Here is a 57,047-nt window from a genome sequence, read left to right as displayed (position 1 = left end):
TCGAGTTGGGCCCCTCGCCGTCCGGCGTGCCGGACCGGCTGCTGACCTGCCACAAGCGGCGCGGCCCGGGAAAACCGTCGCTGTGGCGCGAGGTGGACGTGGCCGAGCAGCAGATCATCGGCATCCAGTACGCGGGCCGGGTGCCCGAGCCGCATCCGCTCGTGGTCCGCAATGTCGACCACTGGCTCTGGGAGGCGTCCGGCGCCGTCGAGGGCGACCTGATCGACGGGCTCGTCGCGGGGGAGGCCGACCGCTACTTCCCGCGGGCACCACTTCCCGACCACGAGGACCGCATCCTGCTCGCCCACTCGGGCTACCGGGACGGCGAGGGGGTGCCGCGCCACCAGGAGACCTCCCTGTACCGCGCGCCCTCCGGCGCCCTCGTCTTCGCGTCAGGCACCTTCGCCTGGTCGCCGGCGCTCGACCGGCCCGGCCATGTGGACGCCCGCATCCAGCGTGCCACGGCCAACCTGCTCGACCGCATCTGCAAACGCGACTGACGGCCGCCGCGCCTGCGCACGCGACTGACGGCCGCCCGCGCACCGGCCCGCGCCCCCTCCGGCTCCCCCTCCCCGCGCGTGCGGGAGAATCGGAGGGGTGATCGCGCTGATCACCGGGGCCGCGGCCGTGCGACGCGCGTGCGCGGCGGCCTCCGCACCGCGGACCCGAGGCCCGTCCTGGACCCGAGGTCCCTCCCACACGAGGCCCCGCAGGGGATCCCAGAGAAGGGTGGACGGAACATGGCCGGATTCGTGGAGAAACCCGAGCCGATCGAGGTTCCTGGCCTGACGCACCTGCACACGGGCAAGGTCCGCGACCTCTACCGCAACGAGGCCGGCGAGCTGGTCATGGTCGCCACCGACCGCATCTCCGTCTACGACTGGGTGCTGCCCACGCCCATTCCCGACAAGGGCCGCATCCTCACCCAGCTCTCGCTGTGGTGGTTCGACCGCCTCACGGACATCGTGCCGAACCACGTGGTCTCCACCGACCTTCCCGCGGGCGCCCCCGCCGACTGGGCGGGCCGCACGATGGTCTGCACACCGCTGGAGATGGTCCCGGTCGAGTGCGTCGCGCGCGGCTTTTTGACCGGCTCCGGCCTCGCCGAGTACCGCGCGTCCCGCACGGTCTGCGGGCTCGCCCTGCCCGAGGGCCTGGTCGACGGCTCGGAGCTGCCCGCGCCCCTCTTCACCCCGGCCACCAAGGCCGACGTCGGCGACCACGACGAGAACGTGTCGTACGAGGAGGTCGCCCGCCGGGTCGGCGCCGAGACCGCCGCGCTGCTGCGCCGTACGACCCTCGACATCTACGCCCGCGCCCGGGACGTCGCCAGGGACCGGGGCATCATCCTCGCCGACACGAAGTTCGAGTTCGGCTTCGACGGCGACCGGCTGGTCCTCGCGGACGAGGTGCTGACCTCGGACTCCTCCCGCTTCTGGCCCGCGGAGGAGTGGGATCCCGGACACCCGCAGCCGTCGTACGACAAGCAGTTCGTACGGGACTGGCTGACGTCCCCGGCCTCCGGCTGGGACCGGAGCGGCGAGCAGCCGCCGCCCGGGCTGCCGCAGCAGGTCGTCGAGGCGACCCGCGCCAAGTACATCGAGGCGTACGAGCGTCTCACCGGCACCACCTGGGCCTGAGAAAGGCCGCGGCGCATGACGAAGGCCCCCTGCCCGAGACGGGCGGGGGGCCTTCCGGCGAGCGGACGACGAGGTTCGAACTCGCGACCTCAACCTTGGCAAGGTTGCGCTCTACCAGCTGAGCTACGTCCGCCTGCGCCCCTGGGCGCGCCCCCTACTATACCCAACCTCCGCCGGAGCAGGACCGGTCCGTCAGACCGGTCCGTCACACCAGTCCGTCGCACCGGCCCGTCACGAAGCCCAGAGCCTGACGCAGGAGCTGGACACCGGGGCCGGACACACGCCAGAGGCCCCGGTCGAATCGACCGGGGCCTCTGATCACTGAGCGGACGACGAGATTCGAACTCGCGACCCTCACCTTGGCAAGGTGATGCTCTACCAACTGAGCCACGTCCGCACACATCGGGCTTCCGATGTGCTCATCACTCTACCTGATCCATTGGAGTGGTCGGAGAGCGATGCGGAGCGGGTGACAGGAATTGCACACTGCGCCTCCCCCTTGGAAAGGGGGCGTTCTACTACTGAACTACACCCGCACGCTCCGGGAGGTTCTTGCCTTTCGGCCTCGCCCCTCGGCGTGTTCCAGACTCTAGCCGATCACCCGGGGTGCATGGCAAATCGAGTGCGTGGGACGGGTGATCGGGCGTCCGGGGCCCGGCCGGGGGCTCAACTCGCCGCGCGGAACGCCTCGTAGACCCGCTTGGGGATGCGGCCCCTGGCCGGCACGTCCATCTTGTGTGACTGCGCCCAGGCGCGCACCGCCGCCGGGTCGGGCGCGAGCGACGTGTGCTGGTAGGACACACGGCCCTTGCCGCGCCTCGCGGCGTTCGTCTGCTTCCGGCCCGCCGCCACGAACGGGGCGAGCGCCTTGCGTAGTTTCTTCGCATTGGCGGGATTGAGGTCGATCTCGTACGTCTTGCCGTCCAGACCGAACGCGACCGTTTCCGCTGCTTCTCCGCCGTCGATGTCGTCGGAGAGAGTGACCACTACGCGCTGCGCCACGGATCTCGGTCCTTTCTTGTGGCATCGCGGCGGTCCCGCCTCGGTTTGCACCGGGCTGACGTGCGGCGACACCGGTTTTCCGGCTGTTCTCGGACAATGCTGTTTTCCGCTGTATTCCTTTGTACAGCGGAAGACGCGCCATTGTGAAGCCCGATCAATTATCTCAGCGTGTCCCGAGTCAATGTCGCCCGCGCCCGGGGGCCTTTTCTCCCGGTCCTTCCTTGCCCGCCCCGGCAGCCGCTTCATCCGGCCGTTCCCCGGTGTGTTCCGGGGCCGCGTTCCTCCGCCCCCGGCCCTCCGTCGCCCCTCCGGCGGTTCGCCGGTGTGTTCCGCCGCCGGTCCGAGCGGCCCGCCGAGGCCTGCAACCGGCGGGCGGCGGACGGACGCCGGTTTACCTGTGCGCGCATTCGGCGGTCCGTGAGCGGTTTGCCGGGGTGTGCGTCCGCCCCCGCCCCGGGTGGGGCGGTTCGCCGAAGGGGGCATCCCGCGCCCCCGGCTTCCTCTGCGGCCTCCTTCCGCTTCCTCGGCGGTCTCCTTCCGCCGGCGGCGCCGGTGCCTGTCGGCGAGTCGGCTTCCTTCGGCGCTTTACGGTTTCCGGTGGTTTCCAACCGGTTTTCCACCGGGGTTCTCCCCGCGAACCCGTGCGGGTTTCTCCGTCCCTTGCGGGTCCTTCCCGGATTCTCCCCGGTTCTTCCCGGGATCTCCATGGCGGATCCGTCCGGCCCGGCGCCCCGCCCCGCCGCGTCGCCGCACACGCGTCGCCGCACACCCGGGCGCCCCGACCCGCTGGTGCTTCCGGCCCGGGGTGCCGCCGGGTGCCCGGCGCCTTCGGCGTCCGCCGCACCCGGAACGCCGCGCACCCGTGCACGAGCTGCGACCTGGCGTATCTACTCGCGTAGATTCTTGGGGCGGGTACCCTGAGGGAAGCTCGGGGGGTCGAGGGGGATTCCCTGCCGGGGGAGCCGTCGGGCCGGTCGGGGACACCGCCGGGCCCGGGGCCGCCGGGGATTCCCCTGGAGAGCCCGGGGCCTTCCCCGGAGAACACAGCGAACACAGCCCGCACCACACCACCGGGAGTGCCCGTGGCACGCGTCGTAGTCGACGTCATGCTCAAGCCGGAGATCCTCGACCCGCAGGGACAGGCCGTTCAGCGCGCGCTGCCCCGCCTCGGGTTCGAGGGCATCGCCGACGTCCGTCAGGGAAAGCGTTTCGAGCTGGAGGTCGAGGGCCCGGTGGACGACGCCGCCCTCGCCCGTATCCACGAGCTGGCGGAGACGTTCCTCGCCAACACCGTGATCGAGGACTTCGCCGTGAAGGTCGAGGAGCCCGCAGCGGCCGCGGAGCCGGTGAAGTGACCGCCCGCATCGGAGTCGTCACCTTTCCCGGGACGCTCGACGACCGCGACGCGCTGCGCGCCGCGCGTGTCGCGGGGGCCGAGCCCGTCGCCCTGTGGCACCGGGACAAGGACCTCAAGCAGGTCGACGCGGTCGTGCTCGCCGGCGGCTTCAGCTACGGCGACTACCTGCGCGCGGGCGCCATCGCCCGCTTCTCGCCGGTGATGGAGCGGGTCATCGAGGAGGCCAAGGGGGGCATGCCGGTCCTCGGGATCTGCAACGGCTTCCAGATCCTCACCGAGACGCACCTGCTGCCCGGCGCCATGCTGCGCAACAACCACCTGCACTTCGTCTGCAAGGACCAGGCGCTCCGCGTGGAGAGCGCGGGCACCGCCTGGACCGCCGACTTCGCGGCGGGCCAGGAGATCCGCGTCCCCCTCAAGAACATCGACGGCCGGTACACCGCCGACGAGCACACCCTCGACGAGCTGGAGGCGGAGGGCCGCGTCGCCTTCCGCTACCTCGGCGGCAACCCCAACGGCTCGCTCAGGGACATCGCGGGCATCAGCAACGCGGCGGGCAACGTCGTGGGCCTGATGCCGCACCCCGAGCACGCGGTCGAGCCCCTGATCGGCACGGGCGGTACCGACGGCCTCGGATTCTTCACCTCGATCCTCAAGAAGCTGGTAAGCGCCTCATGAGCCCCGCCCACCTCGACACAGTCGACAACGCCGCGAAGACGCCCGACGTCGAGCAGCCCTGGAGGGAGCTCGGCCTCAAGGAGGACGAGTACGCCCGGGTACGGGAGATCCTCGGCCGCCGCCCGACCGGCGCCGAGCTCGCCATGTACTCGGTCATGTGGTCGGAGCACTGCTCGTACAAGAGCAGCAAGGTGCACCTGCGGCAGTTCGGCGAGAAGGCCCCGCGGAGCGACGCGATGCTCGTCGGCATCGGCGAGAACGCCGGCGTCGTGGACGTCGGCGAGGGGTACGCCGTCACCTTCAAGGTCGAGTCGCACAACCACCCGTCGTACGTCGAGCCCTACCAGGGCGCGGCCACCGGCGTCGGCGGCATCGTCCGCGACATCATCGCGATGGGCGCACGCCCGGTCGCCGTCGTGGACCCGCTGCGGATGGGCGCGGCCGACCACCCGGACACCAAGCGCGTGCTGCCCGGCGTCGTCGCGGGCATCGGCGGCTACGGCAACAGCCTCGGCCTGCCCAACATCGGCGGCGAACTCGTCTTCGACGCCTGCTACCAGGGCAACCCGCTGGTCAACGCCGGCGCGATCGGCGTGATGCGGCACGAGGACATCCATCTCGCGAAGGCGTCGGGCGCCGGCAACAAGATCGTCCTGTACGGGGCACGTACGGGCGGCGACGGCATCGGCGGCGCCTCGATCCTGGCGTCCGAGACGTTCGACGCGACGAAGCCCTCGAAGCGGCCCGCCGTGCAGGTCGGTGACCCCTTCCAGGAGAAGCTGCTGATCGAGTGCACGCTTGAGGCGTTCGCCGAGAAGCTGGTCGTCGGCATCCAGGACCTCGGCGCCGCCGGTCTCTCCTGCGCGACGAGCGAGCTCGCCTCGAACGGCTCCGGCGGCATGCGCGTCGAACTGGACGTCGTACCGCTGCGCGACTCCACGCTCTCGCCCGAGGAGATCCTCATGAGCGAGTCGCAGGAGCGCATGTGCGCCGTCGTGGAGGAGGCCAACGTCGAGCGCTTCCTCGCGATCTGCGAGAAGTGGGACGTCATCGCGACGGTCGTCGGCGAGGTCACCGAGGGCGACCGGCTTGAGATCTTCTGGCACGGCGAGAAGATCGTCGACGTCGACCCGCGTACGGTCGCGCACGAGGGCCCCGTCTACGAGCGCCCGTACGCGCGCCCCGACTGGCAGGACGCCCTCCAGGCGGACGACGCGGCCCGGCTGCCGCGCCCGGCGGACGGCCGGGAGTTGCGGGCGCAGGTGCTGCGGCTCGTCGGCTCGCCGAACCAGGCGTCGAAGGCGTGGGTCACCGACCAGTACGACCGCTTCGTGCAGGGCAACACGGTCCTCGCGCAGCCGGAGGACTCCGGCATGGTGCGGATCAACGAGGAGACGGGGCTCGGCGTCGCGCTTGCCAGCGACGGCAACGGCCGCTTCGCCAAGCTCGACCCGTACACCGGCGCGCAGCTGGCGCTCGCGGAGGCGTACCGGAACGTCGCGGCCTCGGGCGCCCGGCCGCTCGCCGTCTCCGACTGCCTCAACTTCGGCTCGCCCGAGGACCCGGCGGTGATGTGGCAGTTCGCCGAGGCCGTGCGCGGCATCGCGGACGGCTGCCTGCGGCTGGGCACGCCGGTGACCGGCGGCAACGTGTCGCTCTACAACCAGACGGGCGACGCGGCGATCCACCCGACGCCGGTCGTCTCGGTGCTCGGGGTGATCGACGACGTCGCGCGCCGTACGCCGATGGCGTTCGCCGAGGAGGGGCAGCTGCTGTACCTGCTGGGCGACACCCGCGCCGAGTTCGGCGGGTCGGCCTGGGCGCAGGCGGTCCACGACCACCTGGGCGGACTGCCGCCCGCCGTGGACCTGGACCGCGAGAAGCTGCTCGGCGAGATCCTCGTCGCCGCGTCCCGCGACGGCATGGTCGACGCGGCGCACGACCTGAGCGACGGCGGCCTGATCCAGGCGGTCACCGAGTCCTGCCTGCGCGGCGGGCACGGCGCCCGGCTGGTCGTGCCGGACGGTCTTGACGCGTTCACGCTCCTGTTCAGCGAGTCCGCGGGCCGCGCGGTCGTCTCGGTGCCGCGCAGCGAGGAGTTGCGCTTCACCGACATGTGCGGCGCGCGGGGGCTGCCCGCGACCCGGATCGGCGTGGTCGACGGCGACACCGTCGAGGTGCAGGGCGAGTTCGCGCTGCCGCTGTCCGAGCTGCGCGCCGTGTACGAAGGGGCCATCCCTGCGCTGCTCGCCTGAGCCGGGAGCGCCCGTGATGGGATGGGGCGCCGCACGCGTCCCGCCGTGCGGGCGAGGCCGCCCTGGAGGGGAACACCCGTGTACGAGTACAAGGTCGTGACGTTCAGGGAGTCGCTGATCGGCGACGCCCTGGACAGCGACAAGCTGGAGAAGACGCTCAACAAGCACGCGGAGGACGGCTGGCGGCTCAAGGCCATCACCGCCGCCGACGTGAAGGGCCGAGTGGGTCCCGGCGCGGTCGAGGGCCTGCTCCTCACCTTCGAGCGCCCGGTCGGCGCCTGAGCCGCCGCCTCCACCGCTGCCGGCGCCGATTCCGATCGGCGCCGGCAGCGGTGCGTCGCCGCGCGTCCGGGCGCGGAAGGCGGGCCGCGGCCCTCGGCCGCGGGCGCGTGCTCGGCTACCCTCGTCGGCGTGCCGCCAGCCAAGAAGCGCCTCCGCAGCTACGACCACGAGCGCACGTGTGCCGCGCTCCTCGCCCAGTTCGAGCAGGTAAGGGAAGCCGTACGGGAGTTGGCTGCCGACCGCTTCATGCTGCCGACCGGGCTCGGGGGGTGGACGGTCAGAGAGCTCGCGGTGCACCTGACGACCGCCGTGGAGTCGGTGAACCGGGGCATCGAGGCGCCGGAGCCCGCGGGTCCCGCCGTGTCCCTGCTCGACTGGCCGGCCGGCACCGCGTCGCGGGCACGCACCATCGCCGACCGGATGACCGCGCTCGCCGCGGCCCGCGAGCCCGACGAGCTGTTCACGGCCGTCGCCGACCGGGCGGCCGCGCTGCTGCCGGGGGCGCCGGGGGAGCGGCTGATCGAGACCAACGCGGGCCCCATGCGCCTGACGGACTACCTGGTCACGCGCACGGTGGAGCTGGTCGTCCACACCGACGACCTCAACAGGGCCGCCGACCTGTCCGTGCCGATCGACCGGCAGGCGCTGGCGACGGCGACACGGCTGCTCGCCGACGTGCTCGCGGTACGGGCGCCCGGCGCGTCCGTCGAGGTGCGGGTGCCGCCGTTCGCCGTGGTCCAGTGCGTGGAGGGGCCGCGCCACACCCGTGGCACCCCGCCGAACGTCGTGGAGACCGAGCCCCTCGTCTGGCTGCGGCTCGCGACCGGCCGCGCCGCCTGGCACGAGGCGGTCGCCGAGCACCAGGTCAGCGCGAGCGGCGAGCGCGCCGACCTGTCGGAACTCCTGCCCCTGATGGGCTGAACGCCCCCGCCCGTCCGGCCGGGCGCCCGCTCCGCGGGGTTCCGCTTGTGTGCGGAGTGTGACCGTGTGGCGCGGTTGCGGAACCGTCCGTGGCGGTGGATCGTCCGAGGGACATGCAGAAGCAGCAGATCGCCTCAGCAGGCGTCGCCGCACTGCTGGCCCTCACGGCCGCTTGCGGGACGCAGTCCGCGACGGAAGACCCAGGGCCGGCCGCCTCGTCCAGCGGCCCGGTCCGTACCAACCTGCCCCTCGCCGGCGTGCGGTGGAAGGTCGACAGCCTCACCGTGGACGGCGCGAAACCCGCGGTGCCCGCCGCCGCGACGGTCGAGATCGGCCACGACGGCGCGCTCACCGTGGGCACCGGGTGCAACGGCTACCACGGCAGGGCCCGCGTCGACGGCGCGAAGGTCAGCGTGTCCGGCAGCCTGAACAGGACGTTCATGGGCTGCTCGATGTATCTGGAGCAGTACGAGGAAGCCATCGGAAAGGCGCTTGAGAAGCCCCTGACCGCACGGGTCAGCGGCCGGTCCGCCGACGACCGGCAGCTGGTGCTGACCTCGGCCTCCGGCACCGGCACCGGCTCCGGCACCCGGGTCGTGCTCACGACCAGGCCGGCGGCGCCGCTCGTCGGCACGGACTGGAAGGTCGACGCGCTGACCGGGCCGCACTCCTCGACCGGCCTGCCGAAGGACGTGGCGGGCCGCGCCCACCTCGTCATCGGCAAGAACGGCACGGTCACCGGCAGCCTCGGCTGCAACGCCTTCCACGCGACGGCCCACGTCGACGGCTCCAAGGTCACCTTCGGCGCCGTCACGTCGACCAGGATGGCCTGCTCGCCCGCGACCACCACGGTGGAGAAGGCCGTGCTCGCGGTGTTGCGGGGCACGGTGCGCGCCCAGGTGAGCCACCGCTCCCTGTACCTCGCGGGGCAGGGCGGCAACGGCCTCGCCGCGGCCCGCGGCGAGGCCGCGCACTGACCGCGGGGCCACCCGCTGGGGTCAAGGTCACATGTGGCCTGGCTCACTCCGCGGCGGCTCCGGGCCGTGGCCGCCGCTCCGCGCCCCGCCGAGCCGTCCCCCGGCGCCCACGGGCCCCGTGCGGCACGGGCGGGAGTGGGCCGCGCCGCCCCGCGTGGCCGCCGGGCGGCGGACGTACGCGCCGCACCCTGCGGCGCACCCCGGTCACGCTGCGTCGCACGGGGCCCGTGGACGCCCGGGGTGAGCCGGATTTTCCCCGTCCCCAATTCGGACCAGTGGTCGATCTCGCCTACACTCGGTTGTGTGCCTCGTGGTGATGGACGACTCAGCCACGACCTGCTCCCCGGTGAGAAGGGCCCCCAGGACGCTTGCGGCGTCTTCGGAGTCTGGGCTCCGGGTGAAGAGGTCGCCAAGCTCACCTACTTCGGACTGTATGCCTTGCAGCACCGCGGACAGGAGTCCGCGGGCATCGCAGTGAGCAACGGGTCCCAGATCCTCGTCTTCAAGGACATGGGCCTGGTCTCGCAGGTCTTCGACGAAACCTCCCTCGGCTCCCTCCAGGGCCACATCGCCGTCGGTCACGCGCGCTACTCGACCACCGGTGCCTCCGTCTGGGAGAACGCGCAGCCGACGTTCCGTGCCACGGCGCACGGGTCCGTGGCCCTCGGCCACAACGGCAACCTCGTGAACACGGCGGAGCTCGCGGAACTGGTCGCGCGCCTGCCGAAGGAGAACGGCCGGGCCACCCAGGTCGCGGCCACCAACGACACCGACCTGGTCACCGCGCTCCTCGCGGGCCAGGTGAACGACGACGGCAAGCCCCTCACGGTCGAGGAGGCGGCGCCCAAGGTGCTGCCCCAGGTGAAGGGCGCCTTCTCGCTCGTCTTCATGAGCGAGCACACCCTCTACGCCGCCCGCGACCCGCAGGGCATCCGCCCGCTGGTGCTCGGCCGTCTTGAGCGCGGCTGGGTGGTGGCCTCAGAGACCGCCGCCCTCGACATCTGCGGCGCGGCGTTCGTCCGGGAGATCGAGCCCGGCGAGTTCATCGCCGTCGACGAGAACGGGCTGCGAACGGTCCGATTCGCAGATGCGAAGCCCAAGGGCTGTGTCTTCGAGTACGTGTACCTGGCCCGTCCCGACACGGACATCGCCGGGCGGAACGTGTACCTGTCCCGCGTCGAAATGGGCAGGAAGCTCGCCGCGGAGGCGCCGGCCGACGCCGATCTGGTGATAGCGACACCGGAGTCGGGCACCCCCGCCGCCATCGGCTACGCGGAGGCCAGCGGCATCCCGTACGGCTCGGGCCTGGTCAAGAACGCGTACGTGGGGCGCACGTTCATCCAGCCGTCCCAGACGATCAGGCAACTCGGCATCCGGCTGAAGCTGAACCCGCTCAAGGAGGTCATCAGGGGCAAGCGCCTGGTGGTCGTGGACGACTCGATCGTCCGCGGCAACACCCAGCGCGCCCTGGTGAAGATGCTCCGCGAGGCCGGGGCCGCCGAGGTGCACATCCGCATCTCGTCGCCGCCGGTCAAGTGGCCCTGCTTCTTCGGCATCGACTTCGCGACCCGCGCCGAGCTGATCGCCAACGGCATGACCATCGAGGAGATCGGCACCTCGCTCGGCGCCGACTCCCTCGCGTACATCTCGATCGACGGGATGATCGAGGCCACCACGATCGACAAGCCGGACCTGTGCCGGGCCTGCTTCGACGGCCAGTACCCGATGGATCTTCCCGACCCCGAACTGCTGGGCAAGCAGCTGCTGGAGACGGAGCTCGCGGCGGGCCCGGCCGACACGGCCGCGGCCGACGCCCTGCGCCGCCCGTAGCGACGGCGCGGGCGAAGGCGCCCGCGCCGCTTCCCGCCGCGACGACCCGGCGCGCACCCGTGCCCGTACGCCGCGACCGGCGTCCCACCCCTGTACCGCGTGCCGCTGCGTACGTTCCACGACACGAAAGTTCCCCGCCATGCCTGAGTCCCCCGCCCCCCGCACCGGTGCCAGCTACGCGGCCGCCGGCGTCGACATCGAGGCCGGCGACCGCGCGGTCGAGCTGATGAAGGACTGGGTCCGCAAGACCCGCAGGCCCGAGGTGCTCGGCGGTATCGGCGGCTTCGCGGGCCTCTTCGACGCGTCGGCCCTCAAGCGCTACGAGCGCCCGCTGCTGGCGTCCGCGACGGACGGCGTGGGGACCAAGGTCGACCTGGCGCGCCGGCTCGGCGTGTACGACACGATCGGCCACGACCTGGTGGGCATGGTCGTGGACGACCTGGTGGTGTGCGGCGCCGAGCCGCTGTTCATGACCGACTACATCTGTGTCGGCAAGGTCCACCCCGAGCGGGTCGCGGCGATCGTCAAGGGCATCGCGGAGGGCTGCGTGCTCGCCGGGTGCGCCCTGGTCGGCGGCGAGACCGCCGAGCACCCCGGGCTCCTCGGCGAGGACGAGTTCGACGTGGCGGGCGCGGGCACGGGCGTCGTGGAGGCGGACCGGCTGCTGGGCGCGGACCGTATCCGCGCGGGCGACGCCGTGATCGCGATGGCGTCGTCCGGGCTTCACTCGAACGGGTACTCACTCGTGCGGCACGTGGTCTTCGACCGCGCGGGCTGGTCGCTCGAACGCGAGGTCGCCGAGTTCGGCAGGACGCTCGGCGAGGAGCTGCTCGAACCGACCAGGATCTACTCGCTCGACTGCCTGGCCCTCACCAGGACCACCGATGTGCACGCGTTCAGCCATGTGACGGGCGGCGGCCTCGCGGCCAACCTGGCCCGGGTGATCCCGGACGGCCTGCACGCCAGGATCGACCGCGCGACCTGGCGGCCCGCCCCGGTCTTCGAGGTGATCGGCGAGGTCGGGGGCGTCGAGCGGCCCGAGATCGAGAAGACGCTCAACATGGGCGTCGGCATGATCGCCGTCGTGCCCGCCGAGTCGGTGGACCCGGCCCTCGCCACGCTGGCCGACCGCGGGGTCGACGCCTGGGTCGCGGGGGAGATCACCGAGCGCGGCGCACAGGCCACGGGAGCCACCCTTGTCGGCGACCACGCGGCCTGATCCGGCGCGCACCCGGCGCGGGAGCCCCGGCCCAGCACAAACCCGGTCCGGGACCAGGGCCCCGGACCGGGCAGGTGAAGCGTGCGAAACGCCGGAGGTGTCGGACGTCAAGCGCCGCGGCGCTGGGACGAGGGACCTGACTCGTCGTCCTCGTCGTCGTCCTTGTTGTACAGATCCGCGTACTGAGCGTACGGGTCGTCGTCCTCGTCGTCGTCCTCGAACGGCTCGCCGTTCGGAGGCTGACTGGAAGTCGACGCGCCCAGCTCGTTGGCCAGACGCGACAGGTCTGTCCCGCCGCTGTTGTACTTCAGCTGGCGGGCGACCTTTGTCTGCTTGGCCTTGGCCCGGCCGCGCCCCATGGCTCGACCCCCTCGGTGACGGGGCTACTCGGCCCCAGAGTCTTGACACGCGTTCATGTTTCGGAACGAGTCCTCCTCGGAGAGACCCGTCCTCAGGGCTTCAACCGTACCTGCTTCCGCGGCCATGCGGTACGCCGTCCACATGACGCGCCCGGGGGCAGAACCGGCGAGACGCCCCGTACTCGCTGGTCAGTGGCGATTTTAACCCCTTCTCGCGGGTCGACCCGCCGGACTGGCGTGAGTCTCGTCTCGCCGGTGCCTCCGTCATGCCCGCACGACGGCCTCCGCCATCCGGAGTTCGGCGATCCGATCGGCCGCGGCGGCCGGGGGAACGCCATCGGAATTTGCACATGCGAAGATTTCCAGGGTGGTGTCGTAGATCGTCGCGGCCTTCGCCCTGCACCGCTCGAAGTCGAAGCCGTCCAGCTCGTCCGCGACCTGCATCACGCCGCCCGCGTTCACCACGTAGTCGGGCGCGTACAGGATGTCGCGGTCGGCGAGGTCCTTCTCGACGCCCGGGTGCGCGAGCTGGTTGTTGGCCGCGCCGCAGACGAGGGACGCCGTCAGGTCCCGCACGGTCGCGTCGTCCAGCGCGCCGCCCAGCGCGCACGGCGCGTAGACGTCGAGGTCCGGCAGCCGCACCAGCTCCTGCGTGCCGGCCGCGGCGCGCACCCCTGGGTGGCGCTCGATCACCTCGGCGACGGCCTGCGCGCGCACGTCGGTCACGACCACCCGCGCGCCGTCCGCGACGAGGTGCTCCACCAGGTGGCGGCCGACCTTCCCGATCCCGGCGACGCCGACCGTCCGCCCCGCAAGCGACGGTTCGCCCCACCGTTCCCGCGCGCCCGCGCGCATGCCCTGGAAGACACCGAAGGCGGTGAGCACCGAGGAGTCGCCCGCCCCGCCGTGCTCGGGCGAACGCCCCGTGGTCCAGGGGCAGGCGCGCGCCACCACGTCCATGTCGCGGACGTAGGTGCCGACGTCGCAGGCCGTCACGTACCGGCCGCCGAGCGAGGCGACCGCCCTGCCGTAGGCGAGCAGCAGCTCCTCGGTCTTGATCCGCAGAGGATCGCCGATGATCACGGCCTTGCCGCCGCCGTGCCGCAGCCCGGCCAGGGCGTTCTTGTACGACATCCCGCGCGAGAGGTTCAGCGCGTCGGCGACGGCGGCCTCCTCCGTCGGGTACGGGTGGAAGCGGGTGCCGCCGAGGGCGGGGCCCAGGGCCGTGGAGTGCAGCGCGATCACGGCCCGCAGGCCGGAGGCGCGGTCCTGGCAGAGCACGACCTGCTCGTGTCCGCCCTGGTCGGAGTGGAAAAGCGTGTGCAGGACGCCGTCGGTCACATCGGTCACGGTGGTGACTCCCAAGTACGAAGCGGCGGGCCCCCTCGCCCGGCCTCCTGAGGATGGGGAGGCACGCGGTGCGAAGGGACCGGTTCGGCACGAGCGTAGCCCCGCGGTGCCCCACCCGCCCGTGTTCCCGCCGGAGTTGACCGCGAGGAACGAGCCCCTCCGGGGCGCCCGCCGGGCGGGCCGGCCGGGGACCACTCTCGTTCCCGCGCGGGGCGTGGGACGATTTCCGCATGCCGGCGGTGTCCTCCTCAGTCCTGGTCCCCTATACGTCGTACCTGCGGGTGTACGAGCCGCTGGCGGCGTTTCCCGAGCCCGAGCGCACGCACTGGACGCGGTACGCGCGCCGCGGCCACCGGCCCACCGCCCAGGACGAGCAGCGCCGCTCCCTCGCCGACCTGCTGCCGACCCCGCCGGTGCCCGTGCGGGTGCACGAGAGCGCGGACGCCTTCGTCGCGGAGGTCGACGGTGTGGTGTGCGTCTGCCCCTGGCGCACCCGGCTGCGCGGCTGGCTCGCCCTTGAGGAAGTGGGCGAGGCGTTGCCGGGACCGCTGCTCGACGTGGCGCTCCCGCCGGTGGTGCGGGGGCAGGCGGCGGCCGACTACGAGCGCTGGCGCGCGGACAACCCGGACGCGCGGCCCTGGATCAGGAGCTCGGTCTGGCAGGTGCCCGTGGGCTGGTTCACGCTGTTCTCGGACGACGAGCGGGAGTACGGCACGGCCGGCGGCGAGGGACCGGAGGCGGAGAACGGGGACCCGGGGGACGGGGAGCCGGCGGACGGCGGCGGCGGGCCGGGGCCGTACGCGCCGACGCTGCGCTACCGGACGCCGATGGTGCAGGCGCGCAGACGCCTCGCGCGCGGCCTGAAGACGCTGCGGGACACCATCGACGACGGCCCGCTGACCGAGTCGCTGATCGACGTGGGGCGGTGGCTTGAGGAGTTCCACCCGCGCTCGCTGGTGGAGCTCGACTACGGCGGCCTGGTGCACGCCCTGTCCGAGGAGCAACTGGCGAAGGACCACTCGGCCGCGGACGTGGCCGAGGGGATCGCGGCGCTGCGGGACGGCGACGGGGAGGGCGCGGGGGCCGCGTACGCACGGTTCACGGAGCGCTGGCGCGCGGTGAAGGAACGCCAGTTCGCGAACTGACGGCGACCGGGCGTCCCGTGGAACCTCCCGGGCACCGGATGTCGTCGTCCTGTGGGGGTCCCGTTCGCCCGGTGTGGACGCGGTGTGCGGGTGCGATGCGCAGATCGACGTATCGGAATCGGCGCGCGTCACGTATTGTCCGTACACTCCCGCACAGCGCGGCACCCAGAGTCGAACAGGACCGAACAGAGTCCACCGGCTCGTCACCGGGTTCTTCGCTGCCGTGGGAGGGTCCTTCGTCGCGGTCGGACGTCCCGATTCCGGGCGTTTGACCTGAAGCGTGACGGACCGCACTAAGAAGGGCCTTGTGCCCATCCCCCATCCTCGTGCCAAAATAGGACAAGGAGTCCGGGGAGGGTTCCTTCCGCCCAAGTCTGGGCGGAATGCTTGGCATTGCACTCTATGGGGGGTCTGGTGGCTCCTGGCGGTTCTGTGACCGATCGTCACGAGCGGGTGACTGTCCGCTATGGCACGGTCCATCGGCTTCCGCCGCTGATGGACACCTCAGAGGGCAATTCCATCGGTTTGGCCGACGTGGCTGGACAGATGGTGTAGTTGTAGTGCCGAGGACAAGCCGTTCGTCCTATAACCGACTCGGCCCGCGTCCGCCATTTCGGGCAACGCGGGTCAAGGTGCAGAATTTAGAGGAAAGAACCGAGAAGGTTCGGTTCTCCCGAGGAGGCCGCTCATGACCGCTCGCACCCCTGATGCCGAGCCGCTGCTGACCCCGGCTGAGGTTGCTTCGATGTTCCGCGTGGATCCGAAGACGGTCACACGCTGGGCAAAGGCAGGCAAGCTCACGTCCATCCGAACCCTCGGAGGACATCGCCGGTACCGCGAGGCTGAGGTTCGCGCACTGCTCGCGGGTATCCCGCAGCAGCGCAGCGAAGCCTGAACAGCACATTAGGGCTCAATCCGCACGACGAGCAGGGCCTGGCCAGTTCCCCCAACTCGGTCGGCCCCGCCCATGGCTCCACACGACGGGTGCCTGCCCCAACAGGCATCAGGCCCACGCGCAGTGGGTGAGTCGTCCGATCGCGCCGGACTCCGTCGAGTCCGGCGCGATCTTTCTGTGTCCACCGCGGCCTGCTGTGCGGGCGCCCGGCACTCCGACCGGTCGGTCCGGCGGAAGGTGGGGAAGTGTCCGGGTCCCGGGATCGTGTCCCGCGTGCGGAAGAGTGCAATTGCACATACAAAATTGTGAGGAGGGGAGGCGCGGCTGAACGAGTGCGATGCACCTCACAGTTCAGTGACTCCCGTCACACTTTCGGACCCTTGCCACCGGCCGGAGCGCCGACCCCATCTGCCGTCAGGAGCGCCGACACCTCGGAGGTTTCGCAGGTCTCCGCGCCGGTCCTGCCGAGTGCCCGCGCCGGACGGGTCCATGCGCCTGACACGTGAATACCGGCGTGCACATACGAGCGTCAATACGCACATCGGCCTGTAACCGGGGGTCAGGGGGCGGAGGCCGGCTGGGTGCGCCCCGCACCGGGCCCCTGTGCGCCCCGTAACGCGCCCCAGCCCCTCCCGGCCGCCGCGAGGGCCCGCGAAGGCCCGCGAGGCTCCACGGGGCGCCCTGTGGCGGTCGGGCGGCCCGCCGGGGAGGTGCGGGACGAGCCGGTGCCCGGCCGCCCGTCTCACGGGCCGTCAGCACCGGCCGCACGAGGGGCCGCTCGGCGGCGGGTGGACGGGACGGTTCGGCGGCAGCCCGGCAGCCCGGCAGCCCGGCAGCCCGGCGGTCGACGTGGTCGACGGGTCAAGCGGGCGAGGAGCAACGCCAAGGGCCCGCGTCCACGGGGGACGCGGGCCCTTGGCCTGCTGTGCGGTCCTGACGGGATTTGAACCCGCGGCCTCCACCTTGACAGGGTGGCGAGCACTCCAAACTGCTCCACAGGACCTGGAATCGCCGCCCGACGAGCGCGGGCTGCGGAGACAGACTCTACAGCAGCTCAGAGGGTGGGGTCGAACTCACGCAGCGCGACCCCCGCGCTACCGGAGCGCGGGCCGCGCGGCCCGCCGCCTCCTACGGCGCCGCCGCGTCGATCGCCTTCACGATCCGCTTGTCCGAGACCGGCCGCGGGGTGCCGAGCGCGTGCGCGAAGTAGCTGACGCGCAGTTCCTCGATCATCCACCGGATGTCCTCGACCTCCTCGGGCACCGGCCGGCCCTGCGGCAGCTGCTCCAGCAGCCAGGCGTACTCGTCCTGCATCTCGTGGACCTTCTCCATGCGGGTGGTGTCCCGCTGGACGGCCGTCGGCATCTGCTGCAACCGCCGGTCGGCCGCGACGAGATAGCGCATCAGGTCGGGCAGCCGCCGCACGCCGACCGCCGTCACGAACCCCGGCGGCACCAGACGCGCCAACTGGTCCCTGACGTCCTGCACGTTGGCCAGCAGCGCCTGGCTCGTCGTGGCGCGCAGCCGCCGCTCGCACGCCTGCCAGGCGGCGAGGATCTGCTGCACCTGCGCCACGGTGCGCACCGTCGCGTCGACCAGGTCCGCGCGCACCGAGTCGTACAGCTTGCGGTAGGACTCCTCGTCCCAGGCGGGCCCGCCGTGGTCGGCGATCAGCTTGTCGGCCGCGGCGGTCGCGCAGTCCTCGAACAGCGCCTGGATGGAGCCGTGCGGACTGCTCGAAAGGTGCAGCTTATGCTGGTTGGTGAGCTTGGAGGAGGCGAACTTCGCCGGGCTGACCGGGACGTTGAGCAGGATCAGCCTGCGGGTGCCCCGCCACATCGCGCGCCGCTGCTCCTCCTCCGTGTCGAAGAGGCGCACCGCGACCGTCTCGCCCTGGTCGACGAGGGCCGGGTACGCCTTGACCGGCTGGCCCGCCCTGCGCGTCTCGAAGACCCGCACCAGCGTGCCGATCGTCCAGTCCTTGAGGCCTGAGCGCTCGATCGCCTCGCCGCCCGAGCGCTCAGCCGTCGCGGCCGCCGCCTTGGACAGCGCCTGGCGCGCCTTGGGCCGCAGCTGCAGGCGGAGCGTCTCCAGGTCCTTCGCCTCGGCGAGCCTGCGCCGCCGCTCGTCGACGATCCGGAAGGTGATCTTCAAGTGGTCGGGGACACGGGACAGGTCGAAGTCCTCGGCCGCCACGGGCACCCCGACCATCTGCTGGAGCTCGCGGGCGAGCGCCGAGGTCAGCGGCTCCTGGCGCGGCACGGCCCGGTCGAGGAAGCGCTTCGCGAAGTTCGGCGCGGGCACGTAGTGCCTGCGGACCGGCTTGGGCAGCGAGCGGATCAACTCCGTCACCAACTGTTCGCGCAGGCCCGGGATCTGCCAGTCGAAGCCCTCGCCCCTGACCTGGTTGAGCACCTGGAGCGGAATGTGCACCGTCACGCCGTCCGCGTCGGCGCCCGGCTCGAACTGGTACGTCACCCGGAACTTCAGCCCGCCCTGCCGCCACGCGTCCGGATAGTCGTCCTTGGTGACGGACTCGGCGGCCTCGGTGATGAGCATCGACCGCTCGAAGTCGAGCAGGTCGGGCTCCTCGGCGCGCTTCCGCTTCCACCAGGAGTCGAAGTGCGCGCCGGAGACGACGTCCTCGGGCACCCGCCGGTCGTAGAAGTCGAACAGCGTCTCGTCGTCCACCAGGATGTCGCGCCGCCGCGCCCGGTGTTCGAGCTCCTCGACCTCCCCGAGCAGCTTGCGGTTGTCGTGGAAGAACTGGTGGTGGGTCCGCCAGTCACCCTCCACGAGCGCGTTGCGGATGAACAGGTCGCGGGAGACCTCCGGGTCGATCCTGCCGTAGTTGACCTTGCGGTCCGTGACGATCGGCACGCCGTACAGCGTGACCTTCTCGTACGCCATCACGGCCGCCATGTCCTTCTCCCAGTGCGGCTCGCTGTAGGTGCGCTTGAGCAGGTGGCCCGCGAGGGGCTCGATCCACTCCGGCTCGATCCTGGCGTTGACCCGGGCCCAGAGCCTGGACGTCTCCACCAGTTCCGCGGACATCACGAACCGCGGCGGCTTCCTGAACAGTGCGGAGCCGGGGAAGATCGCGAACTTGGCGTTGCGCGCGCCGATGTACTCGCCGCCCCGCGCCCCGCGCCCGCCGTCGCCGCCCTTGGCGTCCTGGCCCTTGGACTCCTTCACGTCCTTCATGCCGACGTGCGACAGCAGTCCGGCGAGCAGCGACACGTGGACGCGCTGCTCCGGTGCCTCGTCCTCGTTGAGGCTGATCCCCATCTGCCGTGCGACCGTGCGCAGTTGGCTGTAGATGTCCTGCCACTCGCGGATGCGCAGGTAGTTGAGGTACTCGGACTTGCACATCCGGCGGAACGAGGACGACGACCTGGCCTCCTGCTGTTCGCGCAGGTAGCGCCACAGGTTGAGGAAGGCGAGGAAGTCCGACGTCTCGTCCTTGAAGCGCGCGTGCTGCTGGTCCGCCTGCGCCTGCTTGTCCGAGGGCCGTTCGCGCGGGTCCTGGATGGAGAGCGCGGCGGCGATCACCATGACCTCGCGGACGCACCCGTTGCGGTCGGCCTCGACCACCATGCGCGCGAGGCGCGGGTCGACGGGCAGCTGCGAGAGCTTGCGGCCGAGCGGGGTGAGCCGCCCCCGCTGCTCCTTGCGGTCGGGGTCGAGGGCGCCGAGCTCCTGGAGCAGCTGCACGCCGTCGCGGATGTTGCGGTGGTCGGGCGGGTCGATGAAGGGGAACTTCTCGATGTCGCCGAGGCCCGCCGCCGTCATCTGGAGGATCACCGAGGCGAGGTTCGTCCGCAGGATCTCCGCGTCCGTGAACTCGGGCCTGCTGAGGAAGTCGTCCTCCGAGTACAGCCGGATGCAGATGCCGTCCGACGTGCGGCCGCAGCGGCCCTTGCGCTGGTTGGCGCTGGCCTGCGAGACGGGCTCGATGGGCAGCCGCTGCACCTTGGTGCGGTGGCTGTAGCGGGAGATGCGCGCGGTGCCCGGGTCGATCACGTACTTGATGCCCGGCACGGTCAGCGAGGTCTCGGCGACGTTGGTCGCGAGGACGATCCTGCGGCCGGTGTGCCGCTGGAAGACGCGGTGCTGCTCGGCGTGGGAGAGGCGCGCGTACAGCGGCAGGACCTCCGTGCCGCGCAGCCGCCGCCGCTCCAGGGCGTCCGCGGTGTCGCGGATCTCGCGCTCGCCTGAGAGGAAGACCAGGATGTCGCCAGGCCCCTCGGCCATCAGCTCGTCCACGGCGTCGGAGATCGCGGTGATCTGGTCGCGGTCGCCGTCGTCGCCGTCCTCTTCGAGCAGCGGCCGGTAGCGGACCTCCACCGGGTACGTACGTCCTGAGACCTCGACGACCGGCGCCGTGCGCTCCCCGCCGTCCGCCCGGGGCCCGGCGTCCACCGAGGCGAAGGCGCCGAAGTGGCGGGCGAAGCGCTCGGGGTCGATGGTCGCCGAGGTGATGACGAGCTTGAGGTCGGGGCGGCGCGGCAGCAGCTGGGCGAGGTAGCCGAGGAGGAAGTCGATGTTGAGGCTGCGCTCGTGGGCCTCGTCGATGATGATCGTGTCGTACGCGCGCAGGTCGCGGTCGGTCTGGATCTCCGCGAGGAGGATGCCGTCCGTCATCAGTTTCACGAACGTCGACTCGGGGTTGACCTGGTCGGTGAAGCGGACCTTCCAGCCGACCGTCTCGCCGAGCGGGGTGCCGAGTTCCTCCGCGACCCGCTCCGCCACGGTGCGGGCGGCGATCCTGCGGGGCTGGGTGTGCCCGATCATGCCCCGCACGCCCCGGCCGAGCTCCAGGCAGATCTTGGGGATCTGGGTGGTCTTGCCCGAGCCCGTCTCACCGGCGACGATCACGACCTGGTGGTCGCGTATCGCCTCCAGGATGGTGTCCTTCTTCTGGCTGACGGGGAGTTGCTCGGGGTAGGTGACCTCGGGCAGCCGGGCGGCACGCCGCCGCAGGCGCTCCGCGGCCTTCCCGGCCTCGGCGGCGATCTCGTCGAGCACGGCCTGGCGCGCCTCGGGCTTGCGGATGCGCCGGGTGCCTTCGAGCCGGCGGCCGAGCCGCTGCGCGTCGCGCAGGGAGACCTCGGCCAGCAGGGACTGGAGGTCGGCGAGGGAAGTAGACATACCGCATCCCAGGATCTCACCGCCGCCGCCGAAGCGGCGAACGCTTTACGTACGCGTCCGGGTCCGCCGGACCGGTTCACGGGCCGCCGGCATGTGGCGCCGGGACAGCCGGGACATACGACGAGAGCGACCCGCCCGCTCGGTGCGGGGGAGTCGCTCTCGTACGAAAAGTGGCTGGGGCCGGGATCGAACCGGCGACCTATCGCTTTTCAGGCGATCGCTCGTACCAACTGAGCTACCCAGCCACGCGACCCGCGGGGGTCGCAGCGGTCCTGACGGGATTTGAACCCGCGGCCTCCACCTTGACAGGGTGGCGAGCACTCCAAACTGCTCCACAGGACCAGGCGATGACGCGGACAAGTCTCGCACACGCTGGTGTGGGCTCCGCACCGAACAACCGGTGTGCCCGGCGGCGGTGGTGGAGCTCCTTGCCCGAAGTCGCTAGACGAGCGTATCAGAACGGGGAGGGTGCCCCGACCGGCCCCGAGTGCCGTGACCTGGGGCCCGTGGGGCGCCCGCGGCGCGGGAGAAGCCCGAGGTCAGTCGCCCGCCGGGGGCTCGTCGCCGGGCGGGCGGTGCTGGAGCGCGCAGGCGTAGTGGCCGCCCGGCGGGCGCTCGCACACCACGTACGGCACGGTCTCGCGGGCGCCGGCCGCGGCGGGCGCCGTGGGCCGCCACGGCATCACGGCCTCCCCGGCGAGCAGCGCCTCCACGGTCTGTGCGGCCTCGCGGGGCGCCGGGTGGTGCGCGTACCCCGCGGCGCCGAGCGCGAGCGCGACGGCCATGCCGAGCAGATTGGCCTCGGTCGGCTCGCCGGGTGCCGCGGTCCCGGCGGCGGGCGCGAGCCTGATGCCCCTGTCGGGCACGTCCACGACGCGGGCGACGTAGCGCTCTGGGCTCTCGGGCATGGGCACGCTCGCTTCCTGCCGTGCGGTGCGGGTGGCCGTACTCTACGTCGGCCGGGGCGCGCGGCCCGGCAGATCGGCCGCGCCGCGGCGGGTGGCCGCGCGGGGTGGCGGCGGGGCGCGCGGGCGGGCGCAAGCGCGGGGCGGAACAGGTGAGTTCAATGTTCCGGCCACATTTCCGTGCCGTCGTCTTGTCCTTGCTCATGACAGGCCGTAGAAACACGGTGGCCCTGTTCCGTCTCCGTCTTAGCGCGCTCACCCGCTGTCACGGCGGCCGGAGTGCCCCGCGCTCTCTCCTCCGTGCCCCGCACCCCCGCTCTCAGGAGTCCCCATGCGCAGAAGAAGACCGCACGTCGCCGCGGTCGCGTCGGGCGCGCTGCTCGCCGCGGTCCTTGCCGTACCGGCGGGCGGCGCGTCCGCGGCGGACGCGCGTACCGCACCGCACTCCCCGGCCGCCTGCCCCTGGGTCGGCTCGCACGCGCCCGTCGAGCACCGCGTCTCCCAGGTGCTGTCGCGGATGACGCTGGCCGAGGAGATCGCGATGGTGCACGGGACCGCGGGCTCCGCGTACACCGGCTATGTGCCGGGCGACGCCCGGCTGTGCGTCCCGGCGCTGAAGATGCAGGACGGGCCGGTCGGCGTCCGGATGGACGACACGACCCAGCTGCCGGGTGCCACCGGCGTCGCGGCCTCCTTCGACCCCGCGCTCGCCCGCGCGTACGGCTCCGTCGTCGGCGCCGAGGACAAGGCCAAGGGCGTCGACGTCGACCTCGGGCCGACCGTGAACATCGTCCGCGACCCCCGCTGGGGCCGCGCCTTCGAGTCGTACAGCGAGGACCCGTACCTCACCGGGCAGATCGGCTCGGCCGACATCGAGGGCATCCAGTCCCAGGGCGTGATGGCCCAGGTGAAGCACTGGGCGGTCTACAACCAGGAGACCAACAGGAACACGGCGGCCGACAACGCCGTCATCGACGACAGGACCGTGCACGAGGTCTACACGGCGGCCTTCGGGACGATCGTCGAGCAGGCGAAGCCGTCGTCGGCGATGTGCTCGTACTCGTCCGTCAACGGGACCTTCGCCTGCGAGAACGCCTATCTGAACACGATCCTCAAGGACGAGTTCGGCTTCGACGGCTTCATCACCTCGGACTGGGGCGGCACCCACTCGACCGTGGCCTCCGCCAACGCGGGCATGGACATGCAGATGCCCGACGACTCGTACTTCGGCGCCGCCCTCACCAAGGCCGTGCGGGACGGGCAGGTCAAGCGGGCCCGAGTGGACGACATGGTCGCGCGGATCATGCGCGAGGAGTTCCGCTTCGGCCTCTTCGACCACCCCTCGCCCGACACCCCGGACGCCCCGGCCTCCACCCCGGCGCACCGCGCCGTCGCCCGGCGCGCCGCCGAGGACGGCTCCGTCCTGCTGAAGAACAGCGGCGGCCTCCTGCCCCTCGGCAGCAAGACCAGGTCGATCGCGGTGATCGGCGACGGCGCGGGCGAGAACACCATGACCGCGGGCGGCGGCAGCGCGGCCGTCACGGGCACCGGTACCGTCACGCCGTACGAGGGGATCAAGGCGCGCGCGGGCTCCGGCACCACCGTCACCTACGCGCAGGGCAACATCGGCGCAGGCGGCCGGCTGCCGCTCGTCGACAGCAGCTACCTCACCCCGGCCTCCGGCACGGGCCAGGGCCTGACCGGCGCGTACTACGCGAACAAGACCCTCTCCGGCAGCCCGGCGGCGACCCGCACCGACGCCCGGGTCGACTTCGACTGGAACGGCGCAGCCCCCGCGCCGGGCGTGCCCGGCACGGACTTCTCCGCCCGGTGGACCGGCACCCTCACCCCGCCGAGCACCGGCACCTACACCTTCGGTCTGACCAGCGACGACGGCAGCAGACTGCTGATCGGCGGCAAGCAGGTCATCGACAACTGGCGCGACCAGGCCACCCACACAGAGACCGGCACGGTCAGCCTCACCGCGGGCGAGCCGGTCCCCGTCGAGGTCGACTACTACCAGGGCACCGGCGGCGACGAGGTGCACCTCGGCTGGGAGACCCCCGGCAGTGACCTGGCCGCCCAGGCGGCCGACCTCGCCGCCAGGTCCGATGTCGCGGTCGTCTACGCGAACGACTTCGAGTCCGAGGGCAGCGACCTCTCCTCCATCGACCTGCCGGGCGACCAGAACGCCCTGATCGAGGCGGTCGCGAAGGCCAACCCGCACACGGTCGTGGTGCTGAACACCGGCTCCGCCGTCACCATGCCCTGGCTGGACCGGGTCAAGGGTGTCATCGAGGCGTGGTACCCGGGCCAGGAGGCGGGCAACGCGATCGCCGCGCTGCTGTACGGCGACGTGGATCCCTCGGGCAGGCTCCCGGTGACCTTCCCCGCCTCGCTCGGCCAGGTGCCCGCGTCGACGCCCGCGCAGTGGCCGGGCACCGGCGGCACCGTCCGGTACTCGGAGGGCCTCGACGTCGGCTACAAGTACTACGACGCCTCGGGCGAGACGCCGCTGTTCCCCTTCGGCTACGGCCTCTCCTACACCTCGTACCGCTTCTCGCACCTGAGGCTCGACACGGGCACGCTGCGCGAGAACGGGACGGTGCGGGTCACCGCCGACGTCACCGACACCGGCGACCGCGCGGGCTCCGAGGTCGCCCAGCTCTACCTCACCGACCCGAAGGCGGCGGGCGAGCCGGAGAACCAGCTGCGGGGCTTCGCGAAGGTGGCGCTCGGGCCCCACCAGACCAAGCGGGTCGCCTTCGAGGTGACCGCGCGGGACGCCTCCTACTGGAACAGCGACGCCCAGGCGTGGACCCTCGCCCCGGGCTCCTACCGGGTGCGCGTCGGCGACTCCTCGCGGAGCCTGCCCCTCAGCGGCGGCTTCCAGGTGCGTACGACGACGGGCCCGCGCTACACGGAGGTCTCCGCGCCCGCCCTGGCCTCCGGGGGCGCCACCCTCTCCGTGCGCACCACTTTCACCAACGGCTCGACGCGGCCGGTGCGCGGCGCCGCCACGAAGCTCACGGTGCCGGCCGGCTGGTCGGCCGTGCCGCGCGGCACCACCGCGCACCCGCTCGTACCGCCGGGGAAGTCGGTCTCGACGACCTGGTCCGTGCGCGTCCCCGCGGGGGCGGCGGGCGGCGCCGCGCGGCTGACCGGCGCCACCCGCTACCCGGGCGGGCCGCGCACGAGTCCCGGGGACGGGACGGCGACCGTGCAGGTCGCCCACCCCGACCTGGCGTCCGCCGCCACCGAGGTCGGCGTGAGTGACGACGCCGACCCGGCGCACGGCGGCTTCGGCGGCGCGGGCTACAGCTACTCGGCGCAGGCGCTCTCCGACGCCGGGATCGTCCCCGGCGGGCAGGTGCGCACCGCCGACGCCACCTTCACCTGGCCCGACGTGGCCGCGGGCACGCCCGACGAGGTGCCCGCGGCCGGGCAGGCGGTGGAGGCGCACGGCGCGGGCACCCGGCTGTCGCTCCTCGGCGCGGGCACCAACGGCACCCAGAGCGGGCAGGCCACCGTCACCTACACCGACGGCACCACGTCGACCGGCACGGTGACGCTGGCCGACTGGTACGCCAACCAGGCGGCCGAGGGCTGCGCCCTGGTCGCGACCACGGCTCACTGGAACAATCCGGCGGGCGACACCCTGCCGCACGACCACCGGGTCAGCCTGTACGCGTCGTCGGTGCCGCTGACCGCGGGCAAACAGGTGGCCTATGTGACGCTGCCGGGCAACCCGGCGCTGCACGTCTTCGCGACCGCCATCGGGTGACCGCGCGCACGGGCCGGGGCCGGTACCCGCGGTGGGTGCCGGCCCCGGCCCGTCCGGCCCTCCGCGGCCCCTACGGGACGCGGGCGACGGCCGCGAAGATGCCGCTGCGCTCCGGCTCGGGGCGCGGCTCCTCCTTGTACCAGTCGGGCGCGGTGACCAGGCCGGGCTCGACCAGTTCGAGGCCGGTGAAGAACCGTTCGGTCTCGGCGCGGGCACGGAAGCGCAGCGGGATGGTCCCCTTCTTGTACGCCTCCTTGACCGTCTCGACCAGCTCGGCCGGGTGGAAGTCGGTCGTGCCGTGCGAGAAGACCAGCAGGCTGCCCGAGGGCAGGGCGTCCACCAGGGTCCTGACGATCCCGTACGGGTCCTCCTCGTCCTGGATGAAGTGCATCAGCGCGATCAGCGACAGCACCACGGGCCGGTCGAAGTCGAGGATCGTGTGCGCGTGCTCGATGATCGTGCCGGGGTCGCGCACGTCGGCCTGGATGTAGTCGGTCGTGCCCTCGGGCGTCGAGATGAGCAGCGCCTCCGCGTGCCGCAGCACGATCGGGTCGAAGTCCGTGTAGACGATCCGGGCGCGCGGGTTCACCTGCTGCACGATCTGGTGCAGGTTCGGCTGGGTCGGGATGCCCGTACCGATGTCAAGGAACTGGTCGAAGCCCTCGCGCGCGGCCCAGGCCACCGCGCGGTGCATGAAGGCGCGGTTCTGCCGCGCGGCGGCCTTGGAGTCCTCGGGCAGCTTGTCGCCGACCGCCTGGTCGACCAGGTAGTTGTCCTTGCCGCCGAGCAGCCAGTCGTAGACCCGCGCCGGATGGGGCTTGCTGGTGTCGATCCGTGGCTTGGGTGTGCCGTGGGACATGGAGGACTCCGGTGTACGAGGGCCGCCGCCGCTGGAATCGGCGGTCGGACACGGACTGCGGGGGGCGACACCCCCAAGAGTGCCGCACGCGGTGGGGGCGTGGGACGCCGGGCGGCGCGCCCGCCCGTCAGGGGCGCAGGACGGTGGCGAGGGTGCCGCGCACGGCCGCGCCACCGGGGAGGTTCCAGCCCGCGGTGATCCGGCCGAGCACGGCCCCCGCGTCCGACGCGTCCCCGCCGGTGGAACGCAGGACGCGGTGCACCCGCAGCACCGCGCCGCCGCCCGCCACGCGGACCTCGCTGTACCCGGGGCCTTCGGTCGCGGCGAGCGGCGGGGGGCCGAAGGCCGCCTCGGGCAGCGCGGCGCCCGCGGGGTCGGCGGTGACGGTCGGGTCGGGGGTGTTGCTCTCCCGCTGGGCCTGCGGCTCGGCGGCGCCGCGCGCCAGCGCGTACAGGCGCTCCACGAGCACCGGGTCGTACACGCCGTCGTAGACCTGGCGCAGGCCGAGCACGCCGTGCTCCGAGGTGCCGACGAGCGCGTCCCGCGCGCCTTCGAGCGGTGTGCCGCGGTAGGTGAGCGGCACCTGGTAGGTGGTGGGCTCGGGCCCGGACACGTCGGTGACCAGCATGAACTCGATGCCGACCGTCCCCGCGGGGTCGTCGAGGCGGTACCCGCCTGCCCGCACGAGATCGGGTGTCCCGCCCCGGAACCACGGGCGGGACGGCAGCCAGGCGGCGAGCAGTTCCTCCTTGGAAGGGGTCATCGTCGTGCGGTGGATCACGGCCATCTCAGGAGCCTCTCTCGTCTCTCGCCGACGCCGGTCATCCTGCCAGGCGGCGCGCTCGGCGTCCGCCCCCGCCCGCGGGTACGGGCCGGTGACCTCTCCAGCCGTCCGAGGGGCCGCTACCGTCCGCCCCCGCCCGCGGGTACGGGCCGGCCGCGTGCAGCGCGTACGCCGACGCGCGGAAAGCGCCCGCACGGGGGATTCTGGGACACGCGCCCGGGGATACGGCGCCGCGCGGGGTACCCGGCCCGCCGTGCCCACGGCACGTGCGGCACGTACGGCACGTGCGGCGCGCGCCGCTGCGTGCCCGGAGGCGTACGGCGAGGCGAGGCGCGGCAGCGCACCGACGAGCAGGCAGTGGAGGCCCGGATGGCGGACGACGGAGCACGCGGCGGACGCGAGGGACACGAGCGGCAGGAGGGGCGCGGGGGGCGCGGGGGGCACGAGGGGCGTGAGGGACACGAGCGGCAGGAGGGGCGCGAGGGGCGCGGCGGACGCGAGGGAGACAAGGGGCACGACGGCGGCCCCGGGGTGCGCAAGGGCGCCCTGTGCCTGGTGACGGGCGCGAGCGGGTACATCGGCGGCCGGCTCGTCCCCGAACTGCTCGCCGCCGGGTACCGGGTGCGGTGCCTCGCGCGCACCCCGGAGAAACTGCGCGACCACCCCTGGGCCCGCCAGGTGGAGATCGCCAAGGGCGACGTGACCGACGAGGAGAGCGTGACCGCCGCGATGGACGGCGTCGAGGTCGCGTACTACCTGGTGCACGCGCTCGGCCAGGGCAGGCGCGACTTCGAGGAGACGGACCGGCGGGCCGCCCGCACTTTCGGGCGCGGCGCGCGGGCCGCGGGGGTGCGCCGCCTCATCTACCTCGGCGGCCTCACCCCGGCGGGCGTCCCCGAGCGTGAACTCTCGCCGCACCTGCGCTCGCGCGCCGAGGTCGGGCACATCCTGCTCGACTCCGGGGTGCCGACCGCGGTGCTGCGGGCCGCGGTGATCATCGGCTCGGGCTCCGCGTCGTTCGAGATGCTGCGCTACCTCACCGAGCGGCTGCCGGTGATGGTGACGCCCAGCTGGATCAGCACCCGCATCCAGCCGGTCGCCGTACGGGACGTACTGCGCTACCTGGTCGGCGCGGCGGCGCTGCCCGCCGACGTCAGCAGGGCCTTCGACATCGGCGGGCCAGACGTCGTCACGTACCGGGACATGATGCGGCGCTACGCGCGGGTGGCGCGCCTGCCGCGGCGGCTCGTCGTGACCCTGCCGGTCCTCACGCCCCAGCTCTCCAGCCACTGGATCGGCCTGGTCACGCCCGTGCCCTCGGGCATCGCGAAGCCGCTGACGGAGTCGCTGCGGCACGAGGTGGTGTGCGCGGAGCACGACATCGCGCGGTACGTGCGCGACCCCTCGGGCCACCCGTACGGCCTCGACCGGGCGATCGAGCTCGCGCTGCGGCGCGTGCAGGAGGCGCGCGTCGACACCCGCTGGTCGAACGCGTCGCTCCCCGGCGCGCCGAGCGACCCGCTGCCCACCGACCCCGACTGGGCGGGCGGCAGCCTCTACACCGACGAGCGGGAGGCGCCCGTCGAGGCGACGCGGGCGTCGCTGTGGCGGGTGATCGAGGGCATCGGCGGCGCGCACGGCTGGTACTCGATGTCGGCGGCCTGGGCCGTGCGCGGCCTGCTCGACCGGTTCGCCGGCGGGGTGGGGCTGCGCCGCGGGCGCCGCGACGACGAGCACCTGCGGGTCGGCGACTCGCTGGACTTCTGGCGTGTCGAGGAGATCGAGCGCGGCAGCCTGCTGCGGCTGCGCGCCGAGATGCGGATGCCGGGCCTGGCCTGGCTGGAGATGCGCGCCGACGAGGACGGCGCAGGCCGCACGGTCTACCGCCAGCGCGCGCTGTTCCATCCGCGCGGTCTCCTCGGCCAGGCGTACTGGTGGAGCGTGTACCCCTTCCACGCGGTGATCTTCGGCGGGATGGTCCGCAACATCGCGGCCGCCGCCCGCGACCTGGACGGCGCGGCCGCCGGCACGTCCCCGCGCCCCGCGCCCTGGGCCCGGCGGGCCGTCGGCGCGCTGCGCCGCCGCGCCTGGCACCCGGGCCCCGGGGTGCCGCCCGCCTGAGGCGCGGCTCGCGCGGACACGACTCCGAGGGGGCCCGGCTCAGCAGCGGCGGTCGCGGTGTCCCGGCGCGCCCGCCGGCACGACGTCCCGGTCCCTGAGGGTGATCGACAGGCGCGCGCCCCAGCGGCGGCAGCCCGCCGCGAAGGCGGTCGCGTCGTACTCCACGTCGAAGACGCGCCGGTGGTACGCGGAGGCGAAGTCCGCGCACTCGCCGTAGTGCGCGCACTCCTCCACCACCGCGAAGTCGAAGCCGATGTCCCGGCGCCGGCCGAGGAGTTCACCGGTGTTCTTCTGCGCCACGGCGAGGTGGTCGCGGTGCCCGCGCGCCACCAGCAGCCGGGCGAAGGCGGCCGCGTCCGACCGGCTCAGCAGCCCCTTCGAGCGCTGGTACGAGTCGAGGTTGTCCGGCTCCACGGCGTCGAACCCGGCCCGCGCGCAGCCGTCGACCCAGCCGCCGACGACGCCGAGCAGCTCGGTGCGGCGCGCGGGCGTCGAGATGTCGAGCAGCGGCTCGTCCCAGTCCTCGTCGACGACGAGCGCGCCGTGCGGGTCGTGGCCCGCGCGCAGCAGCAGCCCGGGGTGGTGCGCGCGCCACCAGGCGGCGGCAGCGGCGCCCGGCTGGGCCTGGAAGGCGTTGACGTAGCAGATCGAGTAGAGCCCGGCCGCGGGGCGCGCGGACCGGTCGCGCGAGACGGCGCGCACCCCGGCGGGCGGCGCGTACGCCCCGCCGAGCTGGTAGTCGAACGCCGCGTTCGCCGCGGGGAGCCGCACCCGCGCGGCGGGCGCGGCCTCCTTCCCCGGCCGCGCCGAGCAGGCCGTGAGGACGGTGGCGAGCAGCGTGAGGACGGCGAGCACGGCGGGGGCGGTGGTGCGGGGCCGCCGCGCGGGGGCGGCGAGGCGGGACCGCGCGGGGGCGGCGACCTGGGAGGGCATCGTCCCAGTCTCCCCGGGCCCTGTGCGTCGGCTGTGCGCGCCCCCACCCGGCGGACGCGGGACCGCGCCGGCGCACGGGGAATACGGGCATGGCGTCGGCCGCTGACGGAGCGTTAGAGTCACGGGTCACCGGCGCCGGCAGAGCGGCGTCACGACGTGCGAGGGGCCGCGATGGACGTTCGACACACCCCCGCCGCGCACGCCGGGGGCGCGCCGCCCCGCGGCCGTACGACCGGCGCGGGGCGGGACGCGCCGACCCTGGCACGTACCACCGGCGCAGCGGACCCGGCGCCGCCCCGCTGAGCGCGGGAGACAGCCGGAACGAGAAGGGAGCGGCGGGCACCGCGCCGCGGGCACGACCGCTCCCGAGACTCCAGGACCTGGCCACCGGCACCACCCACCGCCCGGGCCGGGTGAAAGGGACACACTCCGCCATGGCAGAGCCGTACGGCACCACCCCGCCCGCCCTCCTGCGCCCGCCGGCCTCGCCCGCCGCGGGCGCCACCGCCTCCGCGGCGATGGCCTTCGCCGCCTTCCGCGCGCTCTACGAGGGCCACTACGCCGCCTACGCCGCGGTACGGCTGGGCAGTTCGGCCCTCGGCCGGCGCGCGGCCCGCGCCGCCTTCGCCGAACTCTCCGGCAGCTGGGCCCGGGTGCTGCGCTCCTCCTGCCTCGCCGCCACCGCCTGGGCCTGCCTGCGCCGCCATGTGGAGGCGCAGGCAGGCCGCCCGTTACCCGAGGCGGACGACGCGGCCCTGCTCGCCGGCCGCCTCGGTCTCGGCCGCGACCTCGTCATGGAGCTCCTCGGCGACGCACAGGCCGGCATCCTGCACGCGCCCCTCGCGACCGGCTGCTGAACCGCCCCCGCCCCGCGCCCTTCGGGCCCGCGGCCGGGCCGCGCCACCGGCGCCCACCCGATGAGGTCGCCCGCGATGGCCGAGCGGCTGCGCGGGGCCATCGAGCAGGACCGTGCGGGCGGGGGCGCGCTCCACGAACTGGGGGAACCCGACGGCGCGTCCAGGCGGGGCGTCGCGTGAAGGTGCTGTTGCGCGAAAACGGCCGGGGCGACCACCCGGGGTGGCAGGCGAACGGCCGGAAGCTCCTGACGCGGATCAACCAGCTCGCCGCCGACCTCGATCGCAACGGCCATGACGGGATCGGCAGAGCCGAGCCGCTGCCGAACCACTTCTCCGACTGCTGGTCGCGGCGGACCGATGCGGAGAGCGGAGATGGGGACACCACGGGCCCCTGGAACAAGAAGGGCCCTGAGCCGTCCGGCCGCGCGGCTGAGCGAAGCGAGCCGCAGGCGGTCCTGACGGGATGTGAAACGGGTGCCCCCAACGGGATTCGAACCCGTGCTACCGCCTTGAAAGGGCGGCGTCCTGGGCCACTAGACGATGAGGGCGAAGGGCCCGCCTGACGCCGGGCGGCGCTTCGGAGGACATCGGCAGCATAGGCGATGGCGCGGAACATCGCCAAAACGGTTTCTCCGTGGTCAGCGTCGCGCCGGGCGGGCCGTGCGGCGACAATGGCAGGGTGCTGGAGATGACGCGCGAGGAGTTCGAGGAGCTGGTCTCGGAGGCGCTCGACCGGGTCCCGTCCGAGCTGACCCGGCTGATGGACAACGTCGCCGTCTTCGTCGAGGACGAGCCGCCGCCCTCCGACCGCGAACTGCTGGGGCTGTACGAGGGCACGCCGCTGACCGAGCGCGGCGAGTGGTACGCGGGCGTCCTGCCCGACCGCATCACGATCTACCGGGGCCCCACGCTCCGGTACTGCGAGACCCGCGCGGACGTGGTCAGGGAGACCGAGGTCACCGTGGTGCACGAGATCGCCCACCACTTCGGCATCGACGAGGAGCGGCTGCACGCGCTCGGGTACGGCTGAGCGGGGCGCCCGCGGCCCGGCGGAGGGTGCCCGCCTGGATGGGTGGGGTCGGTGAATGGGCGTGTCCCTGACGGGTGCGGGCCCGTTGGGCAGGGGGACGTACCGCTCGCCCCGCGCGGGAGTCCGCCTGCCCGCCCCTGTCCCGGAGGTGCCCCGTGCGCCGTTCGCCCGTCCCGCCCCCGCCGCAGCTGCCGCGGCGTGCCCGTCCCTGCCGGGCCCCCGTGTGGGTGGCCGCGTCGCTGGCCGTCGCCGCGACGGCCGGCTGTATGAGCGTCGGCGACTCCGGGAGCGCCCCGGCGCCCGGCCACTCCGTGGCGGGGCACGGCGCAGACGGCTCGAAGGGCGGTTCCGACGCCGGTACGGGTGTGCCCGGCGGGGCCGGGGGCCGCGGCCCCGGCCGTGGTGCCCACGGCGGCCGGGACGGCGGCAGCGGCGGTAAGGGCGCGCACGGCAAGGACGGCAAGGACGCGAAGGACGCCGACGCGGCGGGCAAGGACGGCAAGGGCGCCTCGGCCGGGCCCAGTTCGCCCGGCGGTCCGACGCCCGTGGTGACGGCCGACGGCCGGCCTGGCCACCGCGGCCACGGCCACGGAGGGCCGGGCGCGACGGGCGGGTCCGGCGGCGCTCCTGCGGAACCGCCCGCACCGCCCGCCGACCCGCCGGGGAGCGACCAGCCCGCGCCGCCGCCCCCGCCGCCCGCCGGGGGCGGCGACGGCGGCACGGGCGGCGCTGATCCGACCGGGCCCGCCGACCCGCCGTCCGCCTCGCCCGCCGCCGATGTCCGCACGGCGGCGCTGGGCCCGGGTGCGGGACCGGTCAAGGAGCCGTCCGCCTCACCGCAGTTGGGCCCCGCCTGAGCGCGGGCGGCCGGGCGTCCCCGCTCCGAGGGCGGGTACGGTGTGAGCAGCGTCGCTCCGCGCCGGTTTGCCTCAACCGCCGAAGACTGCGTATGGTAGTAGATCGTTTGATCATTCCCCGGCGCCGAAACAGGTGAGCGCCGTGTGGCGCGTACTCTCCCTTACCGTGGCTGACCGCATTGAGGCGGTCGAGAGGTGAAACACGGAGTTTGGGCGCGTGCCGAGACTCCGGAAGGTTTCGCATTTCGCATGTCCGTTTCCAGTACTGACCACGCCGTCATGCCCGAGAGCCCCGAAGGCGACGCCACCGAGGCCGCCCTCGCCGCGGCCGTCGACGAGAGCGACGAGAGCACCGGCACCACCGCCCCCGAGACCACCTTCGGCGACCTGGGGCTGCCCGAGTCGATCGTGCGCAAGCTCGCGCAGAACGGCGTCGCCGTCCCCTTCCCGATCCAGGCCGCGACCATCCCGGACGCCCTGGCAGGCAAGGACATCCTGGGCCGAGGCCGCACGGGCTCCGGCAAGACGCTCTCCTTCGGCCTCCCGCTGCTCGCCACCCTGGCCGGCGGCCACACCGAGAAGAAGAAGCCGCGCGGCGTCATCCTCACCCCGACCCGCGAGCTCGCGATGCAGGTCGCGGACGCCCTCCAGCCGTACGGCGACGTGCTGGGCCTGAAGATGAAGGTCGTCTGCGGCGGTACGTCCATGGGCAACCAGATCTACGCGCTCGAACGCGGCGTCGACATCCTCGTCGCCACGCCCGGCCGGCTGCGGGACATCATCAACCGCGGCGCCTGCTCGCTCGAACAGGTCCAGGTCGCCGTCATCGACGAGGCCGACCAGATGTCGGACCTGGGCTTCCTGCCCGAGGTCACCGAGCTGCTCGACCTGGTCCCCGCGGGCGGCCAGCGCATGCTGTTCTCCGCGACGATGGAGAACGAGATCAACACCCTGGTCAAGCGCTACCTGACCGACCCGGTCAGCCACGAGGTGGACAGCGCCCAGGGCAACGTCACGACCATGTCCCACCACGTGCTCGTGGTGAAGCCGAAGGACAAGGCGCCCGTCACGGCCGCCATCGCCGCGCGCAAGGGCCGCACGATCATCTTCGTGAGGACCCAGCTCGGCGCCGACCGGATCGCGGAGCAGCTGCGCGAGTCCGGCGTGCGGGCGGACGCGCTGCACGGCGGCATGACGCAGGGCGCGCGCACCCGGACGCTGGCCGACTTCAAGGACGGCCGCGTCAACGCGCTGGTCGCCACCGACGTCGCCGCCCGCGGCATCCACGTCGACGGCATCGACCTGGTGCTCAACGTCGACCCGGCCGGCGACCACAAGGACTACCTGCACCGCTCGGGCCGCACGGCCCGCGCGGGCAAGTCCGGTGTCGTCGTCTCCCTCGCGCTGCCGCACCAGCGCCGCCAGATCTTCCGGCTGATGGAGGACGCGGGCGTCGACGCCTCCCGCCACATGGTGGGCGGCGCGGGCGCCTTCGACCCCGAGGTCGCCGAGATCACCGGCGCCAGGTCGCTGACCGAGGTGCAGGCCGACTCCGCGAACAACGCGGCCAAGCAGGCCGAGCGCGAGGTCGCCGACCTGACGAAGCAGCTGGAGCGCGCGCAGCGCCGCGCGACGGAGCTGCGCGAGGAGGCGGGTCGCCTGGTGGCGCGCGCCGCCCGCGAGCGCGGCGAAGACCCGGAGGCCGCGGTCGCCGAGGTGCAGGCAGAGGCCGAGCGCGCGATCGAGGAGGCGGCGGCCCAGGCCGCGGCCGCCGAGGCCGAGCGCCAGCGCCAGCGGCGCGACGAGCGCGGCAACTTCGAGCGCCGTGACGACCGTGGCGGCCCGCGCCGCGACGACCGCGGTGACCGTGGCGGCTTCCGCCGTGACGACCGGGGCGACCGCGGCGACCGCGGTGGTTTCCAGCGGCGCGACGACCGCGGTGACCGGGGCGGTTTCCGCCGTGACGACCGGGGTGACCGGGGCGACCGCGGCGGTTTCCGCAGGGACGACCGCGACGACCGTGGCGGCTTCCAGCGCCGTGACGACCGTGACGACCGCGGTGGTTTCCAGCGCCGTGACGACCGTGACGACCGTGGCGGTTTCCAGCGCCGTGACGACCGGGGCGACCGTGGCGGCTTCAACCGCGACCGCGGCGAGCGCCGTGACGACCGCGGCGGCCGTTCGTTCGAGCGCCGCGACCACCGGGGCAGCGACCGCCCGTTCAACCGCGACCGGCAGGGCGACCGCCCGGCGGGCGGCGGCTACCGCGGCGGCTCCTCGGACCGTCCGTTCGGCCGCCGTGACGACCACCGCGGTGGCGGCGCGGGCGCCGGCTCCTTCGGCCGCCGCGACGACAAGCCCCGCTGGAAGCGCGGCAGCTGACCCCTCCTGAGGCCCCGGGCAACCCCGGGCCCCGGAACACCACGGCGGCGGGTCCGCCCCACCTTCTCCGGTGGGGCGGACCCGCCGCCGTCTGCGTCCGACCGAGCCCGGCGGACCGCGCGGGCTCAGGGTGCGACCTGCTCGCGCAGCGCCTCGACCAGCGGGAGCGGCTCGCGGCAGAGGACGGCGGACGGCCCGGCACCGGCCGTGGCGAGAGCGCCGTCCCTGATGTCCTGGCTGATGAGCGCCGCGAAGCGGGCGCCCGACTCCGGGGCGCCCCGCCGGCAGGGCTGACGTCAGGTCGGGCCTGATGGCCGCTCCGCCGCCGCGTCCAGGGTGTCCCGGACGGGGCCGTCCGCCGGCGCCGAGCCGCCGGCACGGCGCCCGGCGCCGATACCGGATCGGCCCCAACGGCCGTGCGGGCTATGCTCGGTGTGCCCTGCGGGGCAGTCACAGGGCCGTTAGCTCAATTGGCAGAGCCGCGGACTTTTAATCCGTAGGTTGTGGGTTCGAGTCCCACACGGCCCACGATCGGGACGGCAGGCCGCCGGTCGAACGGCGGGCGGCGCCTGAGCGGCGGAGTCGTCTTCGGGCAGGGCAACCGCCCAGGCCCCCCCGGGAGTACGGCGACGGGTACGCGGGCGTACGACGGGTACGCGGGCGTATGCGGACGGCGAGCGGAACCGTCTCGTCTCCCAGGCAGCGACATGGCGGGACCGGCTCAGCCCGGACGGGACCGGTCGCCCCGGATTGCCACTTCCTGCATGTCTGCCGCGGTGCCGGGGCCGCCCTGGACGCCTCCTGCCCGGCCGGGGCGGGGGGCGGCTGCCGCCGGGCGCCGTCCCGGCCGGGGCCTTCACTCGCGGGTGTGCTTGATCGCGTCCAGGACGATGTGGGCGACGTGCTCGTCCAGCAGGGAGTACTCGATCTCGCGGGCGTCCCTGCGCGTGGTGACGATGCGGGACGCGCGCAGGACGCGCAGGTGCTGGGAGACGAGGGGCTGGCTGACGCCGAGCGCCTCCACCAGTTCGTGGACGCGCCGGCTTCCGGCCGCCAGCTCCCGCACAATGCCGATCCGTACGGGGGAGGACAGCGCCCGCAGCAGGTCACTGGCTGCCTGCAGGCCGCTGAGCGGGGCGTCCTCCGCCGCTGTCGTCATATGCGCACATTAGCATCTGACAATCGGTTTCAGCAGTGTGCGGTGGGCAGCCGGGAAACGTACGGCTCAGTGCTCGTCCCAGTGGTCCGCGTGCGCCGCGTGCCGGTGGTCGTCGTGCACGTAGTCGGTGTGGTCGCCGTGCGGTACGGCGACATGCCCGCACCCCTCGCCGTGCTCGTGCGGGTGGGACGCGTGGGGCGTGTGGGTCGCGGAGCCGCATTCGTCCGCATGGTCGCCGTGGTCGCGGTGGAGGTGGCTGTCGTGGACGTAGTCCGTGTGGCCGTGGTGGGGGATCGCGACGTGCCCGCAAGCGGGCCCGTGCTGGTGGTCGTGGCCGGCGTGCGGGGCGTGGTCGGTTGCCGAGGTCATGGTGGACTCCTTGGGGCTTGGGGCCTGGGCCCTGGGGGCGGACAGGCGGACAGAAAGGGCTCGGAACGCGCGGAAGTGTCGCGTGGATGCGACGGGTGCGCGTTCGACCCATCAACACATTGCAACATTAGCATATAACGACGTCTGCATAGGTGTGCCAGAAGGTGCGACGCCCATTGCGACGTGCCAAGGCGGTCGAAAATCACAGAATGGTAATGATTTTCATATCTGGGCAATCGGCCTGGTTTTGAAAGTCATTGCCATTTAGCGTGTCGGGTATGAACGCCACAGCCTCCCGTATCGCCCTCGGCGGCATAGCCGCCGTGGCCGCCGTCTCCGTCGCCGCCTGCTCGACCTCCTCCTCCGACAGCAAGGGCAGCGAGGGAGGGGACGGAACACCTGCGGCGGGAGGTGCCTCGGCGTCCGCCGCGTCGAGCAGGACCATCCAGGTCGTCGCGGCCGAGAACTTCTGGGGCAGCATCGCCTCCCAGCTCGGCGGGGACCACGTCAAGGTCACCAGCATCATCGACAATCCCAACGCCGACCCGCACGACTACGAGCCGACCGCCGCGGACGCCCGCACGGTCGCCGGCGCGCAGTTCGCCATCGTCAACGGCGTCGGCTACGACTCCTGGGCCGGCAAGCTGCTCGCCGCCAACCCCGGGACGAGCCGCACCGACCTGGAGGTCGGCAAGCTCGTCGGCGTCCCCGCCGACGGCAACCCGCACCGCTGGTACTCGCCGGACAACGTCCACCAGGTCATCGAGCAGATCACCACCGACTACAAGAAGCTCGACCCGGCAGACTCCGCCGACTTCGACAAGCTCAAGAACACCTTCGAGAACACCACGCTCGCCCCGTACAACAAGGAGATCGCCGACATCAAGGCGAAGTACAAGGGCACGCCCGTCGGCGCCTCCGAGTCGATCTTCACGCCGCTCGCCGAGGGCCTCGGCCTCAACCTCGTGACCCCCGAGTCCTTCCTCGACGCGATCAGCGAGGGCAGCGACCCCACCGCGAAGGACAAGTCCACGATCGACCGGCAGATCGCGGACAAGAAGATCAAGGTGTACGTCTACAACAGCCAGAACGCCACGCCCGACGTCCAGGCCCAGGTCAAGGCCGCCAAGGCGAAGGGCATCCCGGTCGCCACCGTCACCGAGACCCTCACCCCCGCGGGCGCCTCCTTCCAGGACTGGCAGGTGCGCCAGCTCAAGGGCATCGCGGCGGCGCTCGCCAAGGCGACCGGGAAATGACGGTGGCGCACGCCCCGGCCCGTACGGCGGACGCGACCACCGGGGCCGCGGCCCCGGTGGTCGCGCTGCGCGGCGCGGGCGTCCGGGTCGGCGGCAGGGCCCTGTGGTCCGGGGTCGACCTGGAGGTCGGCGCCGGGGAGTTCGTCGCCGTGCTCGGCCCGAACGGCGTCGGCAAGTCGACTCTCGTCAAGGTCCTGCTCGGCGTCCAGCAGCCGGCCGCCGGCGAGGTGCGCGTGCTCGGCGCGCGACCGGGCCGGGCCGGGGCGCGCGTCGGCTACCTCCCGCAGCGCCGCAGTTTCGACGCGTCCCTGCGGCTGCGCGGCACGGACGTCGTACGGCTCGGCTGGGACGGCGACCGGTGGGGCGTCCCCCTGCCGTTCCCGCTGCCGGGCCGGTGGGGCGCGCGGTCGCGCGCGGCGGCCGAGCGGGTCGCCGAGGTGATCGGGCTGGTCGGCGCCGAGGCGTACGCCGACCGGCCCATCGGCCAGTGCTCGGGCGGCGAGCAGCAGCGGCTGCTCATCGCGCAGGCCCTGGTGCGCCGCCCCGAACTCCTCGTGCTCGACGAACCGCTCGACAGCCTCGACCTGCCGAACCAGGCGGCGGTCGCCGCGCTGATCGGCCGGATCTGCCGGGACGAGGGCGTCGCGGTCGTCATGGTCGCGCACGACGTCAACCCGATCCTGTCCCGGCTCGACCGCGTGGTCTACCTCGCGGAGGGCGGCGCGGTGGCGGGCCGCCCCGCCGACGTCATCAACTCCGCGACGCTCTCCCGGCTCTACGGCACCTCCGTCGAGGTGCTCACCACGTCGGACGGCCGGCTCGTGGTCGTAGGACAGCCGGAGGCCCCGGCACGCCACACCGACCGGCACGGGAACGCGCCGGCCGGTCAGGACGCCGCGTCCGGCGCGGAGCCCGGACGGGAGGGCCGCCGTGCCGACGGCTGACGCGCTCGCACTCGCCGCCGGGTCGCTGCCCGCCTGGTCGTGGAACCCGGTGGCCGACCTGCGGGAGATGTGGGCGTTCCCCTTCATGGTCAACGCCTTTCGCGCGGGCACGGTCGTCGCGGTCGGCGCGGGCGTGATGGGGTGGTTCATGGTGCTGCGGCGGCAGAGCTTCGCCGGGCACACCGTCTCCACCGTCGGCTTCCCCGGCGCCGCCTGCGCGGCCCTGCTCGGCGTCTCCGTGACCTACGGCTACTTCGCCTTCTGCGTGGCCGCCGCCCTGGTCATCGCGGCGCTGCCGCGCTCGGGCCGCGCCGCGGTCGGCCACGAGTCCGCGGTCACCGGCACCGTGCAGGCCTTCCTGCTCGCCTGCGGCTTCCTCTTCACCACCCTGTACAAGGGGCTGCTCGGCGGGGTGACGTCCCTCCTGTTCGGCAGCTTCCTCGGCATCACGACGGGGCAGGTCTGGCTGCTCACCGGCGTGACCGCGACCGCGCTCCTCGTGCTCGCGCTCGTCGGCCGCCCGCTGCTGTTCGCGTCCGTCGACCCGGACGTGGCGGCCGGGCGCGGCGTCCCGGTGCGGCTGCTCTCCACGGTCTTCCTCGTCCTGCTGGGCGCGGCGACCGCGGGCGCCAGCCAGCTCACCGGCACCCTGCTGGTCTTCGCGTTGCTGGTGATGCCGGGCGCGGCGGCGCAGGCGCTCAGCGCAAGGCCCGCCACAGGCCTGCTGCTCTCGGTGGTGATCGCCGTGGTGGTCACCTGGGCGGGCCTGATCGTCGCCTACTACTCGCCGTACCCGGTCGGGTTCTACGTGACGACGTTCGCGTTCGGCGTCTACGCGCTGGCGCGCGGCTGGCAGTACGCGCGCGGGCGGCTGCCCGCGCGGCCCGCGCTCGCGGCCGGGGGTGCGGCATGACCGGGCACCCGGCGGCCGTGCTGCTCGCGGCGGGCGGCGGACACGGCTGGCTCGCCGCCTTCACCCACCCGTACTTCCTGCACGCCTTCCTCGCCGGCTCGGCGATCGCGCTCGCCGCGGGCCTCACGGGGTACTTCCTGGTGCTGCGCGCCCAGGTCTTCACCGGCGACGCGCTCAGCCACGTCGCGTTCACCGGCGCGCTCGCCGCGCTCGCCGGGGGGTACGACCTGCGGCTCGGCCTGTTCGCGGGGACCGTGGCCGTCGCGCTGCTGATCGGGACGATCGGGCGGAAGGGCCGCGCGGACGACGTGGTCATCGGGTCGGTGTTCGCGTGGATCCTCGGGCTCGGCTCGTTCTTCCTCACCCTGTACACGACGTCCCGCAGTGCGGCCAACGGCGGCGCGGGCGTGAACGTCCTGTTCGGCTCGATCTTCGGCCTCTCCGCGGGCCAGGCCCTCACGGCGGCCCTGATCGCCGCGGGCATCTGCGTCGCGCTGCTCGCCATCGCCCGCCCGCTGCTGTTCGCGTCGCTCGACGAGACGGTCGCCGCGGCGCGCGGCGTGCCCGTGCGGATGCTCGGCTTCGGCTTCCTCGTGCTGGTCGGCGCCTGCGCGGCCGAGGCGACCCAGGCGGTCGGCGCGCTGCTGCTGCTCGGCCTGCTCGCGGCCCCCGCGGGCGCCGCGATGCGCCTGACCGACCGTCCGATGCGCGGCCTCGCCCTGTCCGCGGGGCTCGGGCTCGGCGAGATGTGGGCCGGGCTCGCGCTGAGCTACGCCGTGCCGACCCTCCCCCCGAGCTTCGGGATCATGGCGGCGGCGACCCTGGTGTACGCGCTGACCTTCCTCAAGGGGGCGCGGGGCCGCGGGCGGTCCGTACAGCCCGCCCTCTGACGGCGGCGGCCGGCCGCGCCCCGCACCGGCCCGCGGGGTGCGGTCGCCGCGCTACACCCGGCGCCCGGGGTGGTAAGAGACGGGGGTGGAAAGAGAGCGAAAACGGGACGAGGGCTCCCGTACTCACGTTCTGGCCCTGTGGCAGACTGCGCCCATGCGAGCACTGGGGGGCACGGACCATGAGTGAACCGCGCTCCGCCCCGACCATAGGACAGCTCGTCCTGAGCAGACAGCTGCGCGGCCTGCGCGAACGGGCCGGGATGACCCGGGACCAGGCGGCCAAGCTCCTGCACGTGACGGTGGCGACGATCCGCCGCATGGAGTCGGCCGAGGTCGCCCTCAAGATCCCCTACCTCCAGGTGCTGCTGCCCGCGTACGGGGTCGAACCGGCGGGCGTGACCTCCTTCCTGGAGATCACCGAGGAGGCCAACAGGCCCGGCTGGTGGCAGCGTTTCCACGACGTGCTGCCCGGCTGGTTCAGCGGCTACGTCAGCCTGGAAGAGGCCGCGAAGACGATCCGCACGTACGAGCCGCACTTCGTACCCGGCGTCCTCCAGACGGAGGAGTACACCCGCGAGATTCTGCGCACCGGCGCGGTGGGCCAGTTCGACCCCGAGCGCATCGAGCGCCACGTCGCGCTGCGCAAGCAGCGCCAGGCGCTGCTGACCAGGGAGAACCCGCCGACATACTGGGCGGTCATCGACGAGACCGTGCTGCTGCGGCCCGTCGGCTCGGCCGCGCTGATGCGCGACCAGATCGGCCGCCTGCTCGAACTGTCGGAGCTGCCGAACGTCACGCTCCAGATGGCGGAGCTCTCCGCCGGCCACCACCCCGGCACGTACACCTCGTTCGTCCTCTTCCGCTTCGACGTGCCCGAGGTGCCGGACATCGTGTACGTCGAGTACCTGACCGGCGCGCTCTACCTGGATCAGGCGGCCGAGGTCGCCGAGTACAAGGAGGCCATGGACCGCATGGTCGCGCACGCCGAGTCGGCGAAGAGGACCCGGCAGATCCTCACGGACCTGTACAAGCAGCTCTGAGGCGGCGGCCGGCCCCGGCGCAGGTCCAACGCCCCACGGCCTCGGGCATGTCGCGCGGCGGGGGCCGACTATGCTTCGCGGTGCGGGCCGTTAGCTCAATTGGTCAGAGCAGCGGACTTTTAATCCGTTGGTTGTGGGTTCAAGTCCCACACGGCCTACGTCAAGCCCCCGCGCCCGGCCCACAGGCCCGGCGCGGGGGCCTTCGCGTGCCCGTGGGAGGCGTGCGGCGGGAGTGGCGGCGCGGCAGTCGTGAGAAACACGGTGGGCAAAACGCCCAGGGGGCTGCGCGCGCGGCCGGTTCGTCGCAGGCTTGGGGGCATGAGTGACGCACCGATCGTCGTACACCGGGCGTCCGGGACGGGCGGACGGCGGGTCACGGTCCGCGGGCAGATCATGGGTCTGGCCCACTCGGACGACGACCTGGTCGAGTTCCTGCGCCGCGCCGGGCTGCCGGACGCGGAGGACCTGCTCGACGACCCGTCGTGGGTGGAGTGGCAGGGCGGGTCGGGCCACGACTACGGCACGCGCTGACCAGCGGGACCGCCGCGCGACGCGGACGACGTGTGCTGCCTCACACGTGCGCGGGTCGGGTCTCCACGCTCCGCCGACTGTCAGTGGCGGCCCGTAGTCTTGAGCACATGTTCGCATCACCGTCCGGCGCCGTCGACGAGCCCGGTTCCCCGCGGTCAGCCGCCGACGTCAACGACCGCATCCGCGCCCTGTGGGCCGGGGCCGGCCGTGTCCTCACCCCCGCTGAGCAGGAGCGTTATCAGGAGCTGCTGGTCGAGTGGGCCGCCGCGGTCAAGGCCGACGTGGTCCCCGCCGCCTGAGGGCACCCGCCACCGGCGTCCGCCGGCGGCGAAAGTGGCGCTGGGCGTGCTCCGGATGGCGTAAGGTGGTGTTCACCGACGCGGGGTGGAGCAGCTCGGTAGCTCGCTGGGCTCATAACCCAGAGGTCGCAGGTTCAAATCCTGTCCCCGCTACTTGTGGCTGAAGGCCCGGATTCCCCGGAATCCGGGCCTTCGGTGCGTCCGGGTCCCCGCCCGTACGGCCGGGCGGGGTGCCCCGGTGCTCCGCCCGCTCTTACGCCAGTCGGTCGACGGCGATTCGCCGTCGGGGGCGAGGGCGGCGAGCCTGGAGACAGCGCGGTACCGTCCGCAGCCTGGCGAGGAGACCGGCAGAAAGAGACCACTGGTGGCGAAGACGGGGCGGGGCGAGGGGCGCCGACGGGGCGGCAGGGCGCCCCGCGGCGTCCGGATCGCGCGCGACTGGGTCGCCCGGCGGGACGGGGAGCCCGCGCGGGGCGAGGTGGCGCCCACGCCGCGTCCCAGCAGGTTCCGCTTCTGGCTGCCGCTCGTCGTGATCTTCGTCGGTGGGGTGTTCGACGTGGTGACGCCGACGCGCTTCACCGCGTCCCCGTTCTTCGCCGCGGCGCCGATGGTGGCGGCCCCGTTCTTCGGCCCCGTGGGGACCCTGGTGATCGCGCTCGTCGCGATCTCCACCGAGGTGCTGCTGCGCATCGACGACGGCACGATCGGCCGGGTCGAGGCGGTGGGCGACCTGCTCACCGTGGTGGTCGTATCGGCGCTCGCGCTCGGCATCAACCGCATCGTGCGCCGCAGCGGCGAGCGGCTGGCGTCCGCCCGTGTCATCGCGGAGGCGGCGCAGCGCGCGGTGCTGCCGCAGCCCTCGGAGCAGATCGGCGGGCTGCACATCGCGGCCCGGTACGAGGCGGCGCAGGAGGACGCGTTCATCGGCGGCGACCTGTTCGCGGTGCAGGACACCCCGTACGGGGTGCGGCTGATCGTCGGGGACGTGCGCGGCAAGGGCATGGGCGCGGTCGAGACGGTCGCCGTGCTCGTCGGCGCGTTCCGGGAGGCGGCGGAGCAGGAGCGCACCCTCGAAGGCGTCGCACACCGCCTGGACCGCGCCCTGACAAGGGAGGGCACCCGGCGCGCCGAGGCGGAGACCGCCGAGTCGTTCACGACGGCGGTGCTGGCGGAGATCCCGCGCGGCGAGGGGGTGGTGCGGCTGCTGAACCGCGGCCACCCCGAGCCGATGCTGCTGGAGGCCGCGGGCGTCGTGACGACGCTCGTACCGGGGCAGTTCGCGCTGCCGCTCGGCATGGCGGAGCTGGCCTCCTGGCCGGACCGCGCCGACACCAGCCCGTACCCGCCCGGTTCGACGCTGCTGTTCTACACGGACGGCCTGTCGGAGGCGCGGGACCGCGACGGCGTCTTCTACGACCCGGCGCAGCGGCTGCGCGGCCGGGTCTTCCCCGGCCCCGAGGAACTGCTCGACGCGGTCGTGAGCGATGTGCGCGTGCACACCGGGGGCGGCAGCACGGACGACATGGCGCTGCTCGCGGTGAACCGCCCCACGGCGGGCCAGCCGGACCGGCGCCGGATCATGAGCGTCGTGCCGCCGCCGTGACCACACGGACCTTCGTGACGCTGCGTGCCTGGATGCGAGCACTCCGCACAGTCGTGCGAGGGCTGTGCGGGCGCCTTCCGCGGCCCGGCCGGGCGGCCGGGTGCGCGAGTGGCCGCTGAAGCGGGGTCAACTCGCCCGGTTGCGGGGACATCTGTCCTGGTTGATCCGATGCGAAGTCGTTAACGATCATCCCGATCGGCTTGGAATAACGGCCTGGTCTCTATTAACGTTCGATAACGCAGCGCGGTCGTCCCAGCCGTCGCCCTCGGCGGCTCCGTGCTCGCACGCCGAATTCCGCAAGGGAACCGGGGAACCAACCCTTGGGGTGAATCGGGCCTGACACGCCGCCTCTTCGGCGGCCTGCCGCGCCCGTAGGAGACCTTCCTGCTCCGAACCCGTCAGCTAACCCGGTAGGCGAGAAGGAAGGAAAGGAGCGCGCCCCCGTGGCGTCCAACAAGCCTGCCCCGGAAGCCCTGTTCACCCCCGGTGCCCCGTACGCCCCGTACGGCGTGTCCACCTCCCAGCCTTCCCCCGGCGCCCCGGCCGCACACGTCACTCACGGCGCCGGTTTCGACCCCCGGGGCGAGTACGGCGCGTACGGGGACACGGGCGTGTTCCCTTCCGTGGGCGACACGGGTTCGTTCCCCGCGTACGGGGACACCGGGGCGTTCGCCGCGGTGGGGGCGGGGGACACGAGATCCTTCCCCGCCCACGGGGACACGAGATCCTTCCCCGCCCACGGACACACGGGCTCCTTCTCCGCCTTCGGCGACACCGGCTCCTTTCCCGTGCGGGGCGGTGACACGGGGGTGTTCGCGGTGTACGGCGACACCGGTGCGTTTCCCGCCGCGGGGGACGCGGGCGTGTTCCCTTCCGTGGGCGACACGGGAGCTTTTCCCGCGTACGGGGACACGGGCTCGTCTCCCGCGGTGAGCGACACCGGGACGTTCCCGGTCGTGGATGACACCGCTTCCTCCGCCGCGGCGGGCGACACGGGCGCCCTCCCCGCGATGAGGGGCACCGGCGCGGCGGACACCGGGGCCCCCGAGGGGGCGGAGGGCGCGGCGTGGGGGCAGCCCGAGGGCTCGGCCACGGCCATCTCGCCGCTGCGCGGCAAGCACCGGGTGATCAAGCAGCGCAACGCGCTCGCCCGCAGCTCCACCGTGCTCGGCGTGGGCGTCATCGCTGCGGTCGGCGCGGGCGGCATCGCGGCCGCGCAGGGCAAGGCGCCGGTTGCGATATCCGTGCCGGACGCGATCGCGGACCACCTGCCGCAGCGCGTCGCCTCGCTTCCGGTCGTCGACTCCCTCGTGCACGAGGAGGCCCCCGCGCCGCAGGCCGTACTCGCGGGCGCGCCGCTGACGACCGCGGGCGTGACCACCGCCGACTACGAGCACGGCGCCACCGACGCCGGCGAGGCGCTGCGCGCCCGTATCCTCCAGCAGGCGTCGGCGCAGCGGCAGGCAGCCGACGACGCCCGGCAGGCGGCGGCCGAGGCGGAGGCCGTCGCCTCGGCGCGCGCCGAGGCCGCGAAGCAGCAGGCGGCGGCGGAGAAGAAGGCCGAAGAGGCCAAGCAGAAGGCCGCCGCCGAGGCCGCGAAGAAGGCCGAGGCCGCGCGGCTCGCGAAACTGGCCAAGAGCTACACGCTCCCCGTCGCCTCGTACACGATCACCGGGCAGTTCGGGGATCCGGGCCCGATGTGGTCCTCCGGCTACCACACGGGCCTCGACTTCGCGGCGCCCACCGGCACGCCCATCAAGGCCGTGCACGGCGGCACGGTCACCGCCGCGGGCTGGGCGGGCGCGTACGGCTACCGCACGGTCGTGAAGCTCGACGACGGCGAGGAGCTCTGGTACTGCCACCAGTCCTCGATGGTGGTGTCGGTCGGCCAGAAGGTCAGCACGGGCGAGGTCATCGGACGGGTCGGCGCCACAGGGAACGTCACGGGCCCCCACCTCCACCTGGAGGTCCGCACGACGGGCGGCACGGCGATCGACCCGCGGCCCTGGCTGGAGGACCACGGGCTCAGGCCCTGACGGGCGCGTACGGCCCACGCTGCGACGGACGCCGCCAGGACGGAGGCGGTATGTCCGGGGACGGGTGCGAACTGTTCCATGGGGTGTATGACTGATCGACGCACTCTGGGCCCCTCCGGCCTCTCGGTCTCCCCGCTCTGTCTCGGCGCCGACGTCTTCAGTTGGGGCGCCGACGAGAAGGCCACCTTCGATGTCCTGGTCACCGCCGCGCGCACGGCCGTGGACGAGGACGTCCGCGCGTGGGAGACCCTCTCCCGTACGACGGACTTCCCCGACGGCGCCCAGCTCTGATGCCGGGACAGCAGCCGCGCGGCCGGCGCGCCGCGGAACGCAAGGGCGACGTCCGCGAACGGGCCATCCTGGACACCTGCGAGGCCCTGCCGGCGCAGAAGGGCTACGACGCCATGACCGTGGGCGACATCGCCCAGGGCGCCGGCATCACCCGTGGTGCCCTGTACTTCTACTTCGGCTCCAAGCAGGAGGTCGTCACCGCGCTCGTGGCCCGGACCGTCGAGCACCTGTGGGAGCGGTCGGGGGCCACCGCCGAGGACGAAGATCCCCGCCGGGCCGTCACGGCTGCGATGCGGCGCACGGTCGAGCTGTGGAACGAGCACGGCCTGGTCATGCGCACGGCGCGACCTGTCGTTGACCGTGCCGGAGATCGGCGAGCTGTGGAGCCACACGGCCGACCTGTTCATCGCGGCCATCGGCACCGTCCTCGACCGGGTGCCGCCCTTCGCGCAGCTCGTCGAGCGCGCGGTCGAGCGGGGCTGACTCAGCGAGGCACCGCGCCGGGACCGCCTGGTGAACCTGCCCTTCGACCTGGTGCGGCACGACATGCTGACGAGCGCGGGCGCGGTGCCGGACGAGACGATCGTGGACACGCGGTGGCTGCCCCTGCTCGGCGTGCCGGACGCCTGGACCGGACTCCGCCTAGGCGGCGCGGTCCTGGTACGGGTGCGGACGGGCGCTGGGGGAAGGGCGGGCCGGGCAGCGGCCGTACGACGTGGTCCCGAGGGCGGGGTACGGCGCGTGGCCACCGCGGTACGGGGCGCGGGCGTCGGGGCCCTCGTACGGGCCGGTCGCGGCGTGCGCGCGGCGGGGCGGCGCCGGGTGCTCGCGGTACGGGTTGTACGCCAGGTAGTCGCGGTGCGGGGGCGGTGCCGCGATCCGGCCCGTGACCCGCGCCCCGTGCAGCAGCGCGGGCTCCGCGGGACCGCGGCGCTCCGCCATCCGCGCCAGCAGCTCCCGCTCGCGCGCGGGGAAGCCGGGCACCGGGGCGCCCCGCTCCAGCCGGTGCCGCAGCAGGGCGAGCGCCGTCGCGGCCCGCCCGTACTCCACGACGGCGCGCGCGGTCGCCGGGCCGTCCGTGCGGCCCGCGTAATCCCGGGCCGCGGCCCGCGCCCGCATGGACGAGAGAGCCGCGGGCACGGCGGGCCCGCACCAGCCGGCCGCGACGTACGCGGGCAGCACCGCGGCGACCGTCCGCAGGTCGTGCTGGCGCGCCCCTATGGTCACGCCCGTCACGAGACCGAACACGGGCACCATGAACAGGGCATAGACGAGGTAGAAGCCGTAAGGACCGAAGGCGCCCGACGAGCTGTTCCACAGGGCGTGCAGGCCCATCGCGCAGACCAGGCCGGCCGGTGGCGGCAGCAGCCGCTTCAGCCGGGCGTGCCGGCCCGCGGCCAGGGCGGACAGGCCGAAGCCGATGCCGGTGAGCACGGTGAACAGGGGGTGCGCGAACGGCGAGAGCACGATCCGCACGAAGAACGTCGCCACGGTGAAGGACGCCAGGCCGCTGCTGCCGAGGACCTTGTCCTCGCCGAAGGCGTTGCCCAGGTAGAGGATGTTCTCGGTGAAGGCGAAGCCGGTGGCGGTGAACCCGGCGAAGACGACGCCGTCCGCCACCCCGGTGAAGTGGCGCCTGCGGAAGAGGAACAGCAGCAGGACCGCCGTGCCCTTCGCGCTCTCCTCGACGACCGGCGCTATGGCCGTGGCGCCCAGGGACTCCGCGCCGTGCGGGTCGGCGGTCGCGGTGGCGAGCCACTCCGTCGCGAAGGAGTTCGCGATGATCGCCACCAGTGCCGCGGCACAGGCGCCCCAGGCGAACGCGAAGAACAGGGTGCGCCAGGGCGCTGGGGCGACGCGGTCGACCCAGCGGAAGACGGCCATCAGCACGGGCACGGGCGCGGCAGCGAGGCCGAGGCCGACGAGGAAGCCCTCCGTGCCGGTCTGGTCCCGCACGAGCGCGAGGATCACGGCGCCGCAGACGGTGAGCGCCCCGACCAGCACCCCGGCCCGCACGCCGCGGCGGCCCCAGAGGCCGCGGGCGCGCTGCCTGAGCGCGCGGGCGCCGGGGCGCGCCGCGGGCCGCGGCGGGCGGGCGTGCGGGGTCGGTCGGCTCACGTGACGACCCTAACGACGGTCGCCGACAACGGCGATGGGGCCTCGGGCGCCCCGGACCGCGTGAGCGGGCGGCCCAAAGCCCGGGGCGTCAGTCGCCGGACCTGCAAAACAGCAGGTCACGCACCACATGCCCCTTGTCGAGGCCCTGCCCTTCGAAGCGGGTCAGGGGCCGGAAGGCGGGCCGCTCGGCGAAGCCGCCGCCGGGCGCCGTGTTCTCGAACGCGGGGTGCGCGGTGAGCACGTCGAGCATCTGCTCCGCGTACGGCTCCCAGTCGGTGGCGCAGTGCAGGACGGCGCCCGGGGCCATCCGGGTGGCGGCGAGGTCGAGGAACGCGGGCTGTACGAGGCGGCGCTTGTGGTGGCGCTTCTTCGGCCAGGGGTCGGGGAAGTACACGCGGATGCCCGCGAGGGAGCGCGGCGGCAGCATCTCGCGCAGCAGGATGACGGCGTCGCCGTTGGCCACGCGCAGGTTGGTGAGCCCCGCGCGCTCGGCGAGCGCGAGCAGGTTGCCCTGGCCGGGGGTGTGCACGTCCACGGCGATGAGGCCGGTCTCCGGCTCGGCCTCGGCCATCCGGGCGGTGGTCTCGCCCATGCCGAAGCCGATCTCCAGCACGACGGGCGCGCCGCCGAACATCGCGTCGAGGTCGAGGACGCGCCGCCCGTCCACGTCGAAGCCCCACGCGGGCCAGAGCCTGCGGATCGCGTCGGCCTGCCCCGCGGTCACCCGGCTCCTGCGCGGCTGGAAGCTGCGGATGCGGCGCTCGAAGCGATCCCCCGCGGGATCGGCCGCGGGCCCGCCGTCGGGGAACATGCGGCTTGACGTCTGCGACTGGGACATGGTGTCCCCATGGTAAACGTGCCCGCCGGGCCTCCGGCCGGCCCCGGGACGCGCTCACCGGGCCCTCGGGCGGCCCGGAACGTGTCCGCCGGGCCCCGGGCCGGCCCAGAACGCGCCGACTCCACGCCGGGGCGTGCTCCAAGGGCCCCCGCACCGGCCCGCACCGGCTCAGGCCGGCCCGCACCCGCCCGCACCCGTCCGGCCCGCACCGGAGGCCCGGACCCGGCCCGCGCCGGTCAGTCCAGGGCGTCGAGGGCCCAGCGGGCGACGGCGCGGCCGATGGGGAGGGAGGCCGTGGCCGCGGGGGAGGGGGCGTTGAGGACGTGGACGGCGCGGGGCGCGCGGCGTATCAGGAAGTCGTCGGCCAGGGAGCCGTCCCGCAGCACGGCCTGAGCGCGCACGCCGGAGGCGGCGGGCCGCAGGTCGGCGTCGGTGACCGCGGGCAGCAGCCTGCGGACCTCGGCGGCGAACGCGCGCTTCGCCAGCGAGCGGTGGACCTCGCCCGCGCCGTACCGCCAGTGCCTCGCCGCCATCCGCCAGGCCCCGGGCCAGGCGAGGGTCGTCGCCACCTCGCGGGGGCGCACCGTGGACCAGCCGTACCCCTCGCGGGCGAGCGCGGGGACCGCGTTGGGCCCGACGTGCACCCCGCCGCCGTCGACGCCGCGCGTCAGGTGCACGCCGAGGAAAGGGAACGCGGGTTCTGGCACCGGGTAGACCAGGCCCCGCACCAGGTCGGGCCGCGCCAGCTCGTAGTACTCCCCGCGGAAGGGCACGATCCGCATGCCCGGGTCGTCGCCCGTGAGCCGCGCCACCCGGTCGCACTGGAGGCCCGCGCAGTTCACCAGGGCGCGCGCCCGCAGGACCTCGCCGGGCGCGGTGCGCACCGCGACGCCCCACGGCCGCCGGTCGACCGCGGTGACGCCCGCGCCGTAGCGCACCTCGGCGCCCGCGTCCGCCGCCGACCTGGCGAGCTGCGCCGCCACCGCCCCGTAGTCGCAGACGCCGGTGGTCGCGACGTGCAGCGCCGCCACTCCGCGCGCCTCCGGCTCGTGCTCCCTGATCTGCGCGGGGCCCAGCTCGCGGACGGGGATGCCGTGGGCCCTGCCGCGCTCGGCGAGCGCGCGCAGCCTCGGCAGCTCGCGGCGGTCCTTCGCGACGATCAGCTTGCCCGTCACCGCGTGCGCGATCCCGTGCTCCGCGCAGAAGCGGACCATCTCGGCCGAGCCGCTGAGCGCGTACCGCGCCTTGAGCGAGCCGGGCGGGTAGTAGATGCCGCTGTGGATGACCCCGCTGTTGCGCCCCGTCTGGTGGCGGCCGGGCCCCGGCTCCTTCTCGACGACCGCCACCCGCACGCCCGGCGCGGTGCGCGTCAGCGCGTACGCCGTCGACAGGCCGACGATGCCGCCGCCGATCACCAGTACGTCGCAGTCGAACCCCGCACGCGCGGCCATCCGCTCACCTCCCACCCCGATGGTGCACCCCGCCACCGACAGCGGCGGCGCGGGGTCGGCGAGCGGGGCCCCGGGCGCGGGCGGAACCCGGCCGTGCGGGGACCCGGGCCACGGCCGCGCGGCGCTCCGGCTACGCGGGCGCCATCAGCAGCGGCCGCGCGCGCTCGCGCAGCTCCACGACGCGCGGCTCGTCCCCGTACGGTTCGAGGCGGTGCAGCAGGTCGCGTACGTACTCGGTGGTGCGCGCCGACGAGATGCGGTTGGCGACCTCCACCGCGCGGGTGCCCGCCGCGCACGCCGCGTCCAGATTGCCCGACTCCAGCTCGGCGACGGCGCTCACCACGAGCCGCAGGCCGTGCGAGCGCACGAACTCCTCCGTCGGCTTGGACAGTGCCTGCTCAGTGAACTGCCGTACCTGGCGCGGAAGTTTCAGGTCGCGATAGCACTCGGCCGCGTCCGCGGCGAACCGGTCGTACGAATAGAAGGCGAGCCACGACGGGTCGGCGTCGCCCGCCCGCGAGCGCTCCAGCCACCCCTCGGCGGCCTTCAGCGCGGCGCCCGCCGCCGTCGCGTCGCCCGCCTTCGCGTGCGCGCGCGCCTCCACGAGGCGGAAGAAGCTCATCGTGCGGGCCGTCGCAAGGCCCCTGTTGCGCTCGACGGCCGCCTGCGCCAGGTCGACGCCCTCGTCGGCGAAGCCGCGGTAGGTGGCCTGGAGGGACATCGACGCGAGGACGTATCCGCCGAGCGGCACGTCGGCGGCGGCGCGGGCCAGCCGCAGCGCCTGGATGTAGTACCGCTGGGCGGCCTCCTGCTGGCCCGTGTCGAAGGCCATCCAGCCGGCCAGCCTGGTCAGTTCCGCGGTGGCGCCGAACAGGCCCCGCCCGACCTCGTCGCTGTACGCGCCGAGCAGCAGCGGCGCCGCGTCGACCCGCAGGCACTCGGGGACCATCGAGGAACGCCAGTCGCCACCGCCGTACTTGGAGTCCCAGCGGCGGGCGTCCGCGGCCGCCTCGCGGAGTTTCGCGACATCGCTGTGGCCGACTCTGAGCGGTGCGGCACCCTCCGCGCCCTCGGCCGTCTGGCCTTCCGCGGGCGCGGCCTCAGCCGCCGCGGGCTGCTTGACCAGGCCCGCGCCCGCCGTGGTCGGGCCCGCGGGCCCCCGGCGCGGCGCCGCGCGGCGGCCCGTGCCGTCCCCTCCGCGCGCGGCGAGCGCGGTGGACGTGTCGCGCGCCACCGACGAGTCGGCCGGGGTTATCAGCCAGCGCGACGCGGGCGTCGCGTACGCGCTGACGGAGAAGGAACCGGCCAGCGACTGCCAGATGCCGCCGCCGCCCGCCCTGCGGCCCGCCAGGTCGAGGCGGTACAGCTCGGTCGCCGCGTGCACGGCCTGCCCGACGTCGCGCGGGAACGCGAGGCCCACCTCCGGCGCGGGATCGGCGTCGGCGAGCCCGATCTCGTGCAGCGGCACGGGCCTGCCGAGCTTCGCGCCGATCGCGGACGCGATGAGGTGCGGGGCGGCCCCCTGCGGGACCATCCCCTTCGACACCCACCGCGCCACCGACGTCTTGTCGTAGCGAAGCGTCAGACCGCGCTGCGCCCCGAGGTCGTTGACCCGGCGGGCGAGGCCGGCGTTGCTGATTCCCGCGAGGGCGAGAACCGTGCCGAGCTTCTCGTTCGGCCCGCGTAGCTCCCTGGACATGCGCCACCCCTCGACACACAGACGGCCGCCGCGTCGTGGCATAGGCGCGCGGCATTCGTAAACCCAGCGTAGTTCGACACATCCCGACCGTTAAGGGGCGGACTTCCGGATGGCGGGAATGTGGCCCGTGCGCACGGGAGTTCCGCCGGGTTCAGGACGGCGGCGCACGCCGTCGCGCGGGCGGTTCGTGCTCCTCGCGTGTGGCCGTGCGCCCGGCCGTGCGCCGTGGCCCGGCGAGGGAGAGAGCGCTTCCATTGTCCTGCGTGGGTCGGCCCGCTGCGCACTGGAACCAGCGGGCTGGGGGACATCCGCCGCCTTGAATCCCCGCGGGCGGCGGACCGGTCCGGGAGGCGCGCGGCGTCTCCCGGACCGAGCGTGCGTACGCCGCGAACGCGCCGGGGCGGCGCCGCGGCGCGCCGCGCGGGGCGCCGGAGATTGGCCGAATGACGCCTGTCGCCCGTGTGTTGCGCGGCCCGGGGACCGACGCCCGGCGGGGACGGCGGGGGAGGGAACAAGCCGTCAGGCAAGGGGCCGAATCCGGCCAACCGGTGCATGCCAGGGGCGCATGCTTCTCTGCCCGCACGCCACCGTCCCCCCTCCTGTGCGCCGTTGTCATGGCAGCATGGTCCCGAACGGGCGACGGCCCGGAGGGTCCACAGGGTGTGGAGGCGGCGATGCGCTGGCTGGTGGGGTGGAGCAGTATCGCCGCGCACTTCGGCACGGTCGGCGCCGTGGACGCCGTCACCGACGCGGGCGACGGCGGCACGATCACGCCCGTCGGCTCCCAACTCCTGTGGGGCGACCCCGATCCGCTCTGGGCGGTCGGCGACTGGCGCCCGGACGAGGTCCGTGTCGTCTCCGTCGACCCCTTCAACCGCCTTGCCGTGCTGGGCTGCTGCGGCGCCACCGACGACGAGCTGCGCCTCGGCATCGTCGCCGCGCGCGGCGGCGCCCTGCGCCACCTCACCGCCTGGCCGGGCAGTTACACCGCCGTCGCGCAGATCGGGCGGCGCGTCACCATCGCGGGCGACCTCGCGGGCGCACGCCCCGTCTTCCACACGCCCTGGGCCGGCGGCACCGCCTACGCCACCGCCGCCCTGCCGCTCGCCGACCTCATCGAGGCGCAGCTCGACGTCGGGCACCTCGCGGCGGTGCTCGCCTGCCCCGAGACGCCCGAGGTGCTGCGCGACTCCACGCCGTACGAGGGCGTCAGGCGCGTTCCGCCAGGACACGCGCTCATCCTCCGCGAGGGCTCGCGCGAGATCACCGGCTACGAACCGGTCGCGTCCCTGGCCGTCGCCGCGCCGCAGCGCGACCCGGAGCGCGCGGTCGAGGACGTCGGGGAGGCCCTCGTCGAGGCCGTGCGGACCCGGCTCACGGCGCCGCGGCACGCCCCCGAGGCGCCGCTGCCCGACCCGGGGCCCGTGCCCGGCATGGGCCCCGCCGACCGGCGGGCCGCGCGCGGCGCGCCGCTGCCCGGCATCGGCGCCGACCTCTCGGGCGGCTCGGCCTCCGCCACGCTCGCGCTGCTCGCCGCGGGGCTGCCCGGCGCGCCCGGCACCGTGCTCGGCCACGGGACGGGCGCGGGCGAGCGCCTCCTCGCCGTCACCTTCAACGACCTCACCAAGGGCGGCCGCGACGAGGCGGAGCTGGAGCGCGCCGCCCTCATCGCGGAGAACCCGCGCCTCCACCACGTCGTCGTCACCGGCGGCGCCGAGGCCCTCCCGTACGCCGACCTCGAAGGGCCGCTCACCGACGAGCCGGGCCCCGCGCTCGTCAGCGCGGCCCGGCACAAGCGGCGCCTCGCCGCGGGCAGCGCCGACCACCTCACGGGCGCCGGCGCGCGGCAGGTCCTCGACGCGCACCCCGCGCGCCTCGCCGACCTGCTGCTCGACCGCCGCAGACGCCACCTCCTGCACCCGGTGGCGGAACTGGCGCGCTCCGAGGGCGCTTCGCCCTCGTCCCTCTTCGTGCCGCTGACCGTCTACCGCGCCGCCCGCCGCCTCGCCCGCACCCCGTACAGGACCGGCATGGAGGACGCGGCGGCCCGGCTGCCCGAGGTCAACAGGGGCCTCCCGCCGAACGGTTACGGCGGCCCCGTCGACGCTTCGCTCGCCGCCCTCACCTGGTCGCGCCCAGGGCCCGCCGCGCGCTGGCTCACCGGTGAGGCGCTCTCCCAGGTCGCCAGGCGGCTGCGGACCGCCGCCACCAGGCCGCAGTCCGTGCAGCGCCCCGGCGAGGCGCGCGCCCGCGCCGCGCTCGCCCGCTACGCGGCCGACCACCGCGTCTTCGAACAGGCCGCGGAGATCCGCAGCCAGCGCCTGCACGCGCCGTTCCTCGACAACCAGGTCGTACGGGCGTGCCGCGAGCTGCCCGAGGCGCTGCGCGTCCAACCGGACGCCCGCGCCGAGATCCTGCGCACAGTCCTCGCGGGCACCGGCATCCACGACCTGCCGCCCGGCTGGGGCGCCACCTCGCGCGCGACCTCCGAGGCCGTCCAGCGGGTGGGGCTGCGCGCGGCCATGGGGGAGCTGGTGAGTCTCTTCGACGCGCCGCTGCTCGCCGACGCGGGGATCGTGGAGGCCCGCGTCGTGCGCAAGGCCCTGCGGGCCGCCGCTGACGGCGAGCCGGTCCCGCTCGACGGCCTCGCCGACCTCGTCTCCACCGAGCTGTGGCTGCGCCGCCTGCTCTCCCGCCGCGGCACCTGCTGGACCGGCACGGCCGCGCCCCGCCGCCGCGCGGTGGCCGGCGGCGTCGTGCCGAGGCCGACCCTGAGGGCCTGAGGGCCTGAGGGACGCCTTGCGGGGCCGGGCCGCGCAGGCCCGAGCCGCAGGCGGCAGCCCGTCCTGCGGAACCGCGGCCTCCGGGCCGCCGGGCGGGCGGTGTCCGCGCGGCGCGCCACAATGGCCGGGTGCGGTACTTCATCCTGGGCGCCACGCAGGCGCGCGACGGGCGGGGCGTGACCGTCCCCCTCGGGGGCGCGCGCCTGCGCGCCCTGCTCGCCGCGCTCGCGCTGCGCCCCGGCCGTACGGTCCCGGTGGCCGACCTCGTCGCCGACGTCTGGGCGGACGACCCGCCGCAGGACTCGCCCGCCGCGCTCCAGGCGCTCATCGGCCGGCTGCGCCGCGCCCTCGGCAGGGACGCCGTCGTCTCCGTCCCCGGTGGCTACCGCATCGCGGCAGGCCGTGAGGACGTCGACCTGTCCGTGTTCGAGCGCCTCGCCGACGAGGGCGCCGCCCGGCTCGCCGCCGGCGACGCGGAGGGCGCGGCCCGCACGCTGCGTGAGGCGCTCGGTCTGTGGCGCGGCCCCGCGCTCGCCGACCTGCCCGACCGGGCGGGCGGCGACCACGGAGTGCGCCCCGAGGCACGGCGGTTCGCCGCGCTGCGGCAGCGCATCGAGGCCGACCTGCGGCGCGGCAGGGCGGACTCCGCCCTCGCCGAGCTGACCGCGCTCACCGCCGACCACCCCTATGACGAGCCCCTGCACGCCCAGTTGATCCGCGCGCTGCGCGACTCGGGCCGCCGCGCCGACGCCCTCGTCGCGTACGAGCGGCTGCGCAGGGCCCTCGCCGACGACCTCGGCACCGACCCGGGTCCGGAGCCCGCCGCGCTGCACGCTGCCCTGCTCTCGGAGCCCCCACCCGGCCCCGCGCGGGCCCCGGACGCGGATCCGCAGGCCCGCGGCGGCAACATCCGCCCGCGCCTCACCTCCTTCGTGGGCCGCGAGCGCGACGTCGCCGACCTGCGGGCCGACCTTGGCGCCTTCCGCCTCGTCACGCTCACAGGGCCCGGCGGCTCGGGCAAGACCCGGCTCGCCGAGGAGGCCGCGCCGCCCGGCGCCTGGCTGGTCGAACTGGCTCCGCTCGACGACCCGTCCGCCGTGCCCGGCGCGGTCCTCAGCGCTCTCGGCCTGCGCGAGACCCAGCTCGGTTCCCGCGACGACCGCGCCCCCGCCCGCCGCGACGCCACCGCGCTGCTTGTCGAGCATCTGGCGCGTCGGCGGGTGCTGTTGGTGTTGGACAACTGTGAGCATGTGG

General features: G+C 73.9%; 43 protein-coding genes, 10 tRNA genes, 3 pseudogenes and 1 riboswitch (1 of these 57 running past the window's edge). Of the genes and pseudogenes, 35 read left to right on the top strand and 21 right to left on the bottom strand.

The features are described from left to right. Both ABEA77_RS23175 and ABEA77_RS23170 read left to right on the top strand, forming a co-directional pair. Positions 1 to 500: the 3' end of a N,N-dimethylformamidase beta subunit family domain-containing protein gene (locus tag ABEA77_RS23175; protein ID WP_345650842.1), read on the top strand. 958 nt of this gene lie to the left of the window's left edge; 500 of the gene's 1,458 nt are visible here — the last part of the coding sequence; the start codon falls outside the window, past its left edge; it ends in the stop codon at positions 498 to 500. Between the two features lie 240 nt (positions 501 to 740). Then, entirely contained in the window at positions 741 to 1,640 is a 900-nt protein-coding gene (locus tag ABEA77_RS23170; RefSeq protein WP_345650840.1) for a phosphoribosylaminoimidazolesuccinocarboxamide synthase, read from the top strand. Positions 1,641 to 1,700: 60 nt separating this feature from the next. Here ABEA77_RS23170 and ABEA77_RS23165 read toward each other — a convergent pair. The 4 genes from ABEA77_RS23165 to ABEA77_RS23150 all read right to left on the bottom strand — a co-directional run bounded on the left by ABEA77_RS23165 (position 1,701) and on the right by ABEA77_RS23150 (position 2,642). Next, positions 1,701 to 1,773 (bottom strand) — tRNA-Gly (locus ABEA77_RS23165). Between the two features lie 191 nt (positions 1,774 to 1,964). Further along, positions 1,965 to 2,037 (bottom strand) — tRNA-Gly (locus ABEA77_RS23160). 67 nt (positions 2,038 to 2,104) lie between these two features. Beyond that, a tRNA-Gly gene (locus ABEA77_RS23155) sits at positions 2,105 to 2,176 on the bottom strand. 130 nt (positions 2,177 to 2,306) lie between these two features. After that, the gene (locus ABEA77_RS23150; protein ID WP_345650838.1) at positions 2,307 to 2,642 is read right to left on the bottom strand and encodes a histone-like nucleoid-structuring protein Lsr2; all 336 of its coding nucleotides are present in this window, start codon (positions 2,640 to 2,642) and stop codon (positions 2,307 to 2,309) included. 1,076 nt (positions 2,643 to 3,718) lie between these two features. Between ABEA77_RS23150 and purS the strand changes: the two genes are divergently transcribed. From purS to purM, 8 genes are all read left to right on the top strand, one after another. Further along, on the top strand, positions 3,719 to 3,997 hold the full coding sequence (purS, locus tag ABEA77_RS23145; RefSeq protein ID WP_345650836.1) for a phosphoribosylformylglycinamidine synthase subunit PurS: 279 nt from the start codon (positions 3,719 to 3,721) through the stop codon (positions 3,995 to 3,997). Next, positions 3,994 to 4,677, top strand: coding sequence for a phosphoribosylformylglycinamidine synthase subunit PurQ (gene purQ, locus ABEA77_RS23140; protein ID WP_345650833.1), 684 nt, complete (start codon positions 3,994 to 3,996; stop codon positions 4,675 to 4,677). The genes purS and purQ overlap by 4 nt, the downstream gene beginning before the upstream one ends. Beyond that, positions 4,674 to 6,932, top strand: coding sequence for a phosphoribosylformylglycinamidine synthase subunit PurL (purL, locus tag ABEA77_RS23135; protein WP_345650830.1), 2,259 nt, complete (start codon positions 4,674 to 4,676; stop codon positions 6,930 to 6,932). Before purQ ends, purL begins: the two co-directional genes overlap by 4 nt. A gap of 78 nt (positions 6,933 to 7,010) precedes the next feature. Then, positions 7,011 to 7,214: a DUF4177 domain-containing protein gene (locus ABEA77_RS23130; RefSeq protein WP_345650827.1), complete on the top strand. Its 204-nt coding sequence runs from the start codon at positions 7,011 to 7,013 to the stop codon at positions 7,212 to 7,214. A gap of 129 nt (positions 7,215 to 7,343) precedes the next feature. Then, a complete protein-coding gene (locus ABEA77_RS23125; RefSeq protein ID WP_345650825.1) occupies positions 7,344 to 8,135 on the top strand; it encodes a maleylpyruvate isomerase family mycothiol-dependent enzyme in 792 nt (263 codons plus the stop codon). 113 nt (positions 8,136 to 8,248) lie between these two features. Beyond that, positions 8,249 to 9,112: an META domain-containing protein gene (locus tag ABEA77_RS23120; RefSeq protein ID WP_345650823.1), complete on the top strand. Its 864-nt coding sequence runs from the start codon at positions 8,249 to 8,251 to the stop codon at positions 9,110 to 9,112. 303 nt (positions 9,113 to 9,415) lie between these two features. Further along, positions 9,416 to 10,942: an amidophosphoribosyltransferase gene (gene purF / locus ABEA77_RS23115; protein WP_345650821.1), complete on the top strand. Its 1,527-nt coding sequence runs from the start codon at positions 9,416 to 9,418 to the stop codon at positions 10,940 to 10,942. Between the two features lie 139 nt (positions 10,943 to 11,081). Then, positions 11,082 to 12,161: a phosphoribosylformylglycinamidine cyclo-ligase gene (gene purM, locus ABEA77_RS23110; RefSeq protein WP_345650819.1), complete on the top strand. Its 1,080-nt coding sequence runs from the start codon at positions 11,082 to 11,084 to the stop codon at positions 12,159 to 12,161. A gap of 107 nt (positions 12,162 to 12,268) precedes the next feature. Here purM and ABEA77_RS23105 read toward each other — a convergent pair whose 3' ends face one another. Together ABEA77_RS23105 and ABEA77_RS23100 are read right to left on the bottom strand one after the other, a co-directional pair. Then, positions 12,269 to 12,520 (bottom strand): DUF3073 domain-containing protein, encoded by a 252-nt coding sequence (locus ABEA77_RS23105; protein WP_345650816.1) that lies wholly within the window; start codon positions 12,518 to 12,520, stop codon positions 12,269 to 12,271. Between the two features lie 264 nt (positions 12,521 to 12,784). After that, the gene (locus ABEA77_RS23100; protein ID WP_345650814.1) at positions 12,785 to 13,870 is read right to left on the bottom strand and encodes a Leu/Phe/Val dehydrogenase; all 1,086 of its coding nucleotides are present in this window, start codon (positions 13,868 to 13,870) and stop codon (positions 12,785 to 12,787) included. A gap of 230 nt (positions 13,871 to 14,100) precedes the next feature. On the opposite strand from ABEA77_RS23100, the gene ABEA77_RS23095 reads away from it, so the two are divergent. Together ABEA77_RS23095 and bldC are read left to right on the top strand one after the other, a co-directional pair. Continuing rightward, on the top strand, positions 14,101 to 15,015 hold the full coding sequence (locus tag ABEA77_RS23095; protein WP_345650811.1) for a DUF8083 family protein: 915 nt from the start codon (positions 14,101 to 14,103) through the stop codon (positions 15,013 to 15,015). Positions 15,016 to 15,703: 688 nt separating this feature from the next. Then, entirely contained in the window at positions 15,704 to 15,910 is a 207-nt protein-coding gene (gene bldC / locus ABEA77_RS23090; protein WP_187827830.1) for a developmental transcriptional regulator BldC, read from the top strand. A 928-nt stretch (positions 15,911 to 16,838) separates the two neighbouring features. Here the strand turns inward: bldC and ABEA77_RS23085 are convergent. The 5 genes from ABEA77_RS23085 to ABEA77_RS23065 form a co-directional block, all read right to left on the bottom strand. Further along, positions 16,839 to 16,913: transfer RNA gene (locus ABEA77_RS23085), tRNA-Asp, on the bottom strand. Between the two features lie 125 nt (positions 16,914 to 17,038). After that, entirely contained in the window at positions 17,039 to 21,061 is a 4,023-nt protein-coding gene (hrpA, locus tag ABEA77_RS23080; RefSeq protein WP_345650805.1) for an ATP-dependent RNA helicase HrpA, read from the bottom strand. A gap of 171 nt (positions 21,062 to 21,232) precedes the next feature. Then, positions 21,233 to 21,306 (bottom strand) — tRNA-Phe (locus ABEA77_RS23075). 22 nt (positions 21,307 to 21,328) lie between these two features. Beyond that, a tRNA-Asp gene (locus tag ABEA77_RS23070) sits at positions 21,329 to 21,403 on the bottom strand. Between the two features lie 197 nt (positions 21,404 to 21,600). Beyond that, on the bottom strand, positions 21,601 to 21,969 hold the full coding sequence (locus ABEA77_RS23065) for a hypothetical protein (RefSeq protein WP_345650803.1): 369 nt from the start codon (positions 21,967 to 21,969) through the stop codon (positions 21,601 to 21,603). Positions 21,970 to 22,297: 328 nt separating this feature from the next. On the opposite strand from ABEA77_RS23065, the gene ABEA77_RS23060 reads away from it, so the two are divergent. Further along, positions 22,298 to 25,750: a glycoside hydrolase family 3 C-terminal domain-containing protein gene (locus ABEA77_RS23060; protein ID WP_345650801.1), complete on the top strand. Its 3,453-nt coding sequence runs from the start codon at positions 22,298 to 22,300 to the stop codon at positions 25,748 to 25,750. A gap of 70 nt (positions 25,751 to 25,820) precedes the next feature. Here ABEA77_RS23060 and ABEA77_RS23055 read toward each other — a convergent pair whose 3' ends face one another. After that, entirely contained in the window at positions 25,821 to 26,609 is a 789-nt protein-coding gene (locus ABEA77_RS23055; RefSeq protein WP_345650798.1) for an SAM-dependent methyltransferase, read from the bottom strand. A 127-nt stretch (positions 26,610 to 26,736) separates the two neighbouring features. Then, entirely contained in the window at positions 26,737 to 27,396 is a 660-nt protein-coding gene (locus ABEA77_RS23050) for a maltokinase N-terminal cap-like domain-containing protein (protein ID WP_345650795.1), read from the bottom strand. Between the two features lie 366 nt (positions 27,397 to 27,762). Between ABEA77_RS23050 and ABEA77_RS23045 the strand changes: the two genes are divergently transcribed. Beyond that, positions 27,763 to 29,514 (top strand): SDR family oxidoreductase, encoded by a 1,752-nt coding sequence (locus ABEA77_RS23045; RefSeq protein ID WP_345650792.1) that lies wholly within the window; start codon positions 27,763 to 27,765, stop codon positions 29,512 to 29,514. 39 nt (positions 29,515 to 29,553) lie between these two features. Here the strand turns inward: ABEA77_RS23045 and ABEA77_RS23040 are convergent, their stop codons facing one another. Then, on the bottom strand, positions 29,554 to 30,447 hold the full coding sequence (locus tag ABEA77_RS23040) for an endo alpha-1,4 polygalactosaminidase (protein WP_345650791.1): 894 nt from the start codon (positions 30,445 to 30,447) through the stop codon (positions 29,554 to 29,556). A gap of 434 nt (positions 30,448 to 30,881) precedes the next feature. On the opposite strand from ABEA77_RS23040, the gene ABEA77_RS23035 reads away from it, so the two are divergent. Both ABEA77_RS23035 and ABEA77_RS23030 read left to right on the top strand, forming a co-directional pair. Beyond that, the gene (locus ABEA77_RS23035; RefSeq protein ID WP_345650788.1) at positions 30,882 to 31,304 is read left to right on the top strand and encodes a hypothetical protein; all 423 of its coding nucleotides are present in this window, start codon (positions 30,882 to 30,884) and stop codon (positions 31,302 to 31,304) included. A 176-nt stretch (positions 31,305 to 31,480) separates the two neighbouring features. Beyond that, positions 31,481 to 31,657 (top strand): annotated as a pseudogene (locus ABEA77_RS23030) (type II toxin-antitoxin system YoeB family toxin); the annotation flags it as partial. A 122-nt stretch (positions 31,658 to 31,779) separates the two neighbouring features. Here ABEA77_RS23030 and ABEA77_RS23025 read toward each other — a convergent pair. Beyond that, positions 31,780 to 31,852 (bottom strand) — tRNA-Glu (locus tag ABEA77_RS23025). Between the two features lie 131 nt (positions 31,853 to 31,983). Here ABEA77_RS23025 and ABEA77_RS23020 point away from each other — a divergent pair. From ABEA77_RS23020 to ABEA77_RS23005, 4 genes are all read left to right on the top strand, one after another. After that, the gene (locus ABEA77_RS23020) at positions 31,984 to 32,334 is read left to right on the top strand and encodes a metallopeptidase family protein (RefSeq protein WP_345650786.1); all 351 of its coding nucleotides are present in this window, start codon (positions 31,984 to 31,986) and stop codon (positions 32,332 to 32,334) included. Positions 32,335 to 32,600: 266 nt separating this feature from the next. Then, on the top strand, positions 32,601 to 33,191 hold the full coding sequence (locus ABEA77_RS23015) for a hypothetical protein (protein ID WP_345650783.1): 591 nt from the start codon (positions 32,601 to 32,603) through the stop codon (positions 33,189 to 33,191). Between the two features lie 249 nt (positions 33,192 to 33,440). Continuing rightward, positions 33,441 to 35,573 (top strand): DEAD/DEAH box helicase, encoded by a 2,133-nt coding sequence (locus ABEA77_RS23010; RefSeq protein WP_345650780.1) that lies wholly within the window; start codon positions 33,441 to 33,443, stop codon positions 35,571 to 35,573. A 455-nt stretch (positions 35,574 to 36,028) separates the two neighbouring features. Next, positions 36,029 to 36,101, top strand: a tRNA-Lys gene (locus ABEA77_RS23005). 328 nt (positions 36,102 to 36,429) lie between these two features. Here the strand turns inward: ABEA77_RS23005 and ABEA77_RS23000 are convergent. Both ABEA77_RS23000 and ABEA77_RS22995 read right to left on the bottom strand, forming a co-directional pair. Beyond that, a complete protein-coding gene (locus tag ABEA77_RS23000; protein ID WP_345650777.1) occupies positions 36,430 to 36,732 on the bottom strand; it encodes an ArsR/SmtB family transcription factor in 303 nt (100 codons plus the stop codon). A gap of 66 nt (positions 36,733 to 36,798) precedes the next feature. Further along, positions 36,799 to 37,101: a hypothetical protein gene (locus ABEA77_RS22995; protein WP_345650775.1), complete on the bottom strand. Its 303-nt coding sequence runs from the start codon at positions 37,099 to 37,101 to the stop codon at positions 36,799 to 36,801. 278 nt (positions 37,102 to 37,379) lie between these two features. Between ABEA77_RS22995 and ABEA77_RS22990 the strand changes: the two genes are divergently transcribed. The 13 genes and pseudogenes from ABEA77_RS22990 to ABEA77_RS22930 all read left to right on the top strand — a co-directional run. Then, positions 37,380 to 38,357 carry a metal ABC transporter solute-binding protein, Zn/Mn family gene (locus ABEA77_RS22990; protein WP_345650773.1) on the top strand — a complete coding sequence of 326 codons (978 nt, stop codon included), beginning with the start codon at positions 37,380 to 37,382 and terminating at the stop codon, positions 38,355 to 38,357. Next, positions 38,354 to 39,301 (top strand): metal ABC transporter ATP-binding protein, encoded by a 948-nt coding sequence (locus tag ABEA77_RS22985; protein ID WP_345650771.1) that lies wholly within the window; start codon positions 38,354 to 38,356, stop codon positions 39,299 to 39,301. Before ABEA77_RS22990 ends, ABEA77_RS22985 begins: the two co-directional genes overlap by 4 nt. Beyond that, positions 39,288 to 40,214 carry a metal ABC transporter permease gene (locus ABEA77_RS22980; protein ID WP_345650768.1) on the top strand — a complete coding sequence of 309 codons (927 nt, stop codon included), beginning with the start codon at positions 39,288 to 39,290 and terminating at the stop codon, positions 40,212 to 40,214. Before ABEA77_RS22985 ends, ABEA77_RS22980 begins: the two co-directional genes overlap by 14 nt. Then, the gene (locus ABEA77_RS22975) at positions 40,211 to 41,104 is read left to right on the top strand and encodes a metal ABC transporter permease (protein WP_345650765.1); all 894 of its coding nucleotides are present in this window, start codon (positions 40,211 to 40,213) and stop codon (positions 41,102 to 41,104) included. The genes ABEA77_RS22980 and ABEA77_RS22975 overlap by 4 nt, the downstream gene beginning before the upstream one ends. Positions 41,105 to 41,283: 179 nt before the next feature. Beyond that, complete coding sequence (locus tag ABEA77_RS22970) at positions 41,284 to 42,144, top strand: helix-turn-helix domain-containing protein (protein WP_345650763.1); 861 nt, start codon at positions 41,284 to 41,286, stop codon at positions 42,142 to 42,144. An 84-nt stretch (positions 42,145 to 42,228) separates the two neighbouring features. Beyond that, positions 42,229 to 42,302: transfer RNA gene (locus ABEA77_RS22965), tRNA-Lys, on the top strand. 160 nt (positions 42,303 to 42,462) lie between these two features. Beyond that, positions 42,463 to 42,675 carry a hypothetical protein gene (locus tag ABEA77_RS22960; protein WP_345650760.1) on the top strand — a complete coding sequence of 71 codons (213 nt, stop codon included), beginning with the start codon at positions 42,463 to 42,465 and terminating at the stop codon, positions 42,673 to 42,675. Positions 42,676 to 42,782: 107 nt separating this feature from the next. Then, positions 42,783 to 42,974, top strand: a complete 192-nt coding sequence (locus tag ABEA77_RS22955) for a hypothetical protein (protein WP_345650757.1) — start codon at positions 42,783 to 42,785, stop codon at positions 42,972 to 42,974. 79 nt (positions 42,975 to 43,053) lie between these two features. Next, positions 43,054 to 43,127 (top strand) — tRNA-Met (locus ABEA77_RS22950). A 211-nt stretch (positions 43,128 to 43,338) separates the two neighbouring features. Further along, a complete protein-coding gene (locus tag ABEA77_RS22945; RefSeq protein ID WP_425588367.1) occupies positions 43,339 to 44,577 on the top strand; it encodes a PP2C family protein-serine/threonine phosphatase in 1,239 nt (412 codons plus the stop codon). Positions 44,578 to 44,852: 275 nt separating this feature from the next. Further along, positions 44,853 to 45,009, top strand: a riboswitch (cyclic di-AMP (ydaO/yuaA leader). A gap of 578 nt (positions 45,010 to 45,587) precedes the next feature. Continuing rightward, on the top strand, positions 45,588 to 46,613 hold the full coding sequence (locus ABEA77_RS22940) for a M23 family metallopeptidase (RefSeq protein WP_345650858.1): 1,026 nt from the start codon (positions 45,588 to 45,590) through the stop codon (positions 46,611 to 46,613). A gap of 195 nt (positions 46,614 to 46,808) precedes the next feature. Then, positions 46,809 to 46,904: pseudogene (locus ABEA77_RS22935) on the top strand (short-chain dehydrogenase/reductase); the annotation flags it as partial. Beyond that, positions 46,904 to 47,339: pseudogene (locus ABEA77_RS22930) on the top strand (TetR/AcrR family transcriptional regulator); the annotation flags it as partial. The pseudogenes ABEA77_RS22935 and ABEA77_RS22930, both read left to right, overlap by 1 nt. Before the next feature lie 207 nt (positions 47,340 to 47,546). On the opposite strand, the gene ABEA77_RS22925 reads toward ABEA77_RS22930, so the two are convergent. The 4 genes from ABEA77_RS22925 to ABEA77_RS22910 all read right to left on the bottom strand — a co-directional run bounded on the left by ABEA77_RS22925 (position 47,547) and on the right by ABEA77_RS22910 (position 53,010). Then, complete coding sequence (locus ABEA77_RS22925) at positions 47,547 to 49,022, bottom strand: PrsW family glutamic-type intramembrane protease (RefSeq protein ID WP_345650754.1); 1,476 nt, start codon at positions 49,020 to 49,022, stop codon at positions 47,547 to 47,549. Between the two features lie 88 nt (positions 49,023 to 49,110). Then, positions 49,111 to 49,860 (bottom strand): tRNA (guanosine(46)-N7)-methyltransferase TrmB, encoded by a 750-nt coding sequence (gene trmB, locus ABEA77_RS22920; protein WP_425588366.1) that lies wholly within the window; start codon positions 49,858 to 49,860, stop codon positions 49,111 to 49,113. A gap of 236 nt (positions 49,861 to 50,096) precedes the next feature. Continuing rightward, positions 50,097 to 51,311: an L-2-hydroxyglutarate oxidase gene (gene lhgO / locus ABEA77_RS22915; protein ID WP_345650752.1), complete on the bottom strand. Its 1,215-nt coding sequence runs from the start codon at positions 51,309 to 51,311 to the stop codon at positions 50,097 to 50,099. 130 nt (positions 51,312 to 51,441) lie between these two features. Further along, positions 51,442 to 53,010, bottom strand: a complete 1,569-nt coding sequence (locus ABEA77_RS22910) for an NsdA family TPR-like regulatory protein (RefSeq protein WP_345650750.1) — start codon at positions 53,008 to 53,010, stop codon at positions 51,442 to 51,444. Positions 53,011 to 53,684: 674 nt separating this feature from the next. Between ABEA77_RS22910 and ABEA77_RS22905 the strand changes: the two genes are divergently transcribed. Both ABEA77_RS22905 and ABEA77_RS22900 read left to right on the top strand, forming a co-directional pair. Continuing rightward, on the top strand, positions 53,685 to 55,793 hold the full coding sequence (locus ABEA77_RS22905) for an asparagine synthase-related protein (protein WP_345650857.1): 2,109 nt from the start codon (positions 53,685 to 53,687) through the stop codon (positions 55,791 to 55,793). 128 nt (positions 55,794 to 55,921) lie between these two features. Next, a partial coding sequence (locus ABEA77_RS22900; RefSeq protein WP_345650747.1) for an AfsR/SARP family transcriptional regulator occupies positions 55,922 to 57,047 on the top strand: 1,126 nt, incomplete at its 3' end.

The sequence above is a fragment of the Streptomyces tremellae genome (assembly GCF_039540215.1).
GTDB lineage: Bacteria > Actinomycetota > Actinomycetes > Streptomycetales > Streptomycetaceae > Streptomyces > Streptomyces tremellae.
This window is presented reverse-complemented; position numbering and strand designations above follow the sequence as displayed.

Coding starts and splice junctions, on each gene's coding strand:
- ABEA77_RS23170 (WP_345650840.1), top strand. CDS start 741: ATGGCCGGATTCGTGGAGAAACCCGAGCCGATCGAGGTTCCTGGCCTG.
- purL (WP_345650830.1), top strand. CDS start 4,674: ATGAGCCCCGCCCACCTCGACACAGTCGACAACGCCGCGAAGACGCCC.
- ABEA77_RS23120 (WP_345650823.1), top strand. CDS start 8,249: ATGCAGAAGCAGCAGATCGCCTCAGCAGGCGTCGCCGCACTGCTGGCC.
- purM (WP_345650819.1), top strand. CDS start 11,082: ATGCCTGAGTCCCCCGCCCCCCGCACCGGTGCCAGCTACGCGGCCGCC.
- ABEA77_RS23105 (WP_345650816.1), bottom strand. CDS start 12,520: ATGGGGCGCGGCCGGGCCAAGGCCAAGCAGACAAAGGTCGCCCGCCAG.
- ABEA77_RS23095 (WP_345650811.1), top strand. CDS start 14,101: ATGCCGGCGGTGTCCTCCTCAGTCCTGGTCCCCTATACGTCGTACCTG.
- bldC (WP_187827830.1), top strand. CDS start 15,704: ATGACCGCTCGCACCCCTGATGCCGAGCCGCTGCTGACCCCGGCTGAG.
- hrpA (WP_345650805.1), bottom strand. CDS start 21,061: ATGTCTACTTCCCTCGCCGACCTCCAGTCCCTGCTGGCCGAGGTCTCC.
- ABEA77_RS23065 (WP_345650803.1), bottom strand. CDS start 21,969: ATGCCCGAGAGCCCAGAGCGCTACGTCGCCCGCGTCGTGGACGTGCCC.
- ABEA77_RS23060 (WP_345650801.1), top strand. CDS start 22,298: ATGCGCAGAAGAAGACCGCACGTCGCCGCGGTCGCGTCGGGCGCGCTG.
- ABEA77_RS23055 (WP_345650798.1), bottom strand. CDS start 26,609: ATGTCCCACGGCACACCCAAGCCACGGATCGACACCAGCAAGCCCCAT.
- ABEA77_RS23050 (WP_345650795.1), bottom strand. CDS start 27,396: ATGGCCGTGATCCACCGCACGACGATGACCCCTTCCAAGGAGGAACTG.
- ABEA77_RS23045 (WP_345650792.1), top strand. CDS start 27,763: ATGGCGGACGACGGAGCACGCGGCGGACGCGAGGGACACGAGCGGCAG.
- ABEA77_RS23040 (WP_345650791.1), bottom strand. CDS start 30,447: ATGCCCTCCCAGGTCGCCGCCCCCGCGCGGTCCCGCCTCGCCGCCCCC.
- ABEA77_RS23035 (WP_345650788.1), top strand. CDS start 30,882: ATGGCAGAGCCGTACGGCACCACCCCGCCCGCCCTCCTGCGCCCGCCG.
- ABEA77_RS23015 (WP_345650783.1), top strand. CDS start 32,601: ATGAGCGTCGGCGACTCCGGGAGCGCCCCGGCGCCCGGCCACTCCGTG.
- ABEA77_RS23010 (WP_345650780.1), top strand. CDS start 33,441: ATGTCCGTTTCCAGTACTGACCACGCCGTCATGCCCGAGAGCCCCGAA.
- ABEA77_RS23000 (WP_345650777.1), bottom strand. CDS start 36,732: ATGACGACAGCGGCGGAGGACGCCCCGCTCAGCGGCCTGCAGGCAGCC.
- ABEA77_RS22995 (WP_345650775.1), bottom strand. CDS start 37,101: ATGACCTCGGCAACCGACCACGCCCCGCACGCCGGCCACGACCACCAG.
- ABEA77_RS22990 (WP_345650773.1), top strand. CDS start 37,380: ATGAACGCCACAGCCTCCCGTATCGCCCTCGGCGGCATAGCCGCCGTG.
- ABEA77_RS22985 (WP_345650771.1), top strand. CDS start 38,354: ATGACGGTGGCGCACGCCCCGGCCCGTACGGCGGACGCGACCACCGGG.
- ABEA77_RS22975 (WP_345650765.1), top strand. CDS start 40,211: ATGACCGGGCACCCGGCGGCCGTGCTGCTCGCGGCGGGCGGCGGACAC.
- ABEA77_RS22970 (WP_345650763.1), top strand. CDS start 41,284: ATGAGTGAACCGCGCTCCGCCCCGACCATAGGACAGCTCGTCCTGAGC.
- ABEA77_RS22960 (WP_345650760.1), top strand. CDS start 42,463: ATGAGTGACGCACCGATCGTCGTACACCGGGCGTCCGGGACGGGCGGA.
- ABEA77_RS22955 (WP_345650757.1), top strand. CDS start 42,783: ATGTTCGCATCACCGTCCGGCGCCGTCGACGAGCCCGGTTCCCCGCGG.
- ABEA77_RS22940 (WP_345650858.1), top strand. CDS start 45,588: ATGAGGGGCACCGGCGCGGCGGACACCGGGGCCCCCGAGGGGGCGGAG.
- trmB (WP_425588366.1), bottom strand. CDS start 49,860: ATGTCCCAGTCGCAGACGTCAAGCCGCATGTTCCCCGACGGCGGGCCC.
- lhgO (WP_345650752.1), bottom strand. CDS start 51,311: ATGGCCGCGCGTGCGGGGTTCGACTGCGACGTACTGGTGATCGGCGGC.
- ABEA77_RS22910 (WP_345650750.1), bottom strand. CDS start 53,010: ATGTCCAGGGAGCTACGCGGGCCGAACGAGAAGCTCGGCACGGTTCTC.
- ABEA77_RS22905 (WP_345650857.1), top strand. CDS start 53,685: ATGCGCTGGCTGGTGGGGTGGAGCAGTATCGCCGCGCACTTCGGCACG.